Annotated in this window: 55 protein-coding genes and 1 tRNA gene (2 of these 56 cut by a window edge); 30 read left to right on the top strand and 26 right to left on the bottom strand. The window is 68.0% G+C overall.

Annotation, left to right across the window (positions count from 1 at the left end):
• The 3 genes in view from nuoF to H8F24_RS11500 are tightly spaced (at most 56 nt apart) and all read left to right on the top strand, a layout consistent with a single transcriptional unit that may run on beyond the window.
• Positions 1–1,079, top strand: the 3' portion of a protein-coding gene (gene nuoF / locus H8F24_RS11510) for an NADH-quinone oxidoreductase subunit NuoF (protein WP_197169725.1). 574 nt of this gene lie to the left of the window's left edge; only the last 1,079 of its 1,653 coding nucleotides appear in the window; its start codon lies off the left edge, out of view; the stop codon is at positions 1,077–1,079.
• Positions 1,076–1,795: a bidirectional hydrogenase complex protein HoxU gene (gene hoxU, locus H8F24_RS11505; RefSeq protein WP_197169724.1), complete on the top strand. Its 720-nt coding sequence runs from the start codon at positions 1,076–1,078 to the stop codon at positions 1,793–1,795. Before nuoF ends, hoxU begins: the two co-directional genes overlap by 4 nt.
• Before the next feature lie 56 nt (positions 1,796–1,851).
• Positions 1,852–2,361, top strand: a complete 510-nt coding sequence (locus H8F24_RS11500; RefSeq protein WP_197172246.1) for an oxidoreductase — start codon at positions 1,852–1,854, stop codon at positions 2,359–2,361.
• 23 nt (positions 2,362–2,384) lie between these two features.
• Here H8F24_RS11500 and H8F24_RS11495 read toward each other — a convergent pair whose 3' ends face one another.
• Positions 2,385–3,845: a TolC family protein gene (locus H8F24_RS11495; protein WP_231597770.1), complete on the bottom strand. Its 1,461-nt coding sequence runs from the start codon at positions 3,843–3,845 to the stop codon at positions 2,385–2,387.
• 92 nt (positions 3,846–3,937) lie between these two features.
• On the opposite strand from H8F24_RS11495, the gene H8F24_RS11490 reads away from it, so the two are divergent.
• From H8F24_RS11490 to H8F24_RS11460, 7 genes are all read left to right on the top strand, one after another.
• A complete protein-coding gene (locus H8F24_RS11490) occupies positions 3,938–5,098 on the top strand; it encodes an HlyD family efflux transporter periplasmic adaptor subunit (protein WP_197169722.1) in 1,161 nt (386 codons plus the stop codon).
• 30 nt (positions 5,099–5,128) lie between these two features.
• A complete protein-coding gene (locus H8F24_RS11485) occupies positions 5,129–5,305 on the top strand; it encodes a hypothetical protein (RefSeq protein ID WP_197153989.1) in 177 nt (58 codons plus the stop codon).
• The gene (locus H8F24_RS11480; protein ID WP_197169721.1) at positions 5,306–6,418 is read left to right on the top strand and encodes an FUSC family protein; all 1,113 of its coding nucleotides are present in this window, start codon (positions 5,306–5,308) and stop codon (positions 6,416–6,418) included. It abuts the gene before it with no gap.
• Positions 6,419–6,585: 167 nt separating this feature from the next.
• The gene (locus tag H8F24_RS11475; RefSeq protein WP_231597769.1) at positions 6,586–7,014 is read left to right on the top strand and encodes a potassium channel family protein; all 429 of its coding nucleotides are present in this window, start codon (positions 6,586–6,588) and stop codon (positions 7,012–7,014) included.
• Positions 7,015–7,081: 67 nt separating this feature from the next.
• A complete protein-coding gene (locus tag H8F24_RS11470; RefSeq protein WP_197169719.1) occupies positions 7,082–8,542 on the top strand; it encodes a Ni/Fe hydrogenase subunit alpha in 1,461 nt (486 codons plus the stop codon).
• Positions 8,508–9,143 (top strand): hypothetical protein, encoded by a 636-nt coding sequence (locus tag H8F24_RS11465; protein ID WP_197169718.1) that lies wholly within the window; start codon positions 8,508–8,510, stop codon positions 9,141–9,143. The genes H8F24_RS11470 and H8F24_RS11465 overlap by 35 nt, the downstream gene beginning before the upstream one ends.
• Positions 9,131–9,538 carry a hydrogenase maturation nickel metallochaperone HypA gene (locus H8F24_RS11460; protein WP_197169717.1) on the top strand — a complete coding sequence of 136 codons (408 nt, stop codon included), beginning with the start codon at positions 9,131–9,133 and terminating at the stop codon, positions 9,536–9,538. The genes H8F24_RS11465 and H8F24_RS11460 overlap by 13 nt, the downstream gene beginning before the upstream one ends.
• A 19-nt stretch (positions 9,539–9,557) precedes the next feature.
• On the opposite strand, the gene H8F24_RS11455 is transcribed toward H8F24_RS11460, so the two are convergent.
• The 3 genes from H8F24_RS11455 to H8F24_RS11445 all read right to left on the bottom strand — a co-directional run bounded on the left by H8F24_RS11455 (position 9,558) and on the right by H8F24_RS11445 (position 11,620).
• Entirely contained in the window at positions 9,558–10,082 is a 525-nt protein-coding gene (locus H8F24_RS11455; protein ID WP_197169716.1) for a TerB family tellurite resistance protein, read from the bottom strand.
• Between the two features lie 64 nt (positions 10,083–10,146).
• Positions 10,147–10,662, bottom strand: coding sequence for a YbjN domain-containing protein (locus H8F24_RS11450; protein WP_197169715.1), 516 nt, complete (start codon positions 10,660–10,662; stop codon positions 10,147–10,149).
• 43 nt (positions 10,663–10,705) lie between these two features.
• Entirely contained in the window at positions 10,706–11,620 is a 915-nt protein-coding gene (locus H8F24_RS11445) for a S1C family serine protease (protein ID WP_197169714.1), read from the bottom strand.
• A 124-nt stretch (positions 11,621–11,744) separates the two neighbouring features.
• On the opposite strand from H8F24_RS11445, the gene H8F24_RS11440 reads away from it, so the two are divergent.
• Entirely contained in the window at positions 11,745–11,987 is a 243-nt protein-coding gene (locus H8F24_RS11440) for a hypothetical protein (RefSeq protein WP_197153980.1), read from the top strand.
• Between the two features lie 21 nt (positions 11,988–12,008).
• On the opposite strand, the gene H8F24_RS11435 is transcribed toward H8F24_RS11440, so the two are convergent.
• From H8F24_RS11435 to H8F24_RS11405, 7 genes are all read right to left on the bottom strand, one after another.
• Positions 12,009–12,620 (bottom strand): DOMON-like domain-containing protein, encoded by a 612-nt coding sequence (locus tag H8F24_RS11435; RefSeq protein WP_197153979.1) that lies wholly within the window; start codon positions 12,618–12,620, stop codon positions 12,009–12,011.
• Position 12,621: 1 nt separating this feature from the next.
• Positions 12,622–13,767, bottom strand: a complete 1,146-nt coding sequence (locus H8F24_RS11430; protein ID WP_197153978.1) for a phosphotransferase enzyme family protein — start codon at positions 13,765–13,767, stop codon at positions 12,622–12,624.
• A gap of 127 nt (positions 13,768–13,894) precedes the next feature.
• On the bottom strand, positions 13,895–14,905 hold the full coding sequence (locus H8F24_RS11425) for an isopenicillin N synthase family oxygenase (protein ID WP_197153977.1): 1,011 nt from the start codon (positions 14,903–14,905) through the stop codon (positions 13,895–13,897).
• A gap of 112 nt (positions 14,906–15,017) precedes the next feature.
• On the bottom strand, positions 15,018–15,578 hold the full coding sequence (locus H8F24_RS11420; RefSeq protein WP_197153976.1) for a PAP/fibrillin family protein: 561 nt from the start codon (positions 15,576–15,578) through the stop codon (positions 15,018–15,020).
• Between the two features lie 14 nt (positions 15,579–15,592).
• On the bottom strand, positions 15,593–16,486 hold the full coding sequence (locus H8F24_RS11415; protein ID WP_197153975.1) for a phosphatidate cytidylyltransferase: 894 nt from the start codon (positions 16,484–16,486) through the stop codon (positions 15,593–15,595).
• A 57-nt stretch (positions 16,487–16,543) separates the two neighbouring features.
• Positions 16,544–17,188 (bottom strand): precorrin-6Y C5,15-methyltransferase subunit CbiT, encoded by a 645-nt coding sequence (gene cbiT, locus H8F24_RS11410; RefSeq protein ID WP_197169712.1) that lies wholly within the window; start codon positions 17,186–17,188, stop codon positions 16,544–16,546.
• 8 nt (positions 17,189–17,196) lie between these two features.
• Positions 17,197–18,642, bottom strand: coding sequence for a lysine decarboxylase (locus H8F24_RS11405; RefSeq protein WP_322757440.1), 1,446 nt, complete (start codon positions 18,640–18,642; stop codon positions 17,197–17,199).
• A gap of 118 nt (positions 18,643–18,760) precedes the next feature.
• Between H8F24_RS11405 and H8F24_RS11400 the strand changes: the two genes are divergently transcribed.
• Positions 18,761–20,410, top strand: coding sequence for an AarF/ABC1/UbiB kinase family protein (locus H8F24_RS11400; RefSeq protein WP_197169711.1), 1,650 nt, complete (start codon positions 18,761–18,763; stop codon positions 20,408–20,410).
• 93 nt (positions 20,411–20,503) lie between these two features.
• Positions 20,504–21,004, top strand: a complete 501-nt coding sequence (locus tag H8F24_RS11395; RefSeq protein WP_197159152.1) for a hypothetical protein — start codon at positions 20,504–20,506, stop codon at positions 21,002–21,004.
• A gap of 99 nt (positions 21,005–21,103) precedes the next feature.
• On the opposite strand, the gene H8F24_RS11390 is transcribed toward H8F24_RS11395, so the two are convergent.
• Positions 21,104–22,093 carry an RpoD/SigA family RNA polymerase sigma factor gene (locus tag H8F24_RS11390; RefSeq protein ID WP_197153971.1) on the bottom strand — a complete coding sequence of 330 codons (990 nt, stop codon included), beginning with the start codon at positions 22,091–22,093 and terminating at the stop codon, positions 21,104–21,106.
• A 109-nt stretch (positions 22,094–22,202) separates the two neighbouring features.
• Here H8F24_RS11390 and H8F24_RS11385 point away from each other — a divergent pair, with 109 nt between their 5' ends.
• Positions 22,203–22,928 carry a pseudouridine synthase gene (locus H8F24_RS11385; protein WP_197153970.1) on the top strand — a complete coding sequence of 242 codons (726 nt, stop codon included), beginning with the start codon at positions 22,203–22,205 and terminating at the stop codon, positions 22,926–22,928.
• A complete protein-coding gene (locus H8F24_RS11380; protein WP_231597768.1) occupies positions 22,925–23,926 on the top strand; it encodes a helix-turn-helix domain-containing protein in 1,002 nt (333 codons plus the stop codon). Before H8F24_RS11385 ends, H8F24_RS11380 begins: the two co-directional genes overlap by 4 nt.
• Here the strand turns inward: H8F24_RS11380 and malQ are convergent.
• Positions 23,884–25,467 carry a 4-alpha-glucanotransferase gene (gene malQ, locus H8F24_RS11375; protein WP_197153968.1) on the bottom strand — a complete coding sequence of 528 codons (1,584 nt, stop codon included), beginning with the start codon at positions 25,465–25,467 and terminating at the stop codon, positions 23,884–23,886. The two genes, H8F24_RS11380 and malQ, sit on opposite strands and share 43 nt — an antisense overlap.
• On the bottom strand, positions 25,464–26,699 hold the full coding sequence (locus tag H8F24_RS11370) for a Coenzyme F420 hydrogenase/dehydrogenase, beta subunit C-terminal domain (protein WP_197153967.1): 1,236 nt from the start codon (positions 26,697–26,699) through the stop codon (positions 25,464–25,466). The genes malQ and H8F24_RS11370 overlap by 4 nt, the downstream gene beginning before the upstream one ends.
• Positions 26,700–26,816: 117 nt before the next feature.
• On the opposite strand from H8F24_RS11370, the gene H8F24_RS11365 reads away from it, so the two are divergent.
• The gene (locus H8F24_RS11365) at positions 26,817–27,872 is read left to right on the top strand and encodes an LCP family protein (RefSeq protein WP_197153966.1); all 1,056 of its coding nucleotides are present in this window, start codon (positions 26,817–26,819) and stop codon (positions 27,870–27,872) included.
• A gap of 11 nt (positions 27,873–27,883) precedes the next feature.
• On the opposite strand, the gene H8F24_RS11360 is transcribed toward H8F24_RS11365, so the two are convergent.
• Positions 27,884–28,471 carry a hypothetical protein gene (locus H8F24_RS11360; RefSeq protein WP_197153965.1) on the bottom strand — a complete coding sequence of 196 codons (588 nt, stop codon included), beginning with the start codon at positions 28,469–28,471 and terminating at the stop codon, positions 27,884–27,886.
• Positions 28,472–28,539: 68 nt separating this feature from the next.
• On the opposite strand from H8F24_RS11360, the gene H8F24_RS11355 reads away from it, so the two are divergent.
• Both H8F24_RS11355 and H8F24_RS11350 read left to right on the top strand, forming a co-directional pair.
• On the top strand, positions 28,540–29,547 hold the full coding sequence (locus H8F24_RS11355) for a ribose-phosphate pyrophosphokinase (RefSeq protein ID WP_197153964.1): 1,008 nt from the start codon (positions 28,540–28,542) through the stop codon (positions 29,545–29,547).
• Positions 29,513–30,820, top strand: a complete 1,308-nt coding sequence (locus tag H8F24_RS11350) for a glycoside hydrolase family 10 protein (protein ID WP_231597767.1) — start codon at positions 29,513–29,515, stop codon at positions 30,818–30,820. Before H8F24_RS11355 ends, H8F24_RS11350 begins: the two co-directional genes overlap by 35 nt.
• Before the next feature lie 60 nt (positions 30,821–30,880).
• On the opposite strand, the gene pepN is transcribed toward H8F24_RS11350, so the two are convergent.
• The 3 genes from pepN to H8F24_RS11335 all read right to left on the bottom strand — a co-directional run bounded on the left by pepN (position 30,881) and on the right by H8F24_RS11335 (position 34,715).
• On the bottom strand, positions 30,881–33,577 hold the full coding sequence (gene pepN / locus H8F24_RS11345) for an aminopeptidase N (RefSeq protein WP_197169710.1): 2,697 nt from the start codon (positions 33,575–33,577) through the stop codon (positions 30,881–30,883).
• Between the two features lie 94 nt (positions 33,578–33,671).
• The gene (locus tag H8F24_RS11340; RefSeq protein WP_231597766.1) at positions 33,672–34,130 is read right to left on the bottom strand and encodes a cAMP phosphodiesterase; all 459 of its coding nucleotides are present in this window, start codon (positions 34,128–34,130) and stop codon (positions 33,672–33,674) included.
• Between the two features lie 48 nt (positions 34,131–34,178).
• On the bottom strand, positions 34,179–34,715 hold the full coding sequence (locus tag H8F24_RS11335) for a hypothetical protein (RefSeq protein WP_197153962.1): 537 nt from the start codon (positions 34,713–34,715) through the stop codon (positions 34,179–34,181).
• Between the two features lie 303 nt (positions 34,716–35,018).
• Here H8F24_RS11335 and H8F24_RS11330 point away from each other — a divergent pair, with 303 nt between their 5' ends.
• Together H8F24_RS11330 and H8F24_RS11325 are read left to right on the top strand one after the other, a co-directional pair.
• Positions 35,019–36,113, top strand: coding sequence for a histidine kinase (locus H8F24_RS11330; protein WP_231598277.1), 1,095 nt, complete (start codon positions 35,019–35,021; stop codon positions 36,111–36,113).
• A 113-nt stretch (positions 36,114–36,226) separates the two neighbouring features.
• Positions 36,227–36,299 (top strand) — tRNA-Glu (locus H8F24_RS11325).
• 143 nt (positions 36,300–36,442) lie between these two features.
• Here H8F24_RS11325 and H8F24_RS11320 read toward each other — a convergent pair.
• Positions 36,443–36,916: an SRPBCC family protein gene (locus tag H8F24_RS11320; RefSeq protein ID WP_197159149.1), complete on the bottom strand. Its 474-nt coding sequence runs from the start codon at positions 36,914–36,916 to the stop codon at positions 36,443–36,445.
• A 244-nt stretch (positions 36,917–37,160) separates the two neighbouring features.
• On the opposite strand from H8F24_RS11320, the gene H8F24_RS11315 reads away from it, so the two are divergent.
• From H8F24_RS11315 to H8F24_RS11280, 7 genes are all read left to right on the top strand, one after another.
• Positions 37,161–38,333, top strand: a complete 1,173-nt coding sequence (locus tag H8F24_RS11315; RefSeq protein ID WP_197153960.1) for a phycobilisome linker polypeptide — start codon at positions 37,161–37,163, stop codon at positions 38,331–38,333.
• A 337-nt stretch (positions 38,334–38,670) separates the two neighbouring features.
• Complete coding sequence (gene zwf / locus H8F24_RS11305; protein ID WP_197169707.1) at positions 38,671–40,194, top strand: glucose-6-phosphate dehydrogenase; 1,524 nt, start codon at positions 38,671–38,673, stop codon at positions 40,192–40,194.
• Between the two features lie 54 nt (positions 40,195–40,248).
• Entirely contained in the window at positions 40,249–41,547 is a 1,299-nt protein-coding gene (locus tag H8F24_RS11300) for a glucose-6-phosphate dehydrogenase assembly protein OpcA (RefSeq protein ID WP_197153958.1), read from the top strand.
• Positions 41,548–41,579: 32 nt separating this feature from the next.
• Positions 41,580–43,013: a cobyrinate a,c-diamide synthase gene (locus tag H8F24_RS11295; RefSeq protein WP_197169706.1), complete on the top strand. Its 1,434-nt coding sequence runs from the start codon at positions 41,580–41,582 to the stop codon at positions 43,011–43,013.
• Positions 43,010–43,312: an acylphosphatase gene (locus H8F24_RS11290; protein WP_231597765.1), complete on the top strand. Its 303-nt coding sequence runs from the start codon at positions 43,010–43,012 to the stop codon at positions 43,310–43,312. The genes H8F24_RS11295 and H8F24_RS11290 overlap by 4 nt, the downstream gene beginning before the upstream one ends.
• A 35-nt stretch (positions 43,313–43,347) precedes the next feature.
• On the top strand, positions 43,348–43,986 hold the full coding sequence (locus H8F24_RS11285; protein ID WP_231597764.1) for a histidine phosphatase family protein: 639 nt from the start codon (positions 43,348–43,350) through the stop codon (positions 43,984–43,986).
• Between the two features lie 16 nt (positions 43,987–44,002).
• The gene (locus H8F24_RS11280) at positions 44,003–44,731 is read left to right on the top strand and encodes a GAP family protein (protein WP_197169705.1); all 729 of its coding nucleotides are present in this window, start codon (positions 44,003–44,005) and stop codon (positions 44,729–44,731) included.
• 51 nt (positions 44,732–44,782) lie between these two features.
• Here the strand turns inward: H8F24_RS11280 and H8F24_RS11275 are convergent, their stop codons facing one another.
• From H8F24_RS11275 to folD, 4 genes are all read right to left on the bottom strand, one after another.
• Positions 44,783–46,252 carry an AAA family ATPase gene (locus H8F24_RS11275; protein WP_197153955.1) on the bottom strand — a complete coding sequence of 490 codons (1,470 nt, stop codon included), beginning with the start codon at positions 46,250–46,252 and terminating at the stop codon, positions 44,783–44,785.
• Positions 46,249–46,803 carry a divergent PAP2 family protein gene (locus tag H8F24_RS11270; protein WP_197169704.1) on the bottom strand — a complete coding sequence of 185 codons (555 nt, stop codon included), beginning with the start codon at positions 46,801–46,803 and terminating at the stop codon, positions 46,249–46,251. Before H8F24_RS11270 ends, H8F24_RS11275 begins: the two co-directional genes overlap by 4 nt.
• Complete coding sequence (crtE, locus tag H8F24_RS11265) at positions 46,800–47,702, bottom strand: geranylgeranyl diphosphate synthase CrtE (RefSeq protein ID WP_197159146.1); 903 nt, start codon at positions 47,700–47,702, stop codon at positions 46,800–46,802. The genes H8F24_RS11270 and crtE overlap by 4 nt, the downstream gene beginning before the upstream one ends.
• A 100-nt stretch (positions 47,703–47,802) precedes the next feature.
• A complete protein-coding gene (gene folD, locus H8F24_RS11260; RefSeq protein WP_197153953.1) occupies positions 47,803–48,711 on the bottom strand; it encodes a bifunctional methylenetetrahydrofolate dehydrogenase/methenyltetrahydrofolate cyclohydrolase FolD in 909 nt (302 codons plus the stop codon).
• Between the two features lie 76 nt (positions 48,712–48,787).
• Here folD and H8F24_RS11255 point away from each other — a divergent pair, with 76 nt between their 5' ends.
• Positions 48,788–50,875: an HDIG domain-containing metalloprotein gene (locus H8F24_RS11255; RefSeq protein ID WP_197169703.1), complete on the top strand. Its 2,088-nt coding sequence runs from the start codon at positions 48,788–48,790 to the stop codon at positions 50,873–50,875.
• A gap of 17 nt (positions 50,876–50,892) precedes the next feature.
• On the opposite strand, the gene H8F24_RS11250 is transcribed toward H8F24_RS11255, so the two are convergent.
• On the bottom strand, positions 50,893–51,459 hold the full coding sequence (locus H8F24_RS11250; RefSeq protein WP_197169702.1) for a hypothetical protein: 567 nt from the start codon (positions 51,457–51,459) through the stop codon (positions 50,893–50,895).
• Positions 51,460–51,564: 105 nt separating this feature from the next.
• On the opposite strand from H8F24_RS11250, the gene H8F24_RS11245 reads away from it, so the two are divergent.
• Both H8F24_RS11245 and H8F24_RS11240 read left to right on the top strand, forming a co-directional pair.
• Positions 51,565–53,070, top strand: coding sequence for a peptide ligase PGM1-related protein (locus H8F24_RS11245; RefSeq protein ID WP_197169701.1), 1,506 nt, complete (start codon positions 51,565–51,567; stop codon positions 53,068–53,070).
• A gap of 95 nt (positions 53,071–53,165) precedes the next feature.
• Complete coding sequence (locus tag H8F24_RS11240) at positions 53,166–53,618, top strand: hypothetical protein (RefSeq protein ID WP_197153949.1); 453 nt, start codon at positions 53,166–53,168, stop codon at positions 53,616–53,618.
• Between the two features lie 5 nt (positions 53,619–53,623).
• Here the strand turns inward: H8F24_RS11240 and H8F24_RS11235 are convergent, their stop codons facing one another.
• Positions 53,624–54,472, bottom strand: a complete 849-nt coding sequence (locus H8F24_RS11235; RefSeq protein WP_197153948.1) for a carbohydrate ABC transporter permease — start codon at positions 54,470–54,472, stop codon at positions 53,624–53,626.
• Positions 54,473–54,657: 185 nt separating this feature from the next.
• Positions 54,658–55,345, bottom strand: partial view of a 2-isopropylmalate synthase gene (locus tag H8F24_RS11230; RefSeq protein WP_197169700.1) — the end only. The gene runs 938 nt beyond the window's last position; the window shows 688 of its 1,626 coding nt (coding positions 939–1,626); its start codon lies beyond the right edge, outside the window; its stop codon occupies positions 54,658–54,660.

Raw genomic sequence — 55,345 nt, 5'->3', positions numbered from 1 at the left:
TGGTGTGCAACGCCGATGAGGGCGACCCCGGCGCCTTCATGGATCGCAGCGTGCTGGAGAGCGATCCCCATCGGCTGATCGAGGGGCTGGCGATCGCCGCCTACGCCGTGGGCGCCGAGCAGGGCTATGTGTATGTGCGAGCTGAATATCCGCTGGCGGTCGAGCGCCTGCGCCTGGCCCTCAGGCAGGCCCGCGCCAAGGGGCTGCTGGGGGCTGGCATCGCTGGCAGCGGCTTCCATCTGCGGCTGGAGGTACGGGTCGGTGCCGGCGCCTACGTGTGCGGGGAGGAAACGGCACTGCTGGCCTCGATCCAGGGTCAGCGCGGCACGCCCCGGCCGCGCCCCCCCTTCCCCGCCCAGTCGGGCCTGTGGGGTGCCCCGACCCTGATCAACAACGTGGAGACCCTGGCCTCGATTCCGGTGATCCTGCGGGAGGGGGGCGACTGGTACGCGGCCATCGGCACCGAGGGGAGCAAGGGCACGAAGGTGTTCGCCCTCTCCGGTGCCGTGCAGCGCACAGGCCTGGTGGAAGTGCCGATGGGCACCACGCTGCGCACGGTGGTGCAGACCATCGGCGGCGGCGTGCCCGGTGGGGAAGGTCCAGACAAGGGGGTCAAAGCGGTGCAGACCGGCGGTCCTTCCGGTGGCTGCATTCCGGCCCACCTCCTCGACACGCCGGTGGATTACGAGAGCCTGCGGGCCCTCGGCTCGATGATGGGCTCGGGCGGCCTGGTGGTGATGGGCGAAAGCACCTCGATGCCGGAGGTGGCCCGCCACTTCATGCGCTTCAGCGTCAACGAGAGCTGCGGCAAGTGCGTGCCCTGCCGTGCCGGCACCGTGCAGCTGGCCCAGATGCTGGATCGCTTCGTGGAGCGGCGGGCATCCCTGGTCGACCTGGAGCGCCTCGAGGAGCTCTGCAGGATGGTGGGCGCCACCAGCCTCTGCGGTCTCGGCCAGGCGGCGCCCAACCCGGTGCTCAGCACCCTGCGCTACTTCCGCCAGGAATATCAGGCGGCCTGCCGGGATCCGGACCAGTGCGAACCCTTCGATGCCTGCCTGCTCAAGGAGGGGACCCGATGAGCGTGCACACCCTCACGGTGGATGGCGAAGAGGTGGCCGTACCCGCTGGGGCCACGCTGCTCGATGCGGTGCGCGCCGCTGGCGCCGAGCTCCCAACCCTCTGCCATCTCGATGGCCTCACCCCGGTGGGCGCCTGCCGCCTCTGCCTGGTGGAGCTGGAGGGCAGCGGCAAGCTGCAGCCGGCCTGTGCCACCGCCGCCGGCGAAGGCATGGCGGTGCTCACCCAGACGCCCCAGCTGCAGGCCTACCGGCGCATGGCGGTGGAGCTGTTCTTCGCCGAGGGCAACCACGTTTGCGCCTTCTGCGTGGCCAACGGCAACTGCGAGCTGCAGGACGTGGCGGTGGCCGTGGGCATGGATCACTCCCGCTTCCCGTATCAATACCCCCAGCGCCGGGTGGACGCCTCCCACCCCCACTTCGCGATCGACCACCACCGCTGCATCCTCTGCACCCGCTGCATGCGGGTGTGCGATGAGATCGAGGGCGCCCACGTGTGGGACGTGGCCAACCGCGGCGGTGAGTGCTCGATCATCGCCGGCCTCGATCAGCCCTGGGGCGAGGTGCAGGCCTGCACCTCCTGCGGCAAGTGCGTCGACGTGTGCCCCACCGGCGCCATCTTCCGGAAGGACGACACCACCGCCGAGAAGCAGACGCACCGGGAGCGGCCCCAGCTGCTGCGCGATGCCAGGGAGAAGCGCCAGTGGCAGAACCAGTGACCGCCCCCAAGTTGAGATTCGCCACCGTGTGGCTGGCCGGCTGCAGCGGCTGCCACATGTCGTTTCTCGATCTTGACGAGTGGCTGTTCGAACTCGCCAGGCACGTGGACATCGTGTTCTCGCCGGTGGCCAGCGACATCAAGACCTATCCCGAGCAGGTGGATGTCTGTCTGGTGGAGGGGGCCGTGGCCAATGCCGACAATCTCGAGCTGGCCCTGCAGCTGCGCCAGCGCACCCGCCTGGTGATCTCCTTCGGCGACTGCGCGGTGACCGGCAACGTGCCGGCGTTGCGCAACCTCTGGGCCGAGGTGGATGGCGGCAGCCGCCAGAGCGTGCTGGATCGCGGTTACCTGGAGCTGGCCGACCAGGGAGCTCAGCATCCCCATGCTCCCGGCATCGTGCCGGAGCTGCTGGAGCGGGTGCTGCCGCTGCACGAGGTGATCCCGGTGGATGTCTTCCTGCCCGGCTGCCCGCCCTCCGCCGAGCGGATCCGCGCCTGTCTCGAGCCGCTGCTGCGGGGGGAACGTCCAGAGCTGGCGGGGCCCGACCTGCTGCGGTTCGGTTAGGGACAGGCCCTGATCAGCCTGCCTCAGAGGCCGGTCTCCAGTTCCAGGGCAGCCCGGCTCAGATTCCACCGGTAGATGGCGGTCGCCTCGGCGGAGCGGGCCAGCTGCAGGTTCCGCTGCGCGATCAACACCTCCGTGATCGGGGCCAGACCGGCCCGGTAGCGCAGCCGTGCATCATCCACGGACCGCTGGCCAGCGGTGATCGCTGCTCGGGCCGCAACGGACTGGGCAGCGGCGGCCTGGTGGGTGGCGTACCAAGTTTCCACGCTCTGGATGATCGCCTGCTGGGCCTGCTCGATGGCGATCTCGGCCTGGGCGAGCTGGCGGCGGGCCAGGGCGATCGTGTCGCGGCTCTGGCCGCCGTCGTAGAGGGGCTGGCGCACGGTGATGGCGGCGCCCCAGTCGGTGAAGCTGCCCGAGGCGCTGCCGCTGGTGGTGGCGGTCGGCAGGTTGACCCCAAGGCCACGGCCATTGCTACGGCTACTGCCACGGCCACTGTTGAGGCTGGAGGTGGCGCTCGCGCCGGGGATGTCCAGCCAATCTCCGCTGATGCCTCCACCCAGAAGCAGTCCCACGGTCGGCAATCGGCCGGCCCGGGCCAGCTGCACCTTGGCCTCCTGCGCCTGACGCCGGTGTTCCAGGCTTTCCAGGGCCGGCCGCTGGGCCAGGGCTTGCCGCAGGCTCTCGTCCAGGGTGGGTTGCCAGGCTGGGTCGGGCTGCAGCGGGTCGCTGGGCTGAATCCGGGTTGCGGCCGGCAGATTCAGAAGCCGGGCCAGGGCGCTCAGGGCAATCGTGTGCTGGGCCTGGGCTTCCGCAAGCCCCTGCAGGTCGGACTGGATCAGGGCTTCGGCCTGAAACGTGTCGATGCGGGGCGCCAGACCTTCGCGCCGGATCGCGTTCACGTCGCGCAGCAACCTCTGGGACACGGTCAGGGAGCTTTCCCACACGGGAATCTGGGCAGCGGTTACCTGGGCCGAGAGGTAGCGGCTGAGGATCTCGAAGCGAGCGACACGTTGCTGTTCCGCCTGCTCGGACCGGGCGGCCTCCAGATCGGCCCTGGCGGCCTGCTGGATCGGGCTGCGGCTGAAATCGAGCAGGGGCACCCGCAGGATCAGCCCCAGATTCACAAATGTGTTGTTGATCAGCGCTGAACTGTCGGTGCCGAGGTTGAGATTCAGATCACCGATGGTGGGCAGGTTGGAAATGAAGCCGATGTTGGTGTTGACCTGGGCAAAGGTCCCGAGGGCGACCAGGTCGAGCTTGGGCAGAAAACGGGAGCGGGCCAGCCCAACCAGGGCCTGATTTTCCTCCACCGTGATCACCTGACTGCGCAGGCTCAACGACCGTCCCAGCCCCAGCTCCAGGGCCTGCTGCCGGCTGAGGGTCAGGAGGGAATCCGTTGCAGACGTGTCGATCGGGGCGGCAGCCCAGCAGGGAAGAAGACCGGAGGCAAGGCCCTGGGTCAGGATCGCGAACGTGCCCAACCAACCGAACCGGCGACCCAAACCCTGAACCAAGGAAATTTGGCAGAGCCTAAAGTAGATAAGGTTGATTGATTGCAGTAACGCCAGGCGTGATGGCCAGCTTGGATTGTGCCCCACGTCTGTTGCCGATGGCCCTGGTGACCGGATTGACGGGTGCTTGGGCTCTGTCACCGGCTGTAGCGGTGAAGGTCGAGGGCAGTGCCGTGCTGCTCCAACCCGAAAGCCGATCGGGATTTTATGCACGGTCACCGGGCCAGGTGCAGCAACTGCATCGGCGCATCGGTGATGTGGTGCAGCGGGGTGATCTGCTGGCCAGTCTGAGTCGGTTGGACCAGGCGGCGGCGGGTGCGGGTGCGGTAGGACCCAATCCCAATGCCCTGGTCCGCCAGGGAGAGGCGCTCACCCGCCAGCAGGAGGCGATTCGTGCCCAGATCGCGGCCCTTCGCACGTCGAATCAGCCGGTGCTGAAGCAACTGCAGGCCCTGGAGAACCTGCGCCGCGAGGAGGTCATCCCCCGTTACAGCCCCCTGTGGGTGGGAGCGCAGGACCTCTATCTCCGCAACCAGAGCCAGATCAAGGCCCTGGAGGCGCAATTGGCCCAGATCGATGCCAGTCGCGCCGAACTGGAGGCCCAGCGGGAGGGCCAGGATGTGCTGGCACCCCGCTCCGGCCGGCTGCTGAGTCTGTCGGTGAGTCCGGGCCAGGCGGTTCTGCCGGGACAGCGGCTGGGCACCCTCGGGCCCGGCCCCCGGGAGGAAAGCCGGCCTCGCCTGGCCACGGCCCTGTTCAGTGATGCCGACGCCGTGAGGCTGCGCCCGGGAGCGGCGATTCAGCTCGATCCCCTCCTGCAGACGCGCGATCGTTACGGAGGAACCTCCCAGCGCTTCGGCTCACTGGAGGGGCGCATCCTGGCCATTTCACCCGCCACGGCCGACCTGGCGGAGGTGAGCCGGGCCGTGGGTGATCCCGAGCTGGCCGAGAGCCTGATCGCCCGCAGCCGTCAGGCCGCCGTCGGCGAAGGTGGCGATCCCCTGGCCACCGCAACCGACAAGATCACCGCTCCGGTGCAACTGGTCACCGTGGCGCTGGAAGCCGCCGCCACCCCCAGTGGCCTGCGCTGGAGCAGCGGTCAGGGCCCCGATCTGCCCCTGGAGAACGGCACGCCCGCCAAGGCCAAGGTGGAGGTGGAGCGCCGTTCTCTGGTGAGTTTCGTGTTGCCGTTCCTCCGCTGGCTGGGGGGGGCGGAGCGATGAGAGGGGTCTACCGATGAAGCGTGCCAACCGATGAACCACCGTGATCGATGGTTGGCGCCCTGGCGCCAACCCGCCCCCTGGATTGCCCTGGTGCTGCTGGTGATTGCCATCATCAGCTCGCCACCGCGGTTGTGGTTCTGGGTGGCCTTGCTGCTGGTGGTGCTGCTGGTGGGCTGGGCGCAGGCCCTGCGTCCACCCCCCTCCTGAATGACCCAGCTGCGCGCAGCCCTGGTGATCGGCCTGGCGGCCGCCTTTGCCGGTGCCGTCTGCGGCGGGATCGGCCTGAGCGGCGATGCCATCGCCTATGGCTCGGTGATCGCGGCCCTGGTGGTGCGACCTGATTTCAGCCGCTGGCCCCTGGCGATCTATCCGGTGCTGCTGGTGTTGGTCGGGGTCTGCATGGCGATCGGGGTGAGCGTGGGTCTGGCCCTGGCCTCCGTGCCGCAGGTGTTCGTGTTCGGACTGGTGGCGGCGTTGATGCAGGTCCTCACCTTGATGCTGCCGGCAAAACTGCGGCTGCTGTCCGGGGTGATAGCCGTGGCGGGGGTGCTGCCCCTGCTGAGCAGCTCGCCCAGCTGGAGTGCCTGGGGTCAGGAGTTGATCGCCATCACCCTCGGCCTGGTCACCGGCACCGTGATACAGGTCGCCTTTGCACCGGCAGTGACGCCCCAACCCGTCGCGGCGGCCCCGGAGAAACAGATGGATCCTCCCCTGGCCCAGAGCATGCGCCAGGGTCTGGCATCGCCGTTCTTCTGGCGAAAGCTGGTGTTCGCCAGCCTCGCCCTGGCCATCGGCGAGGGTGTGGGCGCGGTGACGCCGAAATACCTCTACTTCGGGGTGGTGCTGCTGCTGAACGACAGCATCGGCGACACTCTCGCCCGGGTTCGGGACCGCATGGTGGGGGTCAGCCTCGGCATCCTCATGCCCCTGCTGGTGTTCAACACCCTGGGGATGGGGAGCCTGCAGACGGGACTGGTGATGGGCGGGACGGCGGCCTTGCTGATCGCGCTCAACGGCACCGCTTACCTGCGCACCGCGCTGATCTCCAGCGGTGTGGCCTTCATCGGCTATGGCCCCCTGGTGGCCTGGTACATCCCGAATCGATGGATCGATTACCTGATGGGTTGCGGCCTGGCCCTGGCTGTTGGCCTGTTGCTCTTCCCAAACTCCGCCCTGCGCCGTTACAACCAGCTCAGGGGCGACCCAAGTGCCTGTCCCCAGGAGCTGGAGCGCTGCTTGCCCGCTGCTCGAGAGGAGGCCAGCTGGCTCGGGTTGCCGATGCCGGAGATGCCCAGTCCGGCGTCCGCCCGACCACGATGATGTCACGCTTTCCCGGTCAGACCAGGCTCAGGCCTGCCGTGGTCCTTGGTTTCTTCGCAGCAGCGCTGCCAGCCGTTGCCCAGGCCCGCCCCCTTGAGGCATCCAGCCGCTGCATGGGCCTGGCGGGTCAGTTGGGCCTTGGCTTGGGGATGCTGATCGTCACCGCCATGGTTCACGCCCTGGTCACCGTGATTCAGGCGGAACTCACCCACCGGCCACGACTGAACGCCTGGTGCGCCCGCCGCAGCTGGCGCCGGCTGCTGGTGATTCTGGTGATGGCCTTGCTCACGGCCCTGGCCCTGTTGGTGGAAATCCTGCTTTGGGCCCTGGTGTATCGGGGTCTGGGGTTATTCCCTGGCCTGGGAGGAAGCCTCTATTTCTCGGGGATCACCTACACCACGTTGGGTTATGGCGATGTGACCCTGCCGGCCTGCTGGCGTCTGCTCAGCGTGGCGGAAGCCGTCAACGGTGTGCTGATGGCCGGCTGGAGCACTGCCCAGCTGGTGTACGTGGTGCAGCGCACCATGTCGTTGCGCCTCGAGGCCGAAGGCCGACTCACAAGCCACCCCATCGCCCGGAACGGCGATCCCGGCTGAGGCCAGCCAGGCAGCTGGATTCGGGCCATGCTGAAGGTGGTGGATGGGCTTCGGCTGAGGAGATCGCATGACCCGCACGATCACGATCGATCCCGTCACCCGCATCGAGGGTCACGCCAAGATCACCCTCCACCTCGACGACGACGGGCGCATCGCCGATGCCCGCTTCCACGTGGTGGAATACCGCGGCTTCGAGACCTTCTGCGAGGGACGGCCCTTCACCGAGATGGCCGGCATCACGGCGCGGATCTGCGGCATCTGCCCGGTGAGCCACCTGCTGGCCGCTGCCAAGACCGGCGACAAGCTGCTGGCGGTGCAGCCGCCGCCGGCGGCGCGCAAGCTGCGGCGGATGCTCAACCTCGCCCAGATCTGTCAGAGCCACGCCCTCTCCTTTTTCCACCTCAGCAGTCCTGATTTCCTGCTGGGCTGGGAGAGCGATCCGGCCCACCGCAATGTGTTCGGCCTGATGGCGGCCGATCCCGACCTGGCGCGTGCCGGGATCCGCCTGCGTCAGTTCGGCCAGCAGGTGCTGGAGCTGCTGGGCGGCCGCAAGATTCACTCGGCCTGGGCTGTGCCCGGCGGCGTGCGCACGCCCCTGAGCGCCGAGGCGCGGCAGTGGATCCTGGAGCGGCTGCCGGAGGCCAGGGCCACGGTGGCCCTGGCCCTGGAGATGTACAAAACGCTGCTGGATGGGCCGTTGCAGCACGAGCAGCGCTGCTTCGGCGACTTTCCCTCCCTGTTCATGGGCCTGGTGGGGCCAGGCGGCCGTTGGGAGTGCATCGACGGCCTGATCCGCTTCATCGACAGCGACGGCCGGATCGTGGCCGACGACCTCTCGGAAGACGACTACGTCTCGTTTCTGGGCGAGGCGGTGGAGAGCTGGAGCTACCTGAAATTCCCCTACTACAAGCCGCGGGGCTACCCCGATGGCCTCTACCGGGTGGGTCCCCTGGCACGGCTGAATGTGTGTGAGGCGATCGGTACCCCCTGGGCCGATGCCGAGCTGATCGAGTTCCGCCAGCGCAGCGGCACGGCGGCCAGCGGCGGTCGCGTTGTCACCTCCTCCTTCGCGTATCACCACGCCCGGCTGGTGGAGATCGTCGCCTGCCTGGAGGGGATCGAGCAGCTGGTGACCGATGACAGCCTCATGGAGGGCCGCATCCGCGCCCGTGCCTCCCTGAACGCCCAGGAGGCGGTGGGGGTGAGCGAGGCCCCGCGCGGCACCCTGTTTCACCACTACCGGGTCAACGATGACGGCCTGATCACCCGGGTGAATCTGATCATCGCCACCGGCCAGAACAACCTGGCCATGAACCGCACCGTGGTCCAGATCGCCCGGGAGTTCATCGCCGAGCCGGTGGCAGCCGAGGCCGAGATCCCCGAGCCCCTGCTCAACCGGGTCGAAGCCGGCATTCGCTGTTTTGATCCCTGCCTGTCCTGCTCCACCCACGCGGCAGGCCAGATGCCCCTGCGGATCGAGCTGCGCGCTGCCGATGGAGCGCTGCTGGCGGCGCGGCAACGGCAGTGATGGCGGCTCGCCGGCGGTACTGATGGCAGCGGAGCCGACGGTTCTGGTGATCGGCATCGGCAACCCCCTCCGCCAGGACGACGGGGTGGGCCGGTGGCTGGTGGAGGACCTGGAGCAGGACAGCCGGGCGCAGGAGTTCCTTGTGCAGCTTGAGCTGCGTCCTTGCCACCAGTTGTTGCCGGAACTGGCCGCGGATCTGGCCCGCAGCGAGCGGGTGCTGTTCGTGGATGCCTGGCTCGCTGACGCCGGCGATCGAGGAGCTGATCAGCCGCGTCTGGAGCGGTTGGCATCCGTGTCTTGCCAAGGGGAGCGCTGCCCTGAGGGCGACGCGGATGACAGCGTGGAGGGCGGTGCCGATGGCGCGGCGGCGGACTGCTCAAGGGATGGCGGTCTGGGTGCGCATCGCTGCGGGGCCGAGCAGTTGCTCCAGCTCTGTGCCCGGGTCTACGGCCATAGACCGGCGGCCTGGGTGCTGCTGGTGCCGGGCGAGTCTTTCGGCCATGGCACCCACTGGTCGCCACGCCTGCAACGCCAGGTGCCCGAGGCCCGTGCCCTGCTATGGCGCTGGCTGGCCGGGCCGGAGGACGCATGCACGAACTGAGCCTGCTGGAGCAGCTGCGGGATCTGGCGGTGGAGCAGGCCCTGGCCCACGACGGCGGTCGGATCGTGGCGATCACCCTGCGGATCGGCAGCCTGGCCGGCGTGGAGGCCGAGGCCCTCCACTTCGCCCATGCCGTGGTGATGGAAGGCAGCCTGGCGGAGGGCTCCACCCTGCGGATCGAGCCCGTGGCCGCCAGCTGGTTCTGTCAGGTCTGCGCCTTGGAGTTCAGCGGCGCCGGTGGCGACCCCACCTGCCCCGGTTGCGGCGCCATCAGCCGGCAGCTGCGGCATGGACGGGAGCTGGAGCTGATCTCTCTGGAACTGGAGGTTCCAGAGCAAGCTGTTTCAGACATTGAGTCTCTGGATTCGGCGGCGGATTCCTTTCGGGATCCGTGACGCCGCTCACAGTTGGACCTCAGAGCCACTGCATGCCGGGAGTCTCCAGCAGCTCCTGCGACGGCCAGGCCCCCAGCCACTCAAAGCGGCTCGCCAGGATGCCCCGCAGGCCGGAGTGCTGACGCAGCTCCTGCTCCGCCGCCCACTCGCATTCCTGCACCTTGGCTTCGCCCAGCCCCAGGGCCTCCACCAGCCGCCGGTACGCCACCCGCTCCATCGGATTGATGCTGGAGGCGTCGCCAGGGCTGGTGCTGACACGAATCATCATGAACGCCAGTTTCAGGGCCAGCTGGCGATCCGATTCGGTCTGCAGGCGTTGCACCAGCTCCTCGATCCCCTCCATCTGCATGGCCTCATCGGCCAGGGCCTCGGCAGTATCAGCAGCGCTGAGCGGATCCACCTCGGGCAGGAAGTAGGTCGCCACCAGCCGCTGCAGCAGTTGCTTCTCCTCGGCAGCGAAATCCCCATCCGACCAGGCCACGCAGCAGAGGATCCGCAGCAGATCGCGGTCGGCTTCCGGCAGGAGTTGCGAGGGAGTCGGCATGACCGTCGCGGCAGGATCGGATGGCGGCATTCTGATCCTGGCCCCATCCTTGGGATCGGGGCTGCTACTCCGGATCGGGGTCTGCCGATTCCTGCCCGAGCTTGATGGCGCCGAATTCCATGGCCAGCTCGTCATCGAACTGATCGGCGGCGCTGGCCACGTTGAGCAGCATCTGCAGAAAGACCGGTGGATCCAGACCAGGCAGGCGGCGTTCCTCGGCCACCACGAGCACGTCCTGATCGACACCGATCGAGCAGCCCACCACGATCCGGTTCAGCTCAAGGCAGCGGCGGTACAGGGCCAGCAGATTGCCGCAGGGAAGTTTCAGCATCGGCGAGCGGACCTCCAGAGTCAGCTCGCCCAGCACAGGGTTGGGATGGATCGCCACCTCGATCGGGGCGCTGCCCACCTGAAAGCTCCAGTCGAATCCCTCCTCGCCATCCTGCCGCTGACCGCTCACTCCCAGGCTCTCGAGCACCTCGTCCACCAGATCCACCGCATCTTCCACCGGGCTGACCGGTTGTGGCGGCAGCGACAATCTCGCCACCAGCTCCGCCAGGAATCGCGGCAGTGTTGCCAAGGGGACACAGGCAGGGAATCGATCCCGTCAGGGGAGCCGGCCGCTACAGCGTGGCACCGCAGACCGCACAGTATCGCTGCTGCGGCTGGCAGAAGCTCCCGCAGACCGGACAGGCGCTGCTCGCCACTGGATCGGCAACGGGATCGGCAGCTGGATCGATACCCGGATCCACGACACCCTCTGCTTCCAGCCCTGAGGGCTGCGGGTCTGCAGGCTCCTCTGCCGACTCCTCCTCAGCAGGCTCCAAGCTGGGATCAATCCGGGCCAGCAGGGCGCCGCAGTGATCGCAGTAGTGAAGGTCGCGGCTGGCCGCTCCGCAGACGCTGCAGTACTGCAGGACACCCTGCTGGCGTTCCTGCCGGTACAGGTTGAACAGCTGGTAGAGCCGAACGGCCGGAACAGCGAAGTTGAGCCCCTCCGATTCCAGCCGCGTGCAGGCAATGATGCCCACCAGCTCGGCATGGACGTCGTAGAGGGGGCCGCCGCTGTTGCCTGGGTTGATCGCCGCATCGATCTGGAGAAAGCGGCGCCCCTCGATCTCCCGGTCCACGCCGCTCACGATTCCCTGGGTGAGCGTGTAGTCGAGGCCGAGAGGATGGCCGATCGCATAGACCGTTTCCCCGATGGCAGGCAGCCGCCCCGCTGGGGCGCGATCAGCGATCAGGGCCCCATGAATCCCCCGGCAGGTGTCCGCGGCGGTGGCGGCATCCAGCTGCAGGAAGGCCAGGTCGCAGTCGCGGAAGGAGCGCACGATCGGCGCCGCACTGCAACGCCCATCCCGGCAGCGGACCTTCGCATGGCTCCAGCCTTCGATCAGGTGGTGACTGGTGGCGATCAACCCGGATCGACTCAGCACCACACCGGCGCCCATCCCGTCGGCCACCTCGACGGCCACGACGGCATCGGCCCTGCGGAGGAAGACCTGCCGGGCACTCAGGGCCTTCGCGTGTCTGCTCATCCGAGGGCCCGCAGCCGGCTGGGCCGCAGCAGGATCAGCGCCAGCGGCCGCTGGCGTAACGGGCCAGGATCAGACTGCTCCAATCCGTTGTTCGTTCCTCGTGTTTGCGATCGTCTCCATTCTGATGGGAGGTCTTCTGGGAGGTCTGCTCGGCTTCGGCCTCGGTCGTGGCGTGCCTGCCCTGGTCCAGGGCGGTGGCCGGCTGGCCCGCCGCCAGAACCAACTCGGCATGGGCCTGTTGCTGATGGTGCCGTGGCTGGTGGGGGCGCTGCTGCTGCTGAAGGCGCTCACCGCCCCGGGCTTGCTGGTGCTGGCAGGGGGCTACTGGCTTGGCATGGTCGTGGGTCGTCGGCAGCTGGGGCTCTGAATTGGCGACAGATCCGACCAATCAGATCCGCAGCAGAAAACCCTCGCGGCGATGGAAATCGGCTTCGGGGCCAGGGTGGTCCAGGGCCCAGGTGCTGAGGGCGCCGCCGCGGTGCTCGATCACGGCGCTGATGCCGACCTGCACGGAAGCGGCTGCCGCCAGAGGTGGCGGCAGGTGGCAGTGAAACGCGAGTTCCAGCTGCTGGGGGCTTTGCTGGCTGAGAAAGGGCAGCGCCCTGACGCTGGCTTCGGGGGTGAGGCCGAGGCGATAGCCCTCGAGGCGATAGACGTTCCAATCGCCCGAAGGCGAGAGATTGATCTCCCAGTAGCGATCGTCCCCTTCCACCGCCAGGAAGGCCTCCAGGCAGGTGTGCATCCAGAGGCCATCACAGCGCTGCGGCTGTTGTGCCGGTGGAGGCACCAGCAACTCGGCAAGAGGGGCCCGCAGGCAGTAGTGGATCCGCAGCTCCGGGCCCAGGCGCTGGATGAAGCCCGTCAGGGAGAGTCCCGGCAGACATGGGTCGGCGGTGGGATGGTCGGGTGTGGCGGGGGCGCTGCGGAACGGCACCAGGGTGAAGCTCTGGGCCTCCGGCTGCAGCTGGGGTTCCATCTCAGGCTCCGACTGGACTCCCATCTCAGGCTCCCCCCAGCCGCTTCAGCAGCGCCCGAATCGGTCCTTCCTGCGCTTCGATGCTTTCGACAAGCCGGAACTGCACCTGGGCGCGCCGGAGGTTCTGGAGGGGATCGCTGGTCTTGAAATACACGTTGCCAGCCAGATGATCGCTGAAGAAGCGCAGACCCAGTTCAAAAGCGATCAGCCGGATCGCCGCATAGAGATACTGGTGATCGGCGGTGGTGAGGAACTGCCGGGCCACGGACAGATAACCCTCCAGCAGCGCTTCGCATAGCCCCAGATCGAACTGCACCGCCTCAGGATTACGGCTTTCCTCACCGAGGGTGTTGCAGCAGGAACGCAGGCAATCGCCGATGTCGTAATGAACCAATCCCGGTTTGACGGTATCGAGATCTATCAGGGCGATGGCCTCGCCGCTGGCGGCATCCAGCATCACGTTATTGATCTTCGGATCGCCGTGAATCGGGCGCAGCTGCAGCTCACCGCGGGCCTTGGCCTCCTCCAGCACCGGCGCCAGCGACTGGCGGCTCTCGATGAACTGCTGACACCAGTGCTCCTGCGCCGAGGGCGGCGCTGAACAACGACCCAGCAGCTGGTGGTACTGGGCCAGGTAGGTGGGGGTGATGTGAAATCCCTCCAGCGTGTCTGCCAGCTGATCGACCGGGAGATCACTGATCAGGTGATGAAACATGCCAAGGCCATAGCCCACTTCACGCGCCTGCGCCGGATCCCGGGCCATCTCCAGGCTGCGGGCGGCCGGTACATAAGTCATGGCCCGCCAGATCTGGCCATCGCGCTCCACCCAGGGATCGGCAGAATCGGTTGGGGTAAGGATGTGCGGCATCTCCCAGGAGCGCCTGCAGGCGCCGCTGTGGTCGGGATCATCCGGAAGGTCCTGCAGACGGGCGGCGACATGCCGGGTCACGATCTGCATGTTGCGCATGACCAGCTTCGGCTGGCGGAAGACCTCCCTGTTAAGGCGTTGCAACACGAGGGGTGGTTGGGTCTGTCCAGCCAGCGACACCAGAAAGGTGTCGTTGACATTGCCCTGCCCCAGGGGCTCAATGGCGATGATGCCCGCGCCGGGATGAAACTGGGCGGCGATCTCACGGAGCTCGTGCCCATGGGCGACCGAAGCCTGGATCATGGGTCTCGGCCGCAAACCGGGCCGCAGCCTGACACGCTTCCGCCAGCCTGGGTTCAGCCGTGGTGACAGCGCGCCGACAGACTGCCATGGGTGAACGAAACCTTTACGGCCAACTCCGGCAAGCGCCTCACGACGGCTGTCTCTGATCCAGGGGCGGCGACGATTCCGCAGGGCTTGGTGTCTCCAGCAGCTGAATCTGAAACAGCACATCCTCCAGCGCATCGGCCGCGCTGATGCCGGCATGGCGCGGTGGGTTCTCCGTTGTGCAGCAACTGGGCAGGGGCGCCAGGACCGTCCAGGGGCGGGCGTGGCAGAACTGCACCACACTGAGCCGCTGCTCGCTGCTGCCTGGAGGTGCCACCACCCGGTGCCAGCCGGCTGGGATCAGGCCATTGCTGAGCCGCTCCAGCATCAGGCCGCTGTTGAGGATCACCCGCCCAGACGGCGGCAGGGCATCCCGCCACTGGCCCTGCACCTTCACCTGCAGGCCCGGCCCCGTGGCCCGCGGCAGGGCCGTGATCAGGTTGATGTCGCCGTGGGCAGCCGCCCACAGGTGCGATCTGCTGGGGGCCTGCGCCATTGGTGGGTAGCGGATCGCGCGGGTGAGGGTGGGGGCGTCCTGCACCATCTCCTCAAACAGCGTCTCGGCGCAGCCGAGCCCCAGAGCGATCACCCGCAGAACGCGCCGTTGCAGATCAGCCACGGCAGCATGAAAGTGGCCCAGTACGGCCGTGATGCCGGGCACCACCTGCTCGGGTAGCACCGGTTCGGGATAGAGATGGGGATAGCGCCGCCGCAGGGGATGAGCCGCCGCCAGCGGAGCGGCCCAGTTGAGCATTTCCTTCCAGTCCGCCTGCTCGCTGCCGGCGGCCGTTTCCACCAGAAGCCCCGTGTAGCCGGTCTGGCCATGGCTGCCGGGTGCCCGGAAGCGCTGCTTGACCTCTGGCTCCAGGGCGAAGAACCGCGCCAGCATTCCGTAGGCGGTATCGAGCAGGTCCTCGGGCAGATCGCTGCTGGTGTAGACGAAGCCCGTGGCCAGGCTGCGGCGCACCCCATCCACCACCGCCCGCCGGGCAGCTCCATCGCCGCGTTCGAACCGGAGCAGATCGACATCGAGAATCTCTGGCTCCTGGACCATGGCGGGGTTCCCCGGACTGGCTAGAGCGGAAGTATCCCGCCCCTGCCCGCCATGGACTTCACCCAGAACTTCGCCCATCCCCGCCTGGCCTGACCCCAGCGCTGGAAGGCTCTCAGGCGGCCGGCAGCAGGTCTTCCGGCCGTAGATCCGGCCGGCGCCGCAGGGCGAAGAGGGTGCCGGCGTTGCCGCGACAGAGGCGCAGCTCCTGGTCGAGCACGGTGATGTCGAGCCAGGCCGGCGTGGCCTGCCGCACCCGGGCCAGCAGCTCGGGGCGCCAGGCCCCCAGGGTGGGGCCGATCCAGCCGCCCCGCTCGAAGCGCACGCTCACACGCTGGCGGCCTTCGACGGCGATGGCCGCCACCACGCTGATCGCCGCCACTCCCCCCAGGGGTCCCCGCAGCCGCAGCAGATTCATGGCCCGGCCGGCCTCCGGATCGAGCACCTGCAGATTCTCCAGCCAGGGGGCCTCCCGCAGCCAGGGCTGGGAGCTGCTGCTCCAGAACAGCTCCCAGACCCCGCGCAGCAGGGCCCGGTCCCGTTCCAGATCCGCCGGCTGCAGCCGCTCCAGCTGCTCCACCACGGGCCGCAGATCCCGGCGCTGCGGCGGTGGATGGGCCTGGGCCTCGAGCAGGGCCCGGCGGCAGGCTTCGGCGGTGTCGGGTGGTGCGGTCATGAGCGGGGCGAGGTTCAGCGGTCGAGCAGCGGCAGCACCAGGCTCACCAGCGAATACACCACCGCCGGGGTGAACAAGTAACTGTCGATCCGATCCAGAATGCCGCCGTGGCCGGGGATGGCATCACCGGAATCTTTCAGACCGGCATCCCGCTTCATCATCGATTCGGTGAGATCGCCCACCAGGGCGAACAGAGCGACGACCCCGCCGAGCACGCCCCCCACCAGCCAGCCCCAGCGCCAGCCCAGCAGCACGCCTCCGAGCACACCCACCAGCACGGCACAGCCCACTCCGCCCAGGGCTCCCTCCACCGTCTTGCCGGGGGAAATCGGCGAGAGGGGGTGCCGGCCCAGGCGGCGACCGATCATGTAAGAGCCGATGTCCGTGGCCACGATCAGCAGGCAGGCCAGCAGCATCAGCGCCATGCCGGGGGTGAACAGCGGCGGGGCTGAGGCCAGATTCGGGGCCAGCATCGGATCGGCGAGCTCGCGCAGCTTGATCCAGTAGCTCGGCAGAAAGCCCAGATAAAAGAGCCCGAAGATCGAGGCGGCGATGTCGGCGATCGTGCCGGTGACCGGCTGCAACAGCAACCAGCCGCAGATCACCGCCCCCGACACCGGCAGCACCGCCGCTGACAGGTCGACCGCCAGCCAGCCGCCGCCATCAGTGGCGGCCATGGTGGTGAACAGCAGGATCTGACAGGCCACCAGGGTGGTTTTGGTGGCAGGCCGGATCCCCTTGAACTGGGCCATGCGGAAGAACTCCAGCAGCCCCAGATGCACGATCACGCCCAGGGCCACGGTGAACCACCAGCCGCCCAGCAGCACCACCACCAGCCCGAACCCCCCCGCCGCCCAACCGCTCAGCAGCCGGGACAGGGAGGTGGCAGTGCGGGGGGACGGCAGCAAGACGGGGGAATGGCAGGGACAGGCAGGAGGGCGGCGGCCGATTGTCGGGGCCGACCTTCAGCGCTCGGCCGCGATCAGAAACAGCGGCTCGGCCGCGGCCAGCTTCGCCTGGCTGCCGCGCCGCTGCATGCGGTGCACGGTGGCCTGCACCACATGCACGTCGCGGGCCTGCAGCTGGGTGAGGGTGTCGGTGGCATCCACCAGACCCTCGAGGCTGGTGGTGCTGATCACCAGCCGGCCGCTGGGGGTGAGTGATGGCCACACCGCCTGCAGCACCTCACCGAGGGGACGCCCCACCTCCAGCACCACCCGATCAGGACGGGGCGGCAGGGTGTGGAGATCGGCGGGGGCCTGGCCGGGGTGGATGTGGAGGTTGGGGATCCCGAAGCGGCGACGGTTGCGCTCCAGCAGGGCGATCGCCTCCGGATCCCGCTCCAGGGTGTGCACTTCGCCGGCGGGCATCAGCCGGGCGATCTCCAGGGCCAGGGCACCGGTGCCGCCGCCGATGTCCCAGACCAGCGAATCGGCGCGCGGCCGCAGGTGTGCCAGCAGCATCACCCGCAGTTCCAGGGGGGTGGGGCTGAAGCCCGGGGCATCTTCAAAGGCGTTGTCCGGCAGCCCCGGGGTCACGAAATCCCAGAGGTAGCGGCTGCCGTCCTGGTCAGCGTGCGAGCCCGGAGAATCGGGGCCGGGTTCCGCCATCTGCCGTCTCATCCGGCCACAACCGCCACCGTATCAGCGATCTGGCCGGGCCAGAGCCGCCGCTGCCTCTGCAACCAGCTGGCGCGGCTGGCGTCGATCCGTTCTCCGGGGATCAGCAGTGGAATGCCGGGTGGATAGGGGCAGAGCGGCTCGGCGGCGATGCGTCCGCAGGCCCGCTCCAGCGGCACGAACTCGCGGGGGGATCTCCAGGCCGCGGCCAGGGGAAGCTCCAGGCAGGCCAGAGGCGGCAGCGGCGGTGGCTCGAAGGGTGGGGCAGGATCGGCGCCGAGCGCCGTGCGCAGGGCGGCCAGGTGCTGCGGCAGCCGGCGCAGGCCAGCCGGCGGGCAGGTGCCGAGGCAGAAGGTGAGCGTGCCGGGTTCCGGCAGTTCGGCCACCACGCCGCGCTCCATCAGCCAGTCATCGGCCTCGAGACCGTTGATCCCCAGGGCGGCGGTGTTGAGCACGAGTCGCAGGGGATCCTCCGTCTCCACCAGCGGCAGTTGCCTCTGCCGCAGGGCCTGCTGCAGCCGTGCGGCCAGCGCCAGAGCCCGCTGATGCTGACGCTGGCCCGCCCGGCTGCTCCGGTGGCCCAGCGCTGCGGCCGCGGAGGTGAGCAGCAGGGCACTGGGGCTGGAGGTCTGCAGCCAGAGCAGGGCCCGCTCGATCGCCGCCACCGCGACCCGCTCGCCCCGGCTCAGCAGCGCAGCGCTCTGGGCAAGGCCCCCGCCGCTCTTCTGCAGGGAGAGCACCTCCAGATCGGCCCCGGCAGCCAGGGCCTCACCCCAGCCATGGGCGCCATCCACCAGCACCGGCAGCCCCGCGGCGTGGGCCTGGGCCAGCAGCGGCGGCAGATCGGCCCGAAACCCGTGATAGGTGGGGCTGACCAGCACCAGTGCCGCGATCCGGCTACCTGGCAGCCGGGCCTGGGTTCCCGGCAAGCCCGGAGCAGAGGCGGCCTGCAGCAGCCGCTCCAGCAGCTCCGGTGTTGGTGGATGCCACAGGCCGGTGGCCGGATCGAAGGGCACCTCGTAGAGCAGGGGTTCGAGTCCGCCCAGCACGCAGCCATGCAGCAGGCTGCGGTGCAGGTTGCGGGGCAGCAGCACCCGATCGCCGGGCTGGCCGAGGGCCAGCAGGGCCGCCTGCAGCAGGCCGCTGGCCCCGTTGACCCCGAACCAGCAGCGCTGCGCCCCGAGCAGCTCAGCGGCGAGGGCCTGCGCCTCAGCCACCGCCCCTGTGGCCTCCAGTGGTCCGCCGAAGCGGGGCAATTCGGGCAGATCCCAGCAGCCGGGCGGCTGGCGCAGCAACTGGCGCAGCTCCGGAGCCAGGCCCCGGCCGCGGCCATGGGCCGGCAGATGCAAGGCCAGTTCGCCGCGACCCGCCCGCAGGGCCGCCAGCAGCGGTGCCGCCGGACTGGACTGCGGTCGGAACCAGGGCAGGTCGGGAAGCAGGGTCACTGGATCGCAGGTCCCTGGGCAGACATTCCTAGAGTTTCCTCTTCCCAAGGGCCAAGACCCAGGAGCCACCGCCATCACTGCGTCCTTTGCCCAGACCCAGGCTCCCGTCGAGGAGCTGGTGCCCTCTTACGACGCCAGCGCTGACCGCCGCTGGCTGCTGCGTCGCCCCTGGCTGCTGATCGCCCGGCTGGTGGTGGTGCTGAGCCAGCTGGGCGGCCTGGCCCTGGTGCTGGTCGTGCAGGGCAACAGCCGCGATCGGGCTGTGCAGCAGCGTCTGGCCCGGCGCATTCTCACCACCCTCACCAACCTGGGCCCCTGCTTCATCAAGGTGGGCCAGGCGCTCTCCACCCGTCCCGACCTGGTGCGGCGCGACTGGCTGGAGCAGCTCACCCAGCTGCAGGACAACCTTCCCCCCTTCGATCACGAGACCGCCCTGGCGCTGATCGAGGCCGAGCTGGGCGCTCCGGTGGAACAGCTGTTCGAGGAGTTCCCCCATTACCCCATGGCCGCGGCCAGCCTCGGCCAGGTGTACAGGGCCCGGCTGGCCGATGGCCACTGGGTGGCTGTGAAGGTGCAGCGACCCAACCTTCCTTACATCCTGCGCCGCGATCTGGCGATCATCCGACTGCTTGGCGTGGCGGCAGCCCCGATCCTGCCGCTCAACCTCGGTTTCGGATTGGCTGAGATCATCGATGAATTCGGCCGCACCCTGTTTGAAGAGATCGACTACCACTGCGAGGCTGATAATGCCGAGCGATTCGCTGCTCTGTTCGCTGACCACCCGGAGGTGATCGTTCCGCGGGTGTACCGGCAGCTCTCCAGCCGTCATGTGCTCACGACCCAGTGGATCAATGGGGTGAAGCTTCAGAACCGGCAGGAGCTGGAGGCGCGCCATCTCGATCCCGCCGCCCTGATCCGCACCGGCGTGATTTCCGGCCTGCAGCAACTGCTCGAGTTCGGCTATTTCCACGCCGATCCCCATCCGGGCAATCTGTTTGCGCTGCCTGGCAAGACCGGAGCCATGGGCCATATGGCCTATGTGGATTTCGGCATGATGGACTCGATCAGTAATGCCGATCGCCTCACCCTCACCGGTGCGGTGGTGCACCTGATCAACCGTGACTTCGCCGCCCTGGCCCAGGACTTCATCGATCTCGGCTTCCTCAATCCCAATGCCGACCTGACCCCGATCCTGCCGGCACTGGAGGAGGTGCTGGGCGGGGCGCTTGGCGAAAATGTGGGCAGCTTCAACTTCAAGGCGATCACGGATCGCTTCTCGGAGCTGATGTTCGACTACCCCTTCCGCGTGCCGGCCCGCTTCGCCCTGATCATCCGTGCCGTGGTGAGCCAGGAAGGGCTGGCGCTGCGGCTGGATCCCAGCTTCAAGATCATCCGGGTCGCCTATCCCTATGTTGCTCGGCGCCTGCTGGCGGGGGACACCGCCGAGATGCGCGAGAAGCTGCTGGAGGTGATCTTCGACCGCGATGGCCGCCTGCGCATCGAGCGGCTCGAAAATCTGCTGCAGGTGGTGGAAGGCGACCAGACCAGTCCGGATCTGCTGCCGGTGGCCACCGATGGCCTGCGGCTCCTGCTTGGCCCTGGCGGCAGCAGCCTGCGTCAGCGTCTGCTGCTCACCCTGGTGCGGAACGACCGGCTCCACACCGAAGATCTGCGGGCCCTGCTGGGTCTGATGCGCCGCACCTTCTCAGCCCGCAAGCTGGCCAGCGGGGTGCTCGCCCGGCTCAATCCCCTGGCCGCCGCAGCCTGATCAGACCCAGTTCTAGGGTCGCGGCACCGTCCGACCGATTCCGTGAGCTTCCTCGCCAGCGGCCCATCCTCTCTCTGTTCTGCCGTTGCGGTGCTGGGCGGCAGCTTCGGTTCGCCGAGTGGCGCCCCCGATCCGGCCCCGGTGAATCTGTCGGAAGCGGCTCTGGATGCCGCCAGTGGCCTGTTCGGCGACCTCGATGCCGATGACATCTTTCTGGAGTACGCCACCCTGGTGCAGCCTCCGTACCTGCTGGCCGGTGCCGGTCTGGCGATCGCGGTGCTGTGCGGGCTCACCTTCGCCCGGCTGGTGCAGAATCGCCTCGATGGCTGGAAGCAGGACCGCCTCAAACTCCTGCCGCTGGGCCAATGGGAAACCACCCTGCCCTATACCGGCCTGGTGATCGGCGTGACCCTGTTCATCGGCGGCAGCCTGCAGGTGTTCGGATTCTCCGCCGGTGCCGCCCTGTTGGTGTCGTTCGTGCTGTCGATGCTGACAGCGGGAGCCCTGTGGGTGCAGTTGGAGCGCCTGATGGAACAGGTGGAGAATGGCAGCTTCAAAGCCGTGGACTTCGACAACTTCGACCAGTTTTTCTGAGGCGGGATTGTTCTCCATTCACTTTTCTGAAGTCCAGTTCTTCGAAGATCTGTTCTTCGAAGTCCAGTGCTTCGGCATCCAGCTGTTCTGAGGAATCGATCAGGCCACCAGGTATCCCTGCAGCAGCTCGGAGCGGGAACGGATTCCCTCCAAAGCTCGCCGCTCGATGTTGCGGGTTTTGTCGCGGCTCATGCCGAGGGTCTTGGCGATCAGGGTGAGGCTCATCGGCTCGTTACCGTCGATGCCGAACCGCATCTTCAACACCCGTCCCTGCAGTTCCGGCAACTGCTCCAGCAGGGAGCTCAGATCGCCCCGCAGGCACTCGCCATCGACCAGCTCCTCGGGCAGCACGCCATCGCCGGCCAGCAGGTCGAGCAGTTCGGTGTCCTCACTGTCGCCCACCTTGGTTTCCAGGCTGACCGGCTGGCGGGCCCGGCAGAGCAGCTCCTTGACCTCGTCTTCCGGCAGTTCGACAAACACCGCCAGCTCGGTGACGGTGGGGGTGCGGCCCAGCTCCTGGCTGAGCTCCCGTTGCCCCTTCTTGAGCTTGTTGAGGGTCTCGGTGATGTGGATCGGCAGGCGGATCGTGCGGCTCTTTTCGGCGATCGCCCGGGTGATCCCCTGGCGGATCCACCAGTAGGCGTAGGTGGAGAACTTGTAGCCGCGGGTGGGATCGAATTTCTCCACGCCCCGCACCAGCCCGATCGTGCCCTCCTGGATCAGATCCAGCAGTTCCATGTTCCGCTTGGTGTACTTCTTCGCCACACTCACCACCAGCCGCAGGTTGGCGGCCACCATCCGCTCCTTGGCGCGGCGGCCGTTGGCGAGCCGGCGCTTGAGCAGGGCCACCGTGAGACTGGCTTCAACGGCCAGCTGCTCCTCACTGGGCGGCTGGCCGCCGCAACGCAGAGTGAGTTCCTCGCGGAGTTCTTCGAGGGCCATCAGCTCCTGGACCTGACGGCCGAGGGTGATCTCCTGCTCGTGGGTGAGCAGTGGTACCCGGCCGATGTCGCGCAGGTAGGAGCGCACCAGATCGCCGTGGGGCCCCGTGGCGGAGCCGGCGGTGGCAACCAGGGAGAGGGAAGGCATGGGGTGGCGGAGTTAGGAAACTTGCCTGTTTCGTAAACCTACCATCAAATTCCGGAATCGTTCCGCCTTGCGCGCAGGACAATGGGCGCAGGGCCGCTCACCCCTTGCCATGGCCGCCGAACGGTTGCAGAAACTGATCGCCGCCGCTGGTCTGGGGTCGCGCCGCCGGGCCGAAGACTGGCTGCGCCAGGGGCGGGTGCGGGTCAATGGCGTCGTGGCGGAGCTGGGCGAGCGGGCTGACCCGCAGCTGGACCGGGTCGAGCTGGATGGCCATCGTCTTGGCGAGCGGCTGCCGGCGCGGGTTCTGCTGCTCAACAAACCCGTGGGGGTGCTCTGCAGTTGTCACGATCCCCACGGGCGCACCACCGTGATGGACCTGCTGCCCCTGGCCTGGCGTCAAGGCGATGGCCTGCATCCGGTGGGCCGTCTCGATGCCGACAGCCGCGGCGCCCTGCTGCTCAGCAACGACGGCAGCTTCACCCTGCGGCTCACCCACCCCCGTTATGGCCACCGCAAGACCTATCGGGTGCGGGTGGCCGGACGCCCGGATGCCGCGACCCTGCGCCGCTGGCAGGCCGGGGTTCAGCTCGACGGACGGCCCAGCGCGCCGGTGGGGCTGCGGGTGCTGCGCCAGGGCCGCGAGAGCTGCCTTCTGGAGCTCGAGATGCGTGAGGGGCGCAACCGCCAGATCCGCCGGACCGGCGAACGCCTCGGCCATCCCGTGCTGGATCTCCAACGCACGGCGATCGGTGATCTCACACTCGGTGATCTGGCGGAAGGCCAGTGGCGCGAGCTCGACCCACAAGAATGGGAGGCTCTGGTCGCGTCTGCGTGAACCTCCGCCCCGGTAAGCCCTCGACGCGCTCCGTGCCGCGGCGCCTGTTGGGCTGGCTCCGGCGTTCCCGGCCCGAATCCCCGACCGGCGGTCCCAGCGGGGTCGAACAGGATCCGCTGCTGCTGGCCGGACGGCAGCTGCGGGAGCAGCGCGAGGCCCGCGGCCTCAACCTACGGGAACTCGCCCAGGAAACCCGCATCAGCACCCCTGTGCTGGAGGCGCTCGAGCGCGGCTGGCGTGACCGCCTGCCGGAGGTGACCTACCTACGCACCATGCTGCCGCTGATTGAGCGATACCTGGCACTCCCCCCCGGGAGTCTCGATGCGGCCCTGCCTGCGCCGGTGAACGAGGCCCGGCCTTCCAGTCGCCGGATGCTGCTGCAGCGCTTCACCCCCGGCTCGATCGATGTCTTCACCACCTGGCAGGGCACGGTGCTCTACGGCCTGCTCACCCTGGGCCTGGTGTACGCGGTGAACCTGCAGCAGCAGCGCCTCGCCGCCGAGGGGTTGCTGAGCTCGCGGCCGATTTCCCCCCTGCCCCGTTCCGAACAGGTGCGGACCCAGGATCCAGCCGCGCAGCTGCTGGCGATTCATCCGGAGTTGCGTCCCCTGACGCTCACGGCCAGAGGTCAGGGGCTCCCCCAGCTGCGGCGGGAGCTGGCCAAGGGAAGCCCGGAGACGCTCGGGGTGCTGAGCCTGGAGCTGGCCGCCCCCAGCCAGGTGGAGATCACCCCCTCCCAGGGAGGAAACACGCGTCTGGAGGGCGTGAACGGCACGCTCAGCCTGCCGATCCTGCCGCCGTTCGAGCTGCGGATCGAACCGGCCGCGGCGGCACGGGCGGTGCGCTGGAACGGGGCGCCGCTGCCCCCCCTGGCTGGCAATCCCGCTGGCCGCTTCCGCTACCCGGCCGTGATCGCCGCCCCCCCGGCCCCAAAACGACCGGAGACTCCCGTCGCTCAGCCCGCTCCTCCCAGACCCACCGGCGAGGAGCGTCCGTAGCGATCCGCCAGCCGGCCGAAACCGAGCAGCGGACCTTTCAGGTCACTGATCGATCGATTCAGGCGCCAGCACCAGTTCCCACCGGTGGTTCCAGGGGTGTTGAAGCGGGCCCGGTCGTCCAGTTCCAGCAGGTCCTGCAAGGGCACCACCACCAGTTCGGCCTCGGTGGCCAGGGCTGCCTCCAGCAGTTGCCAGCCCGGCGCCGTCACGTCAGCGCCGACAACCGCGCGGACCCGGTCGCGGCCGCCCTGATCGAGCCCATCCCACCAGCTGCGGCTGGTGGCGTTGTCGTGGGTGCCGGTGTACACCACCCAGCGGTTGCCGCGGTAGTTGGCCGGCAGGTAGGGATTGTCCGCGTTGCCATCGAAGGCGAACTGGAGGATCTTCATGCCGGGCAGGGCGAAGCTGTCGCGCAGCGCCTCCACCGCTGGCGTGATCACCCCCAGGTCCTCGGCGATCAGGGGCAGCCGGCCATCGGGGAGCAACCCGCCGCGCCGCCAGCAGTCGAGCCAGAGCAGCGCCAGCAGGGGCCAGCCTGGGGAGGGCTGCCAGGTGCCGTTCTGGGCGGTGGTGTCGCTGCCGGGGATGCTCCAGTAGGCCTGCAGGGCCCGGAAGTGATCCAGCCTCAGCCGGTCGAACAGCTGAAGCTGGCGACCCAGGCGCCGCAGCCACCAGCGGAACCCCCCCAGCCAGTGGGCGCTCCAGCGGTACACCGGGGTGCCCCAGAGCTGGCCGGTGGCGGAGAAGTAGTCGGGCGGAACACCGCTCTGCTGGGCGAGGCTGCCGTCGAACTGGAGGGAGAACAGGGAGCGGTGACGCCAGACATCGGCGCTGTCGTGGGCCACATAGAAGGGCAGATCACCGATCAGCTGCACGCCGCGGCGGTGGGCATGGCGCTGCAGCCCATCCCACTGACGCTGCAGATGCCACTGCAGCAACCCCTCTTCCAGCAGGGCTGGGCCGTGTTGTTGATCGAGGGTCCGCAGGGCACGGCTGTGGCGGCGGGCCAGGGGGCCGGGCCAGTTCCACCAGGGCTGGCCCTCCTGCAGCCGCCGCAGCACCATGAAACGGCAGTGGTCCCGCAGCCAGGAACGCTGCTGCCGGCGCCAGCGGCCAAAGCGCTGTTTCTGGTCCAGCGGCTGGCTGGCCCAGCGCTGGACCAGCAGACGACCCAGGGCCGCCGCCCGGGCTGGGGCCAGGCTCAGGTCGAGCGGTGCCGGCCCGGGAGCTCCAGCGGAGCTCTCAGCCATCGGCTCGGAGCCATCGCTCGGCAGGGCCTCCAGATCGCCAGGCTCGAGAAAGCCCTGGGTCACCAGATCGTCTGCATCCAGCAGCCAGGGATTGAGGGCCGACCCGCTGGGGGAGCTGTAGGGGGAGCCGGTGCCGTCGGTGGGGGCCAGGGGCAGCAGTTGCCAGGCAGCGATGCCCTGATCGGCCAGGAGGTCGATCAGGGCATGGGCGTGCGAACCGAAGGTGCCGCACACCGGCGTGCCCGGCAGGGCGGTGGGATGCAGCAGCACCCCGCAGAGGCGGTCACTCATGGAGAGGGGATGCGGTAGCGCTCAACGATCCGACGGGCGAAGGCGGGGATATGACGCTCCGCCATCTCCGGGTGATGGCGCCGCAGCCACAGGGCATTGCGGGTGAAGTGGGAATCAATCGAGAAGCGGCCGTACTCCAGACCCTGCGGGCCCACCCGCTGCACCAGGAAACCGACCAGTTCGGCCAGCCAACGGGGCAGTTTCAGGGCCTTGTCGTAGGCGTCGATGCCCTGCTGCACGGCGGCACGCCGATCACCGCGGCTGGTGACGGGAGCGGTATCCAGCTCGGGCTCCACCAGATCCAGCAGCACCTGCCCCCTGGGGTTGCGCACCGTGATCCACTGGCGGCCGAAGCTGGCCCCCATGTACCCCACCACCAGATCGGCACCGGCATTGGTGTAGTCGAAGCAACTCAGGCAGCTGGGGGCGAAGACATCCTTGAGCTTCGGGGTGTCCAGCCCGAAGAACGGAACGGTCTCCTCGCTGCCGTCGCTGTGGCGGAAGTGGATGCGGAAGTCCTGCATGAACTCGTAGTGCACCACCGTCGCGGGAGAGCGGCTGGCGCTTTCGAGGAAGGTCTGCAGGCCTTCGCGGCTGACGTTGTCGACGCAGGGCAGCCCCAGCACGTAGAGCTCGTCGAGAGGCAAGGTCGTCTGCACGGCCCGCAGGGCCTGGATCTGACAGCCCACGCCGATGGCCAGCAACCTCTGGATGCCGCTGCCGGGCAGCTGCTCCAGCACTTCAAGGTTGGGCGAGAGGGTGGGCTTGTTGACCCGGGCCGCCAGCACCTGCTCGGCGGTGCGGGCCAGTACCGGCACGGGGGTGAAGCGATCGTCAGGGCTCTGGCCCACGCAGAGCACGGCATCGACAAGACCGGTCTCCAGGGCTCGCACGCCGATCCGGCTGACGATGCCGGTCCACTGGGCTCCGGCGATCGGCTGCTGCAGCCGGGCCGAAAGCATCCGCTGCTGCACGCCGAAGTAGAGCTCGTCCTCGTCATCGAGCCGGCGGCTGCGACCGTGGGCGGACGCCTCCATGGTCTCGAAGTTCTGGCTCAGAAAGGCGCAGGCGCGGCGCACGTAGGCCACCCAGCGGGTGTCGCAGAGGCCGCACTGACTGCAGAGGTCCTTGGCTGGATAGACGCTGCCCTTGGCCAGGGGGCGGGACCGCTCGTGCGGTGGCGTGGCGGAGCCCGCGGTGGCGCCGGACGGCGTGCTGGAGGCTGCGGTCAAGGAAGGGGGGTGGGCTGACTCCACGGCCCACAACCTATCGGCCACCCGGCCCAGCGGGGCAAATCCCCGGGCTGAGCCAGAGTGGGGGCCACCAGCCCTGCGGGCACCATGCCCCCCATGCGGGACACCGACCCTTCCACCTCCAGCTCCTCAGCGGAACATTCCGCCGCGCCGCGGGTCCGCCCCGTCGGCAAGGGCCATCGCTGGCGAGCCCTGGGCCGTGTCGTCATCGCCCTCGCCGGCGCTGGTCTCGGCATCTCCGTGCTGGGCTGGATCTGGCCCGTTCAGGACTCCCGCAGCCCCGACGACCGCCCCAGCACAGCAAGCGATCTGGCCGAGCCACCACGCCGGCCGATCACGTTGCTGGTGGTGGGGCTGGATTCCGATCGCCTGCCTGGCTCACCCCAGACCCCGCCAGCCACCAGCGCGTCGCCCGCTCAGGACACCGCCGCGAAGGACAACGCCACCGCCGCCAAGCCTGCCCCGAGCCCCAACAGCGACGCGCTGCTGCTGGTGCGGGTCGATCCGGAAGGTCCTCTGCAGGTGCTCGGCCTGCCCACTGAACTGGCCGTGAATCTGCCTGGTCAGAAACGTCCCCAGGCTCTGGGCAGCCTCTACCGCACGGGCGGGGTCGCCCTGACCGGCGATGCGGTGCGCGAACTGCTGAAGCTGGAGCCCGGCGAGCCGGACCGCTATCTGGTGCTCTCCCGCGCCGGACTGCGCAGCCTGGTGGATGCCCTGGGCCGGCTGGAGGTCAATCCACCCCGCAAGATGCTCTACGAAGACAAGGCGCAGGGCTACCGCATTGATCTGCAGAGCGGTCTGCAGCAACTCGACGGTGCCCAGGTGGAGCAGTTGCTGCGCTACCGCGATCCCAGCCTCGGCGAGCTCAGTCGCCGCCAGCAGCAGGAGCTGGTGGTGCTCGCCCTGATTGAGAGCCTGGCTCAGCCGGCCCGCTTGGCCAATCTGCCGGACCTGGTGCAGAAGCTGCGCAGCGAGGTGGACACGAACCTCGAGCCCAGCGAGACCCTCAGCCTGCTGGCCGCTGGTCTGGCCCGCCCTGGGGAGGTGCGCTTCCTGTCGCTGCCGCTGGGGCCGGCCAAAGCGACATACGGCGGCCTGCGGCAGCTCGAGACCAAAGCCCCCCTGCCGCCCTGGAAGACGAAGACCTGAGCGGTCCATGCTCAGTCCAGCTCAGCCTGTAGCTGCAGCCAGCGAGCCTCCAGGCTGAGCCGCATGGCGTCCATGCCCTGTTCGGTCCACTCCTGCTCGACGGCCTCCGACAAGACCGCTTCAGGCCGCCCAGCCTCCGGTAGCCAGCCGATCCAGGGCAGTCCGTCACTCCGGCGCCGGGCTGGCTCCCAGGGGCCACCGCCCTGGATCAGGCCGAGCAGGGGCACCTGCCACTGCCGCAGCAGGGCTGTGGTGGCCGCGGGAGCGCCCGTGGCGAGGCTGTCGGCCGGCAGCAGCAGCAGGCTGGGTTGGCGCCAGCCCCCCAGCGCCTCGGCCCAGTGATGCGTTGCAGCGCTGGCCGGATCCTCCAGCAGCAGGCCCGGATCGCAGGGGAGCGCGGCCAGCCAGGGGCCGACGATGGCCTCCAGCTGATGCAGGGCCTGGTGGGGGCAAGCGGCCGGCGTCAGGGTGTGCAGCGGCAGGCCCAGGGCCGCCGCCAGCCGTGGAGCCTGGTCGCTCAGGAGGGCCGCCACCTGGTCGGCTCGGCCGCTTGAGGCCAGCACCACTCTCAGGGGCGTGGCCAGGCCGGAAAACTTCACGCTTGTTCGCACTGGCTGGGACGGGTCGCTTCTACCATCGAAACTCCGCCGTCGCGCTTGCGTCCGCCGTGACCAGTTTCTTGACCGCTGATCGGGTGGAGCAGCAGTCCAGTCCCACCCAGTCAGCCCAGGACACGCGGCGGCTGCGGCTGTTCAGCGGCTCCTCCAACCCCCATCTGGCCCGCGAGATCGCCGCCTACCTGGGGGTTCCGGATGGCCCGTGCGTGATCAAGCGCTTCGCCGACGGCGAGCTGTACATCCAGATTCAGGAGTCGATCCGCGGCTGCGATGTTTTCCTGATCCAGCCCACCTGCGCTCCGGTGAATGATCACCTGATGGAGCTGCTGATCATGGTGGATGCCTGCCGCCGCGCCTCGGCCCGGCAGATCACCGCGGTGATCCCTTATTACGGCTACGCCCGCGCCGACCGCAAGACCGCCGGCCGCGAATCGATCACGGCCAAACTGGTGGCCAATCTGCTGGTCAAGTCCGGTGTGGATCGGGTGCTGGCGATGGACCTGCATTCCTCCCAGATCCAGGGGTATTTCGATATCCCCTGCGATCACATCTACGGCTCACCGGTGCTGGTCGACTATCTCCGCACCCGCAACCTCGGGGAGGTGGTCGTGGTGTCGCCGGATGTGGGTGGGGTGGCCCGGGCCCGCGCCTTCGCCAAGCAGATGAACGATGCCCCCCTGGCGATCATCGACAAACGGCGCAGTGGTCACAACGTGGCCGAGAGCCTCACCGTGATCGGGGATGTGGCCGACAAAACCGCCGTGTTGATCGACGACATGATCGACACCGGCGGCACCATCTACCAGGGCGCCAAGCTGCTGCGGGAACGGGGTGCTGCCCGGGTGCTCGCCTGCGCCACCCATGCCGTGTTCTCGCCGCCGGCGGTGGAGCGCCTCTCCACCCCTGGCCTGTTCGAAGAAGTGGTGGTGACCAACAGCATCCCGTTGGTCCCGGAGCGCTCGTTCCCGCAGCTCCAGGTTCTCTCGGTGGCCAACATGCTTGGAGAAGCGATCTGGCGTATTCATGAAGAGAGCTCTGTCAGCTCGATGTTCCGCTGAGTCGCAGCATCCCCTCTACAGGCTGCTGAGACTGGGCGGCGCCCTTGCGCTGGCAGCAGCCTTCGTCTCCGGCCCTGCGGCCGTCCCAACCGGTGCGGTGGAGCGCGATCGGCGAGCTCCGGCCCCCAATCGCTCCGCGCCGCAGTCCCAACCCCGCCCGCGCCTGCAGGATCTGCTGCAGGCCAGTGGTGGCCGGCGTGTCGGGGTGTGGCTCACGAACAGTCCGAGCCCGCTGTACTACGACGCCGGCAGGATCGAGCGGGCGGTTCAGGAGCTCGCCGATGCCGGCTTCAACACCCTCTACCCCAACGTCTGGAGCCGAGGCACCACTTTCCACCGCAGCCGCTGGGCGCCCATGGAGCCGGCCCTGCTGCGGGCCGGTGCCGACCTCGATCCGATCTGCCGGCTCACCCAAGCCGCCCAGCGCCGCGGCCTGCAGGTGATTCCCTGGTTTGAATACGGCCTGATGGAGCCGGCCGATGCGGAGGTGGTACGCCGCCATCCAGAGTGGCTGCTCCAGCGGCGCGATGGCAGCAGCCTCTATGCGATGCATGGCGCCGATCTGCGCACATCGCCGCTGAAGGACCTGCGGGTGTGGCTCAATCCGGCCCATCCGGGAGTGCGCAGCCGCTTCATCGGTCTGGTCAGCGAGATCGTGCAGCGCTGCGGAGTGGACGGCATCCAGCTCGACGACCACTTCGCCTGGCCCGTGGATCTGGGCTACGACCCCTACACCCGGGCGCTCTACCGCGCCGAGACCGGCCGCGAACCACCCGACAACGCCACCGACCGGGACTGGATGCGCTGGCGGCGGCAGCAACTCACCGGACTGCTGCGGGATCTGCGCAGCTCCCTCGGCAAGCTGGATCGGGATCGGCGCACGGTGGTGAGCCTCTCGCCCGGCCCGTTCCGTTTCGCCTACAACCACTGGCTGCAGGACTGGGAGCTGTGGGCGCTGGGGGAACTGATCGACGACCTGGTGGTGCAGAACTACGCCTATTCCGTGGCCGGTTTCGCCAAGGATCTCAATCAGCCGGCCCTGGTGAAGGCGCGGCAGTGGGGCATGCCGGTGGAGATCGGCATCCTGGCCGGCTTCGGGGGCCGCACGCCGCCGATGAGCCAGCTGGAGGAGAAGGCGCGCCTGGCGGCCCAGCGGGGCCACGGCGTCATTTACTTCTACTGGGAAGGGCTCTGGGGCCAGCACGCCGGACCGGAGGGGGGCGCCCAGAGGAAGGCCGCTTTCCGCCGACTGCATGGGCAGATCTTTCGCTGAAGGCTGTTTCGCTGAGCCGCGGCTCGCCTCGGCCATCGTGCTGTGCCCGCTGAAGCGCCCTCAGCCCAGGCACTGCTCCACCACCTCGCGGGTGTTGGAGGACAACGGTGCGGCCGCCAACAGGTTCAGGGCCTCGGCCATTCGCTCGCGCCGCTCGGGGCCATAACTCCGCCAGCGGCTGAACACCTTCGCCAGGCGTGAGGCCGTGATCGGGTTGCGGCCGTCGAGGGCGGCGATCTGCTCCGCCAGGAAGCGGTAGCCACGGCCATCGGCGGCATGAAAGACCACCGCGTTGCCTGCCAGGCCGCCCAGCACCGCCCGGACGGAATTGGGGGCCATGGGATCGAAGCGCGGGTGCTCCAGCAGACGCGCCACCCGTTCCAGGCCATCGGCGAAGGGCGCCCCGGCCTCCAGGGCGAACCAGGCATCGAGGATCACGGGCCGGTCCTGCCAGCGCTCAAAGAAGGCCGCCATCGCCTCCTGCCGCTCCGGGATGGCATGGGCCTGCAGCGCCTGCAGTCCGCAACGGGACAGGGTCATCGATGGCCCGTGCACCGCATCCCGGGCCATTGCTGCCATCGCCCCGTCGCCGGCGGCGATCCGCCAGGCCCAGATCCGGCCGGTGAGCATGCGGGCGCCGCTGCCCTGCGGCCATTCCATCCCCCAATAGGCCCGGCAGCGTTCCAGGGTGTGGGCCAGCAGCTCGGCATGGGCCTCACCGAAGCGGCGCTGGAGGGCCAGCCCGGCAGCGACCAGGGCCGGAGGATCAGGTTCCACCATGGCCTCCTCCAGCTCCGCCATCCCAGGAGCGACCAACAGGATGCTGCGGCTCGCCTCCGCGAGGGAGGGATCGCTGAGGATGCGGCCGAAGGCATCGATCAGCTCCTCCTCCAGCTGGTCATGGGGCTGCCCGCTGGCTCGGGCGACCAGGGCCTTGCGCAGCAACACCTGGCTCGCATCCCAGCGAGCGAAAGGGTCGCTGTCGCTGGCCAGCAGATGCACCAGCTCGGCGGTGGAACGACCGATCTCCAGCCGAACCGGAGCCGAGAAACCCCGCAGCAACGACAGGGCCGGCGGATGGCCCTCCGGCGGCAAGCCCTCGAAGCGCAGCTGCTGTTCCGCCTGATCGATCACCAGCAGGCGGCTCTCCTTGCCCCAGGCGCCCTGAAGCTCGGCGGCGGCCGCCTGCGAGGGCGACTCCCCGGCCAGGCGCAGGGGCAGGGGCTGGCCCGCCCGATCCACCAGGCCCAGCACCAGCGGAATCACCAGGGGCTGCTTGTCGGGCTGGCCCGGCGTGGGCGGGGTGTGCTGCCGCAGGGTGAGCTCCAGCACCCCCGCCGCACCATCCCAGCGGCGGTTCACCTGCAGCACCGGCGTGCCGGCCTGGTGGTACCAACGCCGGAACTGGGCGAAATCGAAGCTGGCAGAGCCGGCCGCTGCGTCTTCCATCGCCTGCACGAAGTCCTGGCAGGTGGCCGCGGTGCCGTCATGGCGCTCCACATAGAGGGCCATGCCGCGCTGGAAGGTCTCGGCACCAAGCAGCGTGTGCAGAGCGCGAATCAGTTCCGATCCCTTTTCGTAGATCGTGGTGGTGTAGAAGTTATCGATCGCCTGGTAGTGATCCGGCTGCACCGGATGGGCCGTGGGGCCGGCATCTTCGCGGAACTGGGTATTGCGCAGCAGCGAGACATTCTCGATTCGCTTCAGGGCCGCTCCATGCAGGTCCGCGCTGAAGCACTGATCGCGAAAGACGGTCAGCCCCTCCTTGAGCGAAAGCTGGAACCAGTCGCGACAGGTGATGCGATTGCCGGTCCAATTATGAAAGTATTCGTGTGCGATCACACTCTCGATCCGCTCCAGTTCCGCATCGGTGGCGGTTTCGGCATCGGCCAGCACCAGCTTGGAATTGAAGATATTCAGGCTCTTGTTTTCCATCGCGCCCATGTTGAAGTGGCGCACCGCGACGATGTTGAACTCATCGAGGTCGTACTCCAGGCCGTACACCTGTTCATCCCAGGCCATCGCCCGTTTGAGTGAAGCCATGGCATGGCCGGTGTAGGGGCTGTCGCCCGGTTCCACGTGGATCCGCAGCAGCACGGAACGACCCGAGGCTGTGGTGAACTGATCGCGCACCTCCTCAAGGCGTCCGGCCACCAGGGCGAACAGATAGGAGGGTTTGGGGAAGGGATCGTCCCAGATGGCGTAGTGGCGTTCGGCTTCGCTGCCCGCTTCGGCCTCGAGACTTCCGGTTTCGACACAGTTGCCATTGGAGAGCAGCACCGGGCAGGCGGAGCGATTTGCTTCGATCCGCACCCGGAAGCGGCTGAGCAGATCCGGGCGGTCGGGGTGGAAGGTGATGCGCCGGAACCCCTCGGCTTCGCACTGGGTGGTGTAGAGCCCGCCACTCACGTATAGGCCTTCCAGGGTTGTGTTGGTCTCGGGGTGCAGGCGAACGCGGCTGTGCAACAGGAACGGCCGCGCTGGTGGCTCCAGGATCCGTAACTGCCCTTGCATGTGCTGGATCGCCGCCGCGGCGACGGGCTCGCCATCGAGGCTGAGATCGAGCAGCTCAAGATCGAGCCCCTGCAGCAGCAGGGACTCGGGATGGCCGTCTTCCGTCGGCATGGCCGCCGGATTGGGCCGGAACGCCAGCGCTGCCTCCACCTCCGTGTGGTCAGGGAACAGCCGCACCGTCAGGTCGACGCGATCCAGAAGGAAGGGCGCGGGACGGTAGTCCGCGAGGCGCACAACGGCCATGGAGTTGGCAGAGCGGGGGGAATCGGCCTGGATGGCCAGCGAAATAACAGAAACCGCGCGGGGCTGAGCCTTGCGACGGTTGAGACAACTCGACCTATGGGGCCGTGGGCCCCGGGGCGGCCGCGCCCCGAGGCGCTGGAGCTGCCTCGCTCTGCTTGAGAGCCTCCTGCACCTTTTTCATCACCTCGGGTGGCACATCCTTGGGGCACACCTCGGAAGCCCCAAGCACGGCCGAATTGATCGAACCGCGCCGCAGCTCCTCGATCGAGAGGGGCTTGCTGCCGACCTGCTGGATGGCGCCATCGTGCTGGCCCTGGATCAGCTGGGCGATGGTCTCACCAGCGATGCTCACGGCCTTGTCGAATTCCACCCCGGCTGAGCGGGCGATGCATACATTCACCGCCGCGATGCGGGTGTAGAGCGACATCTCCTCCTCGGTGGCAGGAGCCGCCAGGGCGGCCAAAGGATCCAGCACCAGGGGGAGTGTCAGAAGAGGGGCGGCCAGAAGAGGAGTAACCAGCAGGGAAAAACGACGGCTTAGCAGGGAGGTCAAGACTCTGGCCATGGTGAGCCCCCATGCTGCTGCATCGTTCCTGGGCCGTCAGTCGGACGGGACAGCCGCAAGCGTGTCGCTTGGCAGACGGGAATCGTGATGGGTCTCCACCAGGTGGAGGCTGCCGTCCAACCAGGCATAGATCGAGCGGGCCCGGAAACGATCCTGATCCACCAGGCGGATGTGATCGAGGATCTGCCAGCCCTCGTCGATGGATTTCAGGATGAGTTCATGCTCGTCCACCTGGCGGAGCTGGGATTCAGTGGGAGACCTGAACGGGTAGCCGCAGGACCCTTGCAACTGGTGCCCACAGAGGTGGGCGGTGATTGAGCCCGCACGCTGGTAGCCAGGCTTGCGCTCGATCAGGCCCTCGGCGTGCTCCGACCACCAGGTGAAGCGGTAGGCGGTCTCGCCCTCGATCGAGGGGCTGATCTCCTCGATGCGCAGCTGGATATCGAGCTGCAGGATCTCGTCGTCGGGAAAGTAGAGCGTGCGCCGCGACCGCCACAGCCCCAGGTTGCGGTGGAACCAGCGCCGCAGGCTGCTGTCGAGCTGGATGCGGCTGCGGTGAATCGGTGCGGGCATGCCCCCCTCCGAGACGGGAATCCTTCTGCCGATCAGAGGATGCATGAATGGAGCTCGGTTTGGAGGTCTGGATCGGGCCTGCCCTCCCCTCGCCAAGGTCTAGACGGGTTCTGCCAGATTGGCCACCCGGCATAGGGTGGACTCTGCTGCCTGGGAGGCGCGGCTGTGGCGGCGGAACCTGTGCTGAATGCCCCCGTAAGCGGCGAACGCTTGCGCGACACTGTTGACCATGCCGGTTCGCCACCCCACCAGTGGCCACCCTCCGCTGCGGAAGACCACGGCCCCGAAGCGCCTGTCAGGGGGCTGAGACTCCTGCTGGTGGCCACGCGTCAGCACCTGGCCGGACCCGATCTGCGCAGCCTGATGCGCTATCTCAAAAGCGAGGACTGCACCGCGGACCTGCGATTGGAGGTCGTGGATCCGGTGCTGCATCCGGAGCTGCTGGAGCTGCACCGTCTGGTGGCCACACCCGCCCTGGTGAAACTTGAGCCTGCGCCGAAGCAAGTGTTTGCTGGCAACACCCTCACCCAGCAGCTGCGCAACTGGGTGCCGCGCTGGCAACAGGCTGAGGTCGCGGCCACCCTGGCCGTCGGGCTTGAGACCCCCCTGGTCGACAGTGGCCGTACACCGCGCGAGCAGCTTCTGGAAGATCAGCTCCTGGTGATGAGGCAGGAGAACGAGACCCTGATTGAACGCCTGGAAGGCCAGGAAAAGCTGCTGCGGATGGTGGCCCACGAGCTGCGAACCCCGCTCACGGTGGCCAAACTGGCGCTACAGAGCCACTGCCTCGGCCAGATCGATGAGATCCGCTTTCGGGACGTCTTGCGTCGACGTTTCGACGACATGGAGTCTCTCTCCAAGGAATTGCTCGAGGTGGGCACCACCCGCTGGGAAGCCCTGTTCAATCCCCAGCGCCTCGCGCTGGGTCATGTGGCAGCGGAGGCCATCCTTGAACTCGAGAAGCTCTGGGTGGGCCGGGAAGTGGAACTGGTCACCGACATCCCCGGTGACTTGCCGGACGTGTTTGCCGATCCACGCCGCATGCGCCAGGTGTTCCTCAACCTGCTGGAGAACGCCTTCAAGTACACACCCGGTGGAGGCCGCGTCAGTTTTCGCCTCTGGCACCGCACCAGCCAGTGGGTGGAGGTGATCGTCTGCGACAGCGGCCCTGGCATCCCCGACGACGAGCAGGAACGGATCTTCCAGGACAGGGTGCGCCTACCCCAGACCTCCGGCAGCACATCCGGCTATGGGGTTGGGCTGGCGGTGTGCCGCCGCATCGCTGAAGTGCATGGTGGCCGCATCTGGGTGGTCTCGGAGCCCGAGCGTGGAGCCTGTTTCCATGTCACCGTTCCTGTCTGGAATGGCCAGGTGCGTTCGCCTAACCCTTCCAGCTAGACACCCTCGGCAAAGGGATTGCGGCCCGGCGTTTCAGCTTGACGAAGGGTCCGTCCGAACCGTAGGTTCTCTCCATCGGCGAGGCGGCATCTAACCGTTCCCACCGAGTCCATGCCCCCATCGTCTAGAGGCCTAGGACACCTCCCTTTCACGGAGGCGACAGGGGTTCGAATCCCCTTGGGGGTATGCAAGATCAGCGGCATGAAAGCCGCTTTTTTTGTGCTCAGACGTTCTGCATTCCAATCTGGCATCTTGCTTCTGAGCCAGATTTGGTTTGCCACGTTGCGGGCTTTCTGCAGTGGCGCGGATTCAGGGGCAGAACCGTTGACTCAGGCCTGCAGGGCTGCTCGCCTGAGGGCCTCCTGCTGGACTCCACGCAGATTGGCGGCGAGATCGTCGCGCAGACGCTGCTCGATCAGGCCGATCGGCATGCCGGGTTTGCCTTGCACCAGCAATTCGTACAGCAGGGAGGTGCCGGAGGAATCCCGGTCCACGATCCATGCCCCCTCGAAGCGACGGAAATCGCCACGCACCATTCGAAAATCCAGACGCCCCTCAGGCTGACGCTCCTGAAGCTCCAGCTCCACCGCCGCGCTGAAACGCAGACCGCAGAACTGCTGGGTCCCGATCTGCTCCAGACCCACAGTGCAGCCTCGGCGCCAGAGCAGCCGCGAGACTGCCAGGTTGGGGATGAAGCGGCAGAGCCCTTCGTAATCGGTGAGAACGGTCCAGAGCCAGCCAGGATCCAGATCAAGACGCAACTGGACCGCGAGCCGCCTGGTCCCTTGGGGAAGACGCTCCATCTCCTGCTGGATGGTGTCGAGTCTGCAACTGGGTTCGCTGGAGGGGAGTTGCAGGGCGCGGGAGAGGGAGACGGGAACGGAAACGGTGGCCAAGGGCTGCACCAGAACGGTTCGTGGGGAGGGTTGGCGCCAGCCGAGCACTCTGGAGTGGGATCGGCCTGGAAGCTGCAACCCTAACCGCGATTGGGAGTGGCAGGCACAGATTCTCTATGATCAAACCGATTTTTGAGAGGACTGAGCTCGAATGCGTGTCTCCACCAGCGCTGCCACTCAGTCCGATGGGCGGATGTTCACCGTTGTGGTCCAAGGCTTTGGGGTGGGCCGGCAGCGCCAGGGGGAGCGTCGTTTCACCGTCCCCTACAACCGGATGCAGGCCCTGGTCCAGACCATCGCCCAGCAGGGTGGACGCATCACGGCCGTTGTTCCCGCCGACCAGGGAGCCACCCAGGCTGAGCCGGCTCCGGCTGCCGCTCCTGCCCCCGAGGCCCCATCCCCAGCACCCAAATCCGTGAAAGCAGCTCCGAGCCACGCCGCCGTGCCGGTCAACCTCTACAAGCCGAAATCCCCTTTCGTCGGCACTGTCACCGAGAACTACAGCCTCCTGGCGGAAGGCGCCATCGGCCGGGTGAACCACATCACGTTTGATCTGGCCGGCGGTGATCCCCAGCTCCACTACGTGGAAGGCCAGAGCATCGGCATCATTCCCGACGGCAGCGACGCCAACGGCAAGCCCCACAAGCTGCGCCTCTATTCGATCGCCAGCACCCGCCATGGCGACAACATGGCGGGCCACACCGTGTCGCTGTGCGTGCGTCAGCTGCAGTACGAAAAGGACGGTGAGACCATCAACGGCGTCTGCTCCACCTTCCTCTGCGATATCGAACCGGGCGCCAAGGTGAAGATCACCGGCCCGGTGGGTAAGGAGATGCTTCTTCCCCAGGATGAAGAGGCGAACGTGATCATGTTGGCCACCGGAACCGGCATCGCTCCGATGCGGGCCTATCTGCGTCGCATGTTCGAACCGACCGAGCGCGAGAAGAACGGCTGGAACTTCCGGGGCAAGGCCTGGTTGTTCATGGGAGTCCCCAAGACCCCCAACCTGCTGTATGACGCCGACTTCGAGCACTATCTGAGCCAGTATCCCGACAACTTCCGCTACACCAAGGCGATCAGCCGTGAGCAGCAGAATGCCAAGGGCGGCCGGATGTACATCCAGGATCGGGTGCTCGAGCATGCCGATGAGATCTTCACCATGATCGAAGATCCCAAGACGCACGTCTACATGTGCGGTCTGCGCGGCATGGAACCCGGCATCGACGAGGCCATGACCGCCGCTGCCTCGGCCAAGGGAATCAACTGGTCTGAACTGCGTCCCCAGCTCAAGAAGGCCGAGCGCTGGCACGTCGAGACCTACTGAACGAGACCGGATTGATCCGCAGATCTGCTTCGAACGTCAACAATCGTTTGATCCAAATCAATCAGGCCTTCAGAACTGACAAGTCCGCCTTTGGCGGACTTTTTTATGGCCAGCATTTTATCTCTGTTTGAGGCCATTCTTTGTGGTTGTTGTTTGCGGCCCATGCGTGTTGTGAGCACGGGTCATGCCTGAGCGGCCGGAACCTGCGCGGATTGTGAAGCGACAGGCGCGGCCATGATCAGGGATTCCCGACAGAAGCCGCCGAAAACCGATGCGCTCCAGCGATGGAGCCCCGCCCTCGTTAAACAGGAGGGAACAGGCGCCTGGATCCCACGCGATGACCGTCACCCTCACCAATCCGCTCCGGGTCGGGCTCCGTCAGGAGCGGGTGATCCCGCCGCAATGTCTGGTGATCTTCGGGGCGAGCGGGGATCTCACCCACCGCAAGCTGATCCCGGCTCTGTTCGAGCTGTTCCGCCAGCGCCGCTTGCCCAGCGAATTTGCCGTGCTGGGTTGTGCCCGCCGTCCCTGGAGCGACGAGGAATTCCGCAGCCGCATGGCGGAGGCCCTGGCCGAGGAAGTGGAACAGCACCAGCAGGCCTGGGCCCAGTTCGCCTCCGGCCTGTTCTACGAGCCTGTGGATCTGGAGCAGCCCGCCGACGTGGTGCGCCTTGGCCAGCGTCTCGATCAGATCGATCGGCAACGGGCCACCCGTGGCAACCGCACCTTCTACCTCTCGGTCTCGCCTGCCCACTACGGCAGTGGCTGCCGTGCCCTGGCGGCGGCTGGCCTGCTCGAGGATCCGCAGCGCAGCCGGGTGGTGATCGAGAAGCCCTTCGGCCGTGATTACGGCAGCGCCCAGGAGCTCAACCGCATCGTGCAGGCCTGTGCCAAGGAGCGCCAGGTCTTCCGGATCGACCACTACCTCGGTAAGGAAACGGTCCAGAACATCCTTGTTCTGCGCTTCGCCAACACGATCTTCGAGCCGATCTGGAACCGCAACTACATCGACAACGTCCAGATCACCGCCGCCGAAACCGTGGGCGTGGAAGAACGGGCCGGTTACTACGAAACCTCGGGTGCCCTGCGGGACATGGTGCAGAACCACCTCACCCAGATGCTGGCGCTCACCACCATGGAGCCGCCGGGTCGCTTCGATCCCGAGGCGATGCGCAACGAGAAGGCCAAGGTGCTTCAGGCCGCCCAGCTGGCCAATGAGGCAGAACCCTGGAAGTGTTGCGTCCGCGGCCAGTACGCCGCTGGTGGCAGCGCCACCAGGCCCCTGAGCGGCTATCGCCAGGAACCGGGAGTGAATCCGAACAGCACCACCGAGACCTATGTGGCCATGAAGCTGTTCATCAACAACTGGCGCTGGCAGGGGGTCCCTTTTTACCTCCGCACCGGCAAACGGCTGCCCAAACGCCTCTCGGAAGTGGTGCTCACCTTCCGCCAGGCACCGGTTCACCTCTTCGATGCGGCTGGGGGTGCCCCCACCCCCAACCAGCTGATCCTGCGCATTCAGCCCGATGAGGGGGCCGAGTTCCGCTTCGAGGTGAAGGCACCGGGCTCAGGCATGCGCAGCCGTCCGGTGGATATGGGCTTCTCTTACGACGAGTCATTCGGAGAACCCTCCGACGAGGGCTATGTGCGCCTGCTGGCCGACGCCATGCTGGGCGACGCCACCCTGTTCACCCGCAGCGACGAGGTGGAGGCCGCCTGGCGCCTCTACACACCCCTGCTGGAGCTGATCGAAGAAGCCCCCTGGCAGTTGCCGGTGCATCCCTACGAAGCCCGCACCTGGGGACCCGCCGCAGCCGACAGCCTGCTGGCCGACGACGAGCTGGCCTGGCGCCGTCCCTGAAGTCTCCAGACCAACCCCCAACGCTTCAGATCCCGCGCCCTCCGTCTGTTCACCATGTCCACCCAGCTCACCCTTCAGGCGCCCCTGGAACTACCTCCCTCCGAGGTGACTCCTTACCTGGAACGCCTCTGGACCCACAACCTCGAGGGCTCCAGCGGCGCCGCCACCTTCACCCTGCTGGTCTGGGATCCGGCCTGGCTGGAGCAGCACCTGATCCGCACCGGCCGCCTCGATGGCCCGATCACCGGCCTGCTCAGTGACGACCTGGTGCGTGAGGCCGTCGCCGCCGTACCCGACTGCGGCCTGCCGCCCAGCACGGCCCCGCTGGCGCCGGATCTGGCCTGGTCCCTCGGCCAGCAGCCCGGCGATCGCAAGGCCAACGATCTGCGCGGCCGCCATGTGGATGGGGCGATCAGCGCCCACATGCCCCGTCGACTGATCACCCTGGCTCCCACCCTGGAGCCGGCCGAAGCCCTGGAGACCCTGGTGGCGGCCTACTGCCCCTTGCCTGAAGATGGCGGCACCCGACCGGCCTGCGGCGATGTGGTGGTGTTGCGCGGTGGCATGGCCGCCCTGCAGCAGGGCCTGGATCTGGTCAACCCGCTGGTGGGAAGTGATCTGCCCTGCTGGGTGTGGTGGAACGGCTACCTCGACGAAGCCCCCGAGATGCTCGAATCCCTGGCACCGGTGGCACGGCGGCTGATCGTGGACAGCTCCATGGGGCGGCCGCGGCGCTGCCTCGATGTGTTGGAGGAGCGGATCGAGGCCGGCCAGGCACTCAATGATCTCAACTGGCTGCGGCTGCGCAGCTGGCGCGAATCGCTGGCAATGGTGTTCGATCCCCCCAGTCGCCGGGATGCGCTCAACCATGTGGTGCAGCTCGACATCGACGTGGAAGGAACCCATCCGGTAAAGGGGTTGCTGCTGGCCGCCTGGATCGCCGATCGACTCGGCTGGCACCTCGAAAGCAGCTACCGGGTGGGAGGCGATGACCTCGGCGAGGGGATCGGCGCTGACTTTGTGCGCACCGATGGGGTGGCGGTGCGCTTCCGCCAGATGCCCGTACCGGTGGGCGTGCCCAAGACCCACCCGGGCAGCCTGGTGGGTCTGCGCCTGATCTGCGAACCGATCGGCCGACCACCTCTGTGCGTGATTCTCTGCTCGGAATCCGGTGGCTGCATGCGGCTCGAGGCCGGCGGTGTGGCCAGCATGGAGCTGGCTGAGGAGGTGGTGCCGGTGCCCTCGGAAAGCGAGGAGATGGAGGTGGCCCGCCTGCTGTCCGGCGGTCACGACAGCACCAACCCCCTGCTGGCCGCTGCCGCCCCTCTGGCTGCCAAGCTGCTGCCCGACTGAGCAACCGGCCCGGGGCCGGACATCCCAACCCCATGGCCTGCCTGATCGCCGCCCCCTCCAGCGGCAGCGGCAAGACCCTGCTCAGCCTCTCCCTGGCAGCACTGGCCCGGCGGCGGGGCCTGCGGATTCAGCCCTTCAAGGTGGGGCCTGACTACCTCGACCCGCAGTTGCTGACTCGTGTCAGCGGCCAGCCCTGCCGCAACCTCGACACCCTGCTGTGTGGCCCCGAGTGGGTGCGCCGCAGTTTCCACTGGCATGGCAGCCGGGCCGACCTCTGCCTGGTGGAAGGGGTCATGGGCCTGTTCGATGGCCGCGGCCCCACCAGTGCGGGCAGTTCAGCCGAGGTGGCCGACCTGCTGGATCTGCCGGTGGTGCTGGTGGTGGAAGCCTCGCGGCAGGCTGGTTCGATCGCAGCCCTGGTGCGGGGCTTCCGGGATCACGGGCCACCGCCGGTGCGGCTGGCCGGGGTGGTGCTGAACCGCGTCGCCAGCGACCGGCATCGTGCCCTGCTGCGGGAGGCCCTCGATGCCATCGCCGTGCCCCTGCTGGGGATTCTGCCGGTGTCGCCCGCCCTGGAGCTTCCCTCCCGTCATCTGGGATTGCTGCCACCGCAGGAAGTCAACGACCTGGACGCGCGGGAAGCGGCCTGGGCCGCGCTGGCGGAGCACCATCTCGACCTGGAGCGGCTCTGGCCGCTGCTTTCACCGCCGGCTGCCCTGCCCCAGCAGCAGGATCCGATCCGCTGGTGCCTCACGCCGGTGGCCACTGACTCTGCAGGGGACGCTCTCAAGGGCGCCCCCCTGCCGCTGGCGATCGCCAGCGATGCCGCCTTCCATTTCCGCTATCCGGAAGCCACCGAACTGCTGGGGGCCCTCGGCCTGGAGGCTCGGGCCTGGAGCCCGTTGGCGGATGAGCCCCTGCCAGCCGGCTGCCGCGCTGTGGTGCTGCCCGGTGGCTATCCGGAGCTGCACGCCCCGGCGCTGGCGGCCGCTCACCGCAGCCTCGGCGCCTTGAGGCAGGCCGCGGCCGCCGGTGTGCCCCTTGTGGCGGAGTGCGGCGGACTGCTGCTGCTGGGCCGCTCTCTGGAAGACCAGCAGGGTCGCCGCCATGGGATGGCGGGGCTGCTGCCCTTCTCGGCCCGTCGCGGCAGCCTCAGCCTCGGCTATCGGGAGGCCGTGGGGGAACGGGACGGGCTGCTGGTGCGCCGCGGAGAGCGGCTGGTGGGCCATGAATTCCATCGCTGGCAGCTCACAGATGATCCCGAAATGTCGCGCGACGTAGCCAGCTGCGACCGGCTGTGGCAGCTTGAAGGCTGGGGAAATCCGCGGAGGGCGGAGGGATGGACGAGCGGCACGATGCACGCTTCCTGGCTGCATCTCCACTGGGCTGGTTGCCCGAAGATACCGAGACGCCTGGCCGCCGCAGCCGTCCGCGCCGCGCCCCTGACACTTCGTCCAGTTTCGTGAGCCGCCGGGAGCCGCCCACGGCCTCACCCCTGATGCGCTGGCGCCTGATTGCCCAGGGTGTGGTGCAGGGGGTCGGCTACCGCGAGGCCTGTCGCCGCGCTGCGGTGGGCCTGGGTCTGGCTGGCTGGGTGCGGAACCGACCCGATGGCACGGTGGAGATTGAAGCGGAAGGCCAGCTCAGCCAGCTCAACGACTTCAGACTCTGGTGTGACAAGGGCCCGCTCCATGCCCGCGTCAACCGGGTGGTGACCAGCCAGATCCCGGTCACCGGCGAAGACTGGTTTGAGGTGCGCTCCTGATCGACTCCACCAAGGCGACATCCACAGGCTCCTCCTTGCCCGCTGCTGCGCCTCTGGAACTGTGGTTGCTGCGTCATGGCGCCACCGCCTGGGCTCGCAGCGGCCGCCACACCGGCCGAACCGATCTGCCCCTGCTGCCGGAAGGGGAGGAGGAAGCCCGTGCCCTGGAACCGCTTCTGGCTCGCTATCGCTTCACGGCGGTGCTGGTGAGCCCCTTGCAGCGGGCCTTGCGCACCTGCGAGCTGGCCGGTCTGGCTGGACAGGCCAGCCCCTGCGACGACCTTCAGGAGTGGGATTACGGCGCCTATGAGGGGATCACCACCGCCGAGATCCGCCGTTCCGTTCCGGGCTGGACGGTCTGGAGCCATCCCTGCCCTGAGGGGGAAACCCTGGAGGCCGTGGAGCAGCGTTGCCGGCGGGTGATCGCCCAGGCCGTTGCTCTGGCGGCAGCGCCGATCTCCGCTGGAGCGAACCCCGGGCCTGCCGCTGCCCCCACGCGGGTGGCCCTCTTCGCCCACGGCCATCTCCTACGCAGCCTTGCCGGCACCTGGCTGGGGCTGGGCGCGGCCGGCGGTTCCCTGCTGGCGCTGGACACGGCCTGTATCGGTGTGCTCGGTCAGGAACGGGAGCAACGGGTGATCCTGCGCTGGAATGCCCCGGTGCAGTGGCCCTGAAGGCAGCGACCGACCCATGTCCATCCTTGCTAACGCCGCATCGTCCGTTTCGTTGCCCGCCGCCCTGCTGGGCGAGCTCGGCGCCTTCGCACTGGCGGTGGGGTTCTCACCGGTCCATCTCGGGCTGCTGTTCCTGCTGCTGCTCGGTCCACACCCGCTGCGGCGGGGCGGCTGGTTCGTGGCGGGCTGGCTGTTCACCTCCGTGCTCACCGTGACTCTGCTGGTGACCATCGGGCACGGCCTGCTGCTGGGCATGGAGAAGGGCTCGGTCCATCGAACCGGCCTCGATCTGCTCGGAGCCGGAGCCCTGCTGGCCCTGGGCCTGCGCGAACTGCTGGGCCGCAGCGCCGCCGGTGATCAGCCCCCCAGCTGGACCAGCCAGCTGGACCGTTTCTGCGCCATGCCTCTGCCGCTGCTGCTGGGACTGAGTGGCGTGCTGCAGGTGATCAGCCCCGAAGACCTGTTCCTCTATGCCAAGACGGCCGGCAGCCTGCTGGCCTCCGGCCTGGGCCGGGGCCAGGAAGCGCTGATCACCCTGCTGTTCAGCCTTGCCAGCACCGTGCTGCTGCTGGTGCCCTTTGCCGCCGTGCTGCTGCTGGGCAGTGATCGTGTGCTGCCGCTGCTGAAGCGGGCCAAGACCTGGCTGTTTGAACGGGGCGAACTGATCGTGGCGGGGGTCAGCCTTCTGTTGGCTGGCTATCTCGGTTGGCAGGGCATTGACGGCCTGCTGCTGCCGATGAGCTGAGCAACATCTGCAGGTTGCAACCCCTCCGGGTTGCGACGTCTGCAGGAGACGTCATCCCCCCTCGAGCCAGCGTCGCCACTGCTCCTGCTCGGCGGGGTTGCCTGGACCCGCAGCCAGGGAGACCGACTCAGCGGCCCGACTCACCGCGACATAAATGAGCTGGCGCCGCAGCCGTTCATCCTGGGGCCAGAAGACATCCCCATCGACGAACACCTCGCCGAAGGTGCTGCCCTGGCTGCGATGGACCGTGAGCACGGCCGCCGGCCCCAGGGAGGCAAAGGCATCGCGCAACAGAAAGAACCGCCGCCAGAGCGCCTTGCCGCCCTTGCGGCCGGCCTCGCGCGCCTCCTGGCGCAGCTTGGTCAGCACCGCCTCGAGGGCCCCACGGCCGGAGGAGCCGATCGGCGGCAGCAGGCGCAGCTGCAGCTGGGTTTCACCCGCTTCCACCGCAGCCGTCAGGGTGTCGATCAAGGGTGCCTCCTCGACGCCGAAGTCGCGCAGATCGCAGCGCTCGGGCTGCACGTCCTGCACCACCAGCTCGCGGTTGGAGCCCAGCACCATGTCGGGCTCCTCTGCCGCCTCCGCCCCCTCGCGGCAGGCCGGTGCCATCACGGCGGTGCGACTGATCAGCACCTCACCGGGGAGCACCGGCAGCTGGTCGGCCATGCTTCCGTGCAGGGCTCGGCGGGCGATCGGCACCAGTTGCTCCAGCCGCCGGTTGGTGTAGCAGAGGATCCGGACCTGATCGGGGTCGGCCGTTGCGGCGGAGCCTTGCAGCGCCGCCTGGGCGGCCGTGAGCCAGGCGCGCCGGTCCAGCAACGCCACCTGTCCCTGGGGGCTGCACAGGGGCCGCAGGGGTGGCGGCTGGCGACAGGGCAGGGCTCCGAGCCGCACCCCCTCGGCCAGGCGCAGCACCGGTCCCTGATGGCGCACCACCTGCTGCAGGGCCGCTCCCTGGGCCCGCCCGATCGCGAACACCGGACTGCTCGGCTCCCCCACCGGCGGCAGCTGGGCCGGATCGCCCACGAACACCAACCGGGTGCGGAACGGATGGGCACAGCGCAGGGTGATTTCCAGCAAGGTGCCATCCACCATCGAGGCCTCGTCGACCAGCACCAGCCCCAGCGATTCAAGGGCGGCGGCGGTCTGCTCCGTTTCCTCGCAGCGTTCCAGATCCCGCTCCCGCCGCAGTTTCAGGCGCAGCAACCGGTGGATCGTGGAGGGATACCAGGTGGGCTGCAGGCCCTGCCGCTGCAGATGGTGACGCAGCACCCCCACGGCCTTGTGGGTCGGCGCCACCACGGTCCAGCAGAGGCAGGCGGCCTCCGCCAGCGCCAGAAACCGCATCGACAGGAAGGTCTTGCCGGTACCGGCGAAGCCCTGCAGCACGAAGGGGGTGCCGTCGGCGGGGGCCTCCAGCCAGGTGGCGAAGGCGGTCAGGGCCTGGTGCTGATCGGCGGTGAGCCCCTCGCCGTTGTCTGCGGGTGCTGCGGCGGCCGAGCTGCGGGAGGCTCTGCTCAACCCAGGCTGGCGGCGCCGCTCAGGGCATCAGCGATCCACGCCGCAAGATCGAGCGGAGAGCCCACCAGGCTGAGGCCGGGCAGGGCCACGGCCGGACCCATGACGCTGCCGGCCAGCACCTCGAGTCGGGTATGGCCGAGGTTTTCCTTGAGCGGCTTGATGGCAACATTGACATCAACGCTCCCCCCATCCCGCTCCAGCCAGAGGTGATCGGGCAGCCCATTGACCCGGCTGGCGATCTGCCCGGCGGCGCGGCGCACGCCGCTGGCGTCGTAGAGCACCACGAAGCAGAGGGCAGACGCCAGGGCAAAGAGGGGATCGGCAAAGCCGAGCTGCCAACCGATGGCGGCGGTGGTGCCGGTCATCAGCGCCGAATGACTGGAGGGCATGCCACCGGTCTCGACCAGCACAGCGGGCCGCCAGCGGCGGTGGACCACCAGTTCGATCACCAGCTTCGAGAGCTGGGCGGTGCCGCAGGCAGCCAGTCCCCAGGCCAGCACACCGTTGGAGAAGAAGGCCGTCGCCACGTTCGGATCGTGGGCTGCACTCATCGATCGCGACTGGTGATGTAGTCGGCCAAGGCCAGCAGTGGCGCCGCCTTGTCACGCCAGGGCTCGAGGGCGGCCTTGGCCTCGCTGACCAGGGCATCGGCCCGCTTGCGGGATTCCTCCAGCCCCAGCAGCTTGGGATAGGTGGTCTTGTCGGCGGTGAGATCCTTGCCGGCGGTCTTGCCGAGCACCTCGCTGCTGGCCGTCACATCCAGGATGTCGTCGATGATCTGGAAGGCCAGTCCGATGCCGCGGGCGTAGGTGCGCAGGGCCTCCAGCAACGGTTCCGGAGCACCAGCGATCAGGGCGCCGGTCAGGACGCAGGCACGCAGCAGGGCCCCGGTCTTGTGGAGATGGATGTACTCGAGCGTGTCGAGATCCACCTGCTTGCCTTCGCATTCCAGGTCCACCACCTGGCCGCCCACCAGGCCCGGGGCCCCGGCCGCCAGGCTCAGCTCGCCCACCACCGCCAGCAACTGGGCGGCAGGAACACCGGGGCTGCGCAGGGCCACCATCTCGAAGGCCCGGGTGAGCAGGGCATCACCGGCGAGGATGGCATTGGCCTCGCCATAGACCTTGTGATTGGTGGGGCGGCCCCGCCGCAGGTCGTCGTTGTCCATGGCGGGGAGATCGTCATGGATCAGCGACATGGTGTGGATCATCTCCAGCGCCACCGCCGTGGGCAGGGCCAGATCACTCGTACCGCCGGCCAGATCGCAGGCCGCCAGGCAGAGGATCGGCCGGAGCCGTTTGCCACCGGCCAGCAGCGAATACCGCATCGCATCCCGCAGGCTCTCTGGATGCTCCGGCCCCAGCGACCCATCCAGGGCCGCCTCGACCCTGTGGCGAGCTGCCTCCAGGTAGGCGGCGAAATCAAACTCCGTGCTCACCGCCACGGCCATGGGTTGCTGCGCACTGGCGGCGATTCTCTCAGGCCACAGCCCTGTCGCCACGTCTGGGCTCCTGCAGCGCGTGTGATCGCAACAGTGCGCAGTCCTCGCCTCAGGGCAGCAGGTCGGCCAGGGGCTGATCGAGGCCGCAGCGCTGGCACCAGCTGGTCACGGTGTTGACCAGCAACAGGGTCACGGTCATCGGGCCCACACCGCCGGGTACCGGCGTGATCGCGCTGGCGATCGGCTCCACCTCTTCGAAGCGCACGTCTCCGCAGAGCTTGGAACGGGCCTGAGGACCAGCCGACGGATCGGGATCAAGGCGATGGATACCGACATCCACCACCACCGCCCCGGGCTTGACGTGCTCCGCCCCGATCATCCGCGGCCGGCCTGCCGCCACCACCAGCACATCCGCCTGGCGGGTCAGGGCCGCCAGGTCGCTGGTGCGGGAGTGGGCCACGCTCACGGTGGCATCTGCCGCCTGGAGCATCAGCGCCATCGGTTGACCCACCAGGATGCTGCGGCCCACCACCACCGCCCGCTTGCCGCGCAGCTCCACCTGAGACCGAGCCAGCAGGGCCATCACGCCGGCGGGGGTGCAGCTGCGCGGACCAGGCTCGCCCTTGAGAAGCCGGCCGAGATTGAGCGTGTGCAGGCCGTCGGCGTCCTTCTCGGGATCGATCGCTGCCAGAAGGGGCCCCTCGCTCATGTCGGCCGGCAGGGGCAACTGCAGCAGGATCCCGTCCACGCAGGAATCGGCGTTGAGCTGCCGAATCGCGGCCAGCACTTCCGCAGCGGGGGTGCCGGCCGCCAGGTGGGTCAGGAAGCTGCGGATGCCCACACGGCCGCAGGCCTTCTCCTTGTTTGCCACATAGACGCCGCTGGCGGGATCGTCGCCCACCCGCAACACCGCCAGCCCCGGCGGCCTGCCGGCCCGCTCCAGCCGCTCGGCGATCACGTCGGCCAGGCGCTGCTCGATCTCCTGGGCCAGAAGGCGTCCGTCCAGACGGGTGGCCATGCACATCCGAGGCATCTCGCCATCCAGCTTGCCTGGGTTGTTCCGCCTCAGCAGTGCCCTCGCTAGCGTGTTGTCCATGGGGATTCGACAGCGTCGTGCCAGGACTCTGTGGCGACGATTCGTGCGCCTGGAATGCCCTCGACAGCCTCTGGCCACCTGGAGCCTGCAGGCCACAGCAGGTGTCCTGCTGATGTGCGTTCTGGTGGCGCTGATCACCAGCTGGCCCTGGCTCACCCAACCCAGTCTTCAGCCTGGATTTCCGGCCCCGTTCACGGCCCAGGCTCCCCGAGATGCCACCGTGGTCGACAGCGAGGAGCTGGAGCTGCGCCGCAGTCAGCTGGTGCCCCGCAGCCATGTGCAGGTGGTGGATGATCGGGCGACTCGTGAACTGAAAGACCGCCTGGAGCAGGAGCTGCGTCGCCTTCAGATCTCGATCACCTCTCCGCAACAGCGCCTTGGCGCCCAGACCCTCAGTCCAGACGAGCAGGCGTGGCTCGAATCGCTCACCCCGACCCAATGGACTGACTGGATCAAGCAGGTGCGCCAGGTGCAGGCCCGCATGCTGAGCCAGGGCCTGGTTGCGAGCGTGGCCGATAGCCAGCTCGCCAGTGCTGCTGGCCTTCACTTCGAGGGTTTGCCGAGTACGGGCCGCCGGCTGGCTGCGCGGCTGGTCTCGGAATCTGTGGCTGGTTACAGCAATCTTCGCACCGATGCGGCTCTCACCCAGCGCCGCATTGAAGATCTGGTGACCCAGCAAGGTGTTCCCACGATCGCCGTGAAGCGTGGTGATCTGATCATCCGTCAGGGAGAGGCGATCAGCTCGCAGGCTTACGACGTGCTCGATTACTTCGGGTTGGTGAGCCGCCAACCGAGGCCGTTGGCCTGGTTGCAGCACGTGACCGAGGCCATGGCCACCTGTGGGGTCATCCTCCTTGTTCTGCGCCGATGGCGGGCCCGGGCCGAACCGCGTCATGCGCTGCTCGTGCTGGGGATGCTGCTGGGGGTTCAGGCCTTCAAGCTCTGGCTGGGTCCGGCCGCCAGCCCGATGGCCCTGCTGGTGCCGCCCACCCTGCTGCTGGCAGAGGGCTTAGGCACTGTGGCGGGGCTGGCATGGCTTGCGGGGGCCTCCCTGCTCTGGCCGCTTCCACTTGATGCGTTGTTGAACGTGCGGGTCTTGCTGGCGGCGGCGATCGCGGCGGCGGCGGCGATCGTGGCCAGCCGCCAGCGCAACCGTGCGCAGCTGCTGCAGCTGGCGGTGTTGCTTCCCACCGCCGCCCTGGTGCTGCAATGGCTGCTGGTGCAGCTGGCCGGGCTGACGGGAGTCACGGATGGCCGGTTGCCAGACGCCGCCCAGCTGCTGAGTGAAGCATTGCTGATGGGTGGCCTGGTGATGGCTGGCGTGCTCCTGGCTCCGCTGGTGGAGAGCTCCTTCGGGTTGCTGACTCGGGCGCGACTGCTGGAACTGGCCGATCTGGAGCGGCCCCTGCTGCGTCGTCTCTCCTGTGAGGCACCCGGCACCTTCGAACACACCCTGATGATTGCCGGCCTGGCAGAGGAGGGTGCTCGGGCCATCCGGGCGGATGTGGACCTGATCCGCACAGGTGCTCTGTATCACGATGTGGGCAAACTGCATGCTCCGCAGTGGTTCATCGAGAATCAGGGAGACGGGGAGAATCCCCACGACGGCCTCAATGACCCCTTCCGCAGTGCTGAGATCCTTCAGGCCCATGTGGATGAAGGGCTGAAGCTTGCCCGCCGCTATCGCCTTCCCAGCCCCCTGGCGGACTTCATTCCCGAGCACCAGGGCACCTTAAAGATGGGATATTTTTTCTACCAGGCGCGAGAGCGGGATCCATCTGTTCCGGAATCCGCCTTCCGCTACCGGGGGCCGGCTCCGCGCAGCCCTGAAACCGCCATTCTCATGCTCGCTGATGGATGCGAGGCGGCGTTGCGATCTCTTCCCCCGGGCACCTCGGAGCAGGAGGCGGGCGCAATGGTGAGGCGGATCATCGAAGCGCGCCGCCACGACGGGCAGCTGGCCCGCAGCGGACTGGGACAGGCCGATCTGGAGCTGCTGGTGCGCGCCTTTGTACGGGTCTGGAAACGGATGCGACACCGTCGCATCCCCTACCCGATCCCCGCCCGCAAGGCGTACAGCGCCTGATCAGCAAACGCCGACGGTCACTCTTTCGGAATCTGGTCTGGGCTGTCTTCCTCGAATCGTTCCCAGGCCTCCAGCAGCGTGTAGGCCGCCAGCCGGCGATACCAGAGCTCAGGATCACCTCCCTGATCAGGGTGCCACTCCTGCAGCTTGCGGCGCCAGGTGGCCCGGATCACGGGCCAGGAGCTGCCTGGAAGGACACCAAGTTCGGCGCAGGCTCGTCGGTAACGATCATGGCCCGGCTGGGCGCGCTGGGGATCGGCTTCAGCATGGAGGGAGGATGTCGGAGGGCCGGAGGAAGGCGGGGGCTCGGACTGGGACCGATGGCGCGGCCGACGTTGCAACAGCGCACTCGAGAGACCCAGCAGGCCGCGGCTGATCAGCCCCGCGCCGGCCAGCAGGAAGATGGCCGGGGAGAACAGCATCACGGTGCTGTCGAAGGCCTGCTCGAGATTGCCGCTACGGCGAGCCTGCTCAGCCATCGCCAGGATGAACCGCGCCAGGACAGTCCCGATCACCATGCTGGTGAGCCCGATCAAGAGGGAGTCCCACCAGCGGGGCGGCGGGCGATGGTGGGCTCTGCTCAAGCGGCCATCCCATCCGGCTCGATCCCCGCAGGCTACCCATGACGATTCGGAGGGTTGGCGCCGCGGCCTCGGCTCAGCAGCATGGGGACAGTCCGGCGGCCAGCCATGGCGCTCAGCTTCGCGGAGCTCCAGGCCCAGTTGCGGCAGGGCTGGGGTGGGCACTGGGGCGATCACGGCGATCGGGCCGACGCCCGGTTCGATCAATTGGTGGTGCCGTCGCTCACCATGGAGGAGCACCAGATCCAGCTGGTGACCGGCGTCCACCACTACGAAGAACGCCAGCTCTTCAATCTGATCCGGCTGCGCCATCCAGGCGTGCGGGTGGTGTACGTAACCAGCACGCTGCTGCCGGAGCTGGTGGTGGATGCGGTGCTGGAGCTGTTGCCCGGCATGCCGGCCTCCCATGCCCGCCGCCGGTTGCACCTGTTCGACACCAACGACGCTTCGCCGCGGCCGCTCACCGCCAAGCTTCTGGAGCGGCCGGCCCTGTTGGCCCGCATCCGCGAGCAGCTGCGGCCAGGGCGCAGCTTTCTGAGCTGCTACACGGTGACCGATCTGGAGCGGAGCCTCTCCGAGCGCCTGCAGGTTCCGCTGCTGGGTTGCGATCCCGCCCTGGCCCACTGGGGCACCAAGGCCGGCAGCCGTGAGTTGTTTGCCCGCTGTGGTGTGCCCCATCCTCCGGGCAGTGGCGTGGTGTTCACCCTGGAGGATCTGGCGGCAGCGGCCGTGGATCTCTGGGATCACAACCCAGGGCTGCGGCGGTTGGTGGTGAAGCTCAACGAGGGCTTCAGCGGCGAGGGCAATGCCAGGCTCGATCTCAAGCCTCTGGATCTGCCCGGCCACAGCGCCGGCCAGCGTCTGGCCGTGATGCGGCAGGCCCTGGAGCGATTGCCAATGCCGAGCCAGCACTGGCTGGAGCTGCTGGCCCGGCAGGGGGCCCTGGTGGAGGCCTGGCTGGAGGGGGGCGAGCAGCAGAGCACCCCCAGCGTGCAGGGCATGATCCATCCCGATGGCTTCGTGGAGGTGCTCTCCACCCATGAGCAGCGGCTGGGCGGCAGCTCCGGCCAGACCTTCGAAGGCTGTTCCTTCCCTGCCCATGCCGCCTACCGCCAGCCGTTGATGGAGATGGGCCGGCTTGTCGGGGAGGCCCTCGCCGCCGAAGGGGCGCTGGAGCGCTACGCCGTCGACGTGGTGGCCCGGAGGTTTTCAGGCCATTGGGATCTTCAGGCCATCGAGGTGAATCTGCGCCAGGGGGGGACCACCCATCCCTTCATGGCCCTGCGCCACACCACCAGCGGCCGGCTCGATCCCTCCACTGGCGCCTTCCTCTCCCCCTCAGGCCAGGCCCTTTACTACGAAGCCACCGACAATCTCTGCGATCCCCGCCTGCGGGGGCTGCTGCCGGAGGATCTGATCGATCTGGTGGCCGAGGCGGGGCTGCATTTCGATCCAGCCCATCTGCGCGGCAGCCTCTTCCATCTGCTCGGTTGCCTGTCGCAATACGGCAAGCTCGGCATGACCTGCATCGGCCGCAGCCCCGAGGAAGCCGCTGCGGTGTATCAGGGCACCCAGGAGGCCCTGCTGCGGGGGGCGGGGCGATTGCAGGGCTGAGTCTGGGCTGGGCCGAGCCATTGCAGAGCTCAGCCATGGGTGGCCAGGGGAGAGGCGACCGGCCAGGATCGAACCAGACACGCCGTTTCGCCGCGATGGCACCCGCCTCCAGCAGTCGAAGCCCCTCCCTGCCCGAGGCACCCCTGTGGGTTCCCTGGCTTCTGGTGGGCATCTCCACGATGCTCGTGGTGCTGTTCGTGGTGATCCTCGGCAAGTACCGCGAGCAGAGCCGCAGCCTGCGCCAGCTGCGCGATCGGGTCGAAGGGCTGGAGCACTCCCGTGCCCTGGAGCGCACCACGATTCTGGAACAGCAGCTGCGCAGCACCTCCGAGCGGCTGCGCAAGCTCGAGTCCCTGGAGGGTTCGATCGCCAATCTGCAGGGACAACAGGATCGCCTGCGCGTCGAAGTCCGCCAGATCAGCCGGCGCCAGGTGGCTCCCGAACTGGAGATCCCTCCGGCTGTGGAGGCACCGGCCCCATCGAGCCCAGCCCCAGCTCCGTCGGCCTCATCGACGAGCCGGCCAGCCAATCCGGGTGCCAATCCCTGAAGGGGTCAGCCCTTGACCGCGTCGCCGCTGGCGTTGGGAAGGATGTAGCGCTGCAGGCCGATGAACAGCACCAGGACCGGCAGAATCGACACCACCGAGCCTGCAGCCACCAGGCGCCAGTCGAGGGAGAAGCTGCTGGCCAGTTGTTGCAGCCCCAGCGGCAAGGTGTAGAGCTGAGGGTCGTCGAGAATCACCAGGGGCCAGAGAAAATCGCTCCAGGTGCCGATGAACACGAACATCGCCAGGGTGATCAGATCGGCGCGGGCCGCCGGGATCATCACGTTCCACCATTCGCCCAGGGGGGTGCAGCCGTCGATCCGGGCTGCCTCTTCAAGCTCCACGGGCACCCCCAGGAAACTCTGACGCAACAGGAAGATGCCGAAGGCGGTGGCCGCCTGCGGCAGGATCAGGGCCCAGAGGGTGTTGCGCAGGCCGATCTGCACCATCAGCAGATACAGCGGAATCATCACCACCTGGAAGGGAATCAGGATCGTGGCCACCACCAGGGCCAGCACGAGGCCGCGACCGGCGAAACGCAGCCGGGCCAGGGGATAGGCCGCCAGGGAGCAGAACAGCAGATTGGCCAGCACCGCCAGGGCACTGACGATGGCGCTGTTGCGCAGGTAGAGACCGAGCGGATTCTCGGTGAACAGCCGCCCATAGGCCTGCAGGCTCGGCTGGGCCGGCAGCAGGGCCGGAGGGCTGGTGAAGATGTCCTCGGCGGGTCCCTTGAGCGACGTGCTCACCAGCCACAGCAGGGGCAGCAGCATCAACAGGGCCACCAGCAACAGCACCGCCAGCTGCACGCCATGGGTGAGGGAGGGACGGGACCGACCGCTGGCGGAACGGGACATGGCGCGGCGGTTCGGGGGTCCCTGAAGCGGCTGAAGGCTAGCTGGGTCCACACCGCCTCAACGCTGCGCTGCCTGCCACCTCCCTGGCCTCAAGCAGCAGGTCGCCCAGCGCCACAGCTCAGAGCAGCAGGCGCAGCCTGCATTAGCTCCAGCGTTGCAGCAGCGGCAGGGAGCGGCCCATCGATCTAGAGCCTCGGAATCTCGGCCACCGGCAGGGGCGCTTTCTGGGGATGCAGAGGGGCTCGCTGGGCTCCTGCCACGAGGCGGTTGAGCGCGTTCACGAAGGCCTGGGCCGCTGCCACCACGATGTCGGTGTCGGCGGAATGGCCGGAGTAGAGCACCCCGGCGGCCCGCAGGCGAATCGTCACCTCGCCCATGGCATCGATGCCCTCGGTGACCGATTTGACGCTGAATTCCACCAGCTCATTGGGCACCCCGGCCAGCCGGTTCAGGGCCTGACAGACCGCATCCACAGGACCGGTGCCGATGGTCGCCTCGGTGCATTCGGCGCCATCGGCCGTCTGCAGGGTGACGGTGGCCGTGGGCTGCAGCCCCGTGCCGCAACTCACCTGGACCCGCTTGAGGGTGAAACGCGCCTCATCCTGCAGCTGCACCTGCTCGCTGACGATCGCCTCAAGGTCGCGGTCGCTGATCTCGCGCTTGCGGTCGGCCAGCTCCTTGAAGCGGGCGAAGGCGTCGTCGAGATCCTCGCGCTCAAGAGTGTAGCCGAGTTCCTCCAGTCGGGCGCGAAAAGCACTGCGGCCGGAGAGCTTGCCCAGCGAGATGCGGTTGTCGCTGAGCCCCACGGTGCGGGCGTCGATGATCTCGTAGGTGAGGCGATTTTTGAGCACGCCATCCTGATGTATGCCCGAT

Source organism: Synechococcus sp. CBW1002 (assembly GCF_015840915.1).
GTDB lineage: Bacteria > Cyanobacteriota > Cyanobacteriia > PCC-6307 > Cyanobiaceae > CBW1002.
This window is presented reverse-complemented; position numbering and strand designations above follow the sequence as displayed.

Bases quoted from the DNA above. Each gene is read 5' to 3' on its own strand.
- hoxU (WP_197169724.1), top strand. From the start codon at position 1,076: ATGAGCGTGCACACCCTCACGGTGGATGGCGAAGAGGTGGCCGTACCC.
- H8F24_RS11500 (WP_197172246.1), top strand. From the start codon at position 1,852: ATGTCGTTTCTCGATCTTGACGAGTGGCTGTTCGAACTCGCCAGGCAC.
- H8F24_RS11490 (WP_197169722.1), top strand. From the start codon at position 3,938: ATGGCCAGCTTGGATTGTGCCCCACGTCTGTTGCCGATGGCCCTGGTG.
- H8F24_RS11485 (WP_197153989.1), top strand. From the start codon at position 5,129: ATGAACCACCGTGATCGATGGTTGGCGCCCTGGCGCCAACCCGCCCCC.
- H8F24_RS11480 (WP_197169721.1), top strand. From the start codon at position 5,306: ATGACCCAGCTGCGCGCAGCCCTGGTGATCGGCCTGGCGGCCGCCTTT.
- H8F24_RS11475 (WP_231597769.1), top strand. From the start codon at position 6,586: ATGGTTCACGCCCTGGTCACCGTGATTCAGGCGGAACTCACCCACCGG.
- H8F24_RS11470 (WP_197169719.1), top strand. From the start codon at position 7,082: ATGACCCGCACGATCACGATCGATCCCGTCACCCGCATCGAGGGTCAC.
- H8F24_RS11465 (WP_197169718.1), top strand. From the start codon at position 8,508: ATGGAGCGCTGCTGGCGGCGCGGCAACGGCAGTGATGGCGGCTCGCCG.
- H8F24_RS11460 (WP_197169717.1), top strand. From the start codon at position 9,131: ATGCACGAACTGAGCCTGCTGGAGCAGCTGCGGGATCTGGCGGTGGAG.
- H8F24_RS11455 (WP_197169716.1), bottom strand. From the start codon at position 10,082: ATGCCGACTCCCTCGCAACTCCTGCCGGAAGCCGACCGCGATCTGCTG.
- H8F24_RS11445 (WP_197169714.1), bottom strand. From the start codon at position 11,620: ATGAGCAGACACGCGAAGGCCCTGAGTGCCCGGCAGGTCTTCCTCCGC.
- H8F24_RS11440 (WP_197153980.1), top strand. From the start codon at position 11,745: ATGGGAGGTCTTCTGGGAGGTCTGCTCGGCTTCGGCCTCGGTCGTGGC.
- H8F24_RS11435 (WP_197153979.1), bottom strand. From the start codon at position 12,620: ATGGGAGTCCAGTCGGAGCCTGAGATGGAACCCCAGCTGCAGCCGGAG.
- H8F24_RS11430 (WP_197153978.1), bottom strand. From the start codon at position 13,767: ATGATCCAGGCTTCGGTCGCCCATGGGCACGAGCTCCGTGAGATCGCC.
- H8F24_RS11425 (WP_197153977.1), bottom strand. From the start codon at position 14,905: ATGGTCCAGGAGCCAGAGATTCTCGATGTCGATCTGCTCCGGTTCGAA.
- H8F24_RS11420 (WP_197153976.1), bottom strand. From the start codon at position 15,578: ATGACCGCACCACCCGACACCGCCGAAGCCTGCCGCCGGGCCCTGCTC.
- cbiT (WP_197169712.1), bottom strand. From the start codon at position 17,188: ATGGCGGAACCCGGCCCCGATTCTCCGGGCTCGCACGCTGACCAGGAC.
- H8F24_RS11390 (WP_197153971.1), bottom strand. From the start codon at position 22,093: ATGCCTTCCCTCTCCCTGGTTGCCACCGCCGGCTCCGCCACGGGGCCC.
- H8F24_RS11385 (WP_197153970.1), top strand. From the start codon at position 22,203: ATGGCCGCCGAACGGTTGCAGAAACTGATCGCCGCCGCTGGTCTGGGG.
- malQ (WP_197153968.1), bottom strand. From the start codon at position 25,467: ATGAGTGACCGCCTCTGCGGGGTGCTGCTGCATCCCACCGCCCTGCCG.
- H8F24_RS11365 (WP_197153966.1), top strand. From the start codon at position 26,817: ATGCGGGACACCGACCCTTCCACCTCCAGCTCCTCAGCGGAACATTCC.
- H8F24_RS11350 (WP_231597767.1), top strand. From the start codon at position 29,513: ATGAAGAGAGCTCTGTCAGCTCGATGTTCCGCTGAGTCGCAGCATCCC.
- pepN (WP_197169710.1), bottom strand. From the start codon at position 33,577: ATGGCCGTTGTGCGCCTCGCGGACTACCGTCCCGCGCCCTTCCTTCTG.
- H8F24_RS11335 (WP_197153962.1), bottom strand. From the start codon at position 34,715: ATGCCCGCACCGATTCACCGCAGCCGCATCCAGCTCGACAGCAGCCTG.
- H8F24_RS11320 (WP_197159149.1), bottom strand. From the start codon at position 36,916: ATGGAGCGTCTTCCCCAAGGGACCAGGCGGCTCGCGGTCCAGTTGCGT.
- H8F24_RS11315 (WP_197153960.1), top strand. From the start codon at position 37,161: ATGCGTGTCTCCACCAGCGCTGCCACTCAGTCCGATGGGCGGATGTTC.
- zwf (WP_197169707.1), top strand. From the start codon at position 38,671: ATGACCGTCACCCTCACCAATCCGCTCCGGGTCGGGCTCCGTCAGGAG.
- H8F24_RS11300 (WP_197153958.1), top strand. From the start codon at position 40,249: ATGTCCACCCAGCTCACCCTTCAGGCGCCCCTGGAACTACCTCCCTCC.
- H8F24_RS11295 (WP_197169706.1), top strand. From the start codon at position 41,580: ATGGCCTGCCTGATCGCCGCCCCCTCCAGCGGCAGCGGCAAGACCCTG.
- H8F24_RS11280 (WP_197169705.1), top strand. From the start codon at position 44,003: ATGTCCATCCTTGCTAACGCCGCATCGTCCGTTTCGTTGCCCGCCGCC.
- H8F24_RS11270 (WP_197169704.1), bottom strand. From the start codon at position 46,803: ATGAGTGCAGCCCACGATCCGAACGTGGCGACGGCCTTCTTCTCCAAC.
- crtE (WP_197159146.1), bottom strand. From the start codon at position 47,702: ATGGCCGTGGCGGTGAGCACGGAGTTTGATTTCGCCGCCTACCTGGAG.
- folD (WP_197153953.1), bottom strand. From the start codon at position 48,711: ATGGCCACCCGTCTGGACGGACGCCTTCTGGCCCAGGAGATCGAGCAG.
- H8F24_RS11255 (WP_197169703.1), top strand. From the start codon at position 48,788: ATGGGGATTCGACAGCGTCGTGCCAGGACTCTGTGGCGACGATTCGTG.
- H8F24_RS11245 (WP_197169701.1), top strand. From the start codon at position 51,565: ATGGCGCTCAGCTTCGCGGAGCTCCAGGCCCAGTTGCGGCAGGGCTGG.
- H8F24_RS11240 (WP_197153949.1), top strand. From the start codon at position 53,166: ATGGCACCCGCCTCCAGCAGTCGAAGCCCCTCCCTGCCCGAGGCACCC.
- H8F24_RS11235 (WP_197153948.1), bottom strand. From the start codon at position 54,472: ATGTCCCGTTCCGCCAGCGGTCGGTCCCGTCCCTCCCTCACCCATGGC.